This window comes from Sphingosinicella microcystinivorans, assembly GCF_027941835.1.
GTDB lineage: Bacteria > Pseudomonadota > Alphaproteobacteria > Sphingomonadales > Sphingomonadaceae > Sphingosinicella.
Map to the genome: position 1 here is coordinate 459,278 of NZ_CP116005.1, position 55,583 is coordinate 514,860.

Sequence of the window (55,583 nt, forward strand, 5' to 3'; positions counted from 1 at the left end):
GACGCGGTGATTCGCGGGCTGATCTCGGCGGGGGCGATCGAGCCGGTGACGGTGTCGGTGGACCGAACCCCGCCGCTGCCCGACCCCGGTTTCGGCCCGCCCGTGCTGGAAGCGGAACAGGAGGCTGCGGCTGCGGCGCTGATCGCGGCGGTGAAGGCGCGGGATTTCGCGCCGTTCCTGCTCGACGGCGTGACCGGTTCGGGCAAGACCGAGACCTATCTGGAGGCGGTCGCGGCGGCGCTGGAGACAGGCGGTCAGGCGCTGGTGCTGCTCCCCGAGATCGCGCTCACCGAGCCGTTCCTGCGGCGGTTCGAGGCGCGCTTCGGCTGCAAGCCGGTGCAGTGGCACAGTGACCTCAGGTCCTCCGAGCGCCGCACGGCGTGGCGCGCGGCGGCGAGCGGCGCGGCGAAGGTGGTGGTGGGCGCGCGCTCGGCGCTGTTCCTCCCCTACCCCGACCTCCGCCTGATCGTGGTGGACGAGGCGCACGAGACGAGCTTCAAGCAGGAGGATGGCGTTCCCTATCACGCGCGCGACGTCGCAGTGATGCGCGCGCAGATCGAGGACATCCCCATCGTGCTCGCCACCGCGACGCCCGCCATCGAGACGCTGGCGCAGGTGCAGCGCGGCCGCTACCGCCACCTCGAACTCCCGAGCCGCTTCGGCGGCGCGCAGATGCCCGGGATCGAGGCCATCGACCTGCGCGTCACGCCGCCCGAGCACGGCCGCTGGCTGGCGCCGCCGCTGGTGGAAGCGATGAAGGCGACGCTGGCGCGCGGCGAGCAGTCGCTGCTGTTCCTCAACCGCCGCGGCTATGCGCCGCTGACGCTCTGCCGCCATTGCGGCACGCGCATCGAGTGCCCCAATTGCACGGCGTGGATGGTCGAGCACCGGCTGGTGAAGCGCCTGCAATGCCACCACTGCGGGCTCGTCGAGGCCGTGCCGGAAGCCTGCCCCGAATGCGGCGAGGCGCACAGCCTCGTCGCCTGCGGGCCGGGTGTGGAGCGAATCGCCGAGGAGGTCTCGGCGCTGTTCCCGGACGCGAACGTCGCGCTCGTCACCTCGGACACGATCCACTCGCCCGCGCAGGCGAAGGCGCTGGTGGACAGCGCGCTCGCGGGCGAGATCGACATCTTCATCGGCACACAGCTCATCACCAAGGGCTACCACTTCCCCGAGCTGACGCTGGTCGGCGTCGTCGATGCGGACCTTGCGCTCAAGGGCGGCGACCTCCGCGCGGGCGAGCGCAGCTTCCAGCAGATCAGCCAGGTGGCGGGCCGCGCGGGGCGCGGGGAGAAGCCGGGGCACGTCTATATCCAGACGCACCAGCCCGAGGCGCCGGTGCTCGCCGCGCTCGTGGCGGGCGACGCGCCGGGCTTCTACGCGGCCGAGACGGAGGCCCGCCGCGCCGCCGCCATGCCGCCGTTCGGGCGGCTCGCCGCGATCATCGTTTCGGGGCCTGACGAGCGGGAGGTCGCGGACACGGCGCGCGCCATCGGCCGCGCCGCACCGACGGGCATAGACGGCCTCACCATCCTCGGCCCCGCACCCGCGCCGCTCTCGCTGCTGCGCGGGCGCTTCCGGCACCGGCTGCTCGTCCACGCCGCGCGGCGCGCGGACGTGCAGGGGCTGATCGCGGACTGGCTGGGGAGCGTCGAGGTGCCCCGGAACGTGCGCGTCGCGGTCGATATAGACCCCTACAGCTTCGTGTGACGCCCTCTATATAGGGTGATGACGCATGACGGGACGAAGGCGATGAAAAGCAAGCTGACCGACACCGAATGGCAGGCGCGGCTGACCCCCGAGCAGTACCGCGTGCTGCGCGAGGCGGGCACGGAGCGGCCGTGGTCGAGCCCGCTCAACGCCGAGAAGCGCGAAGGTGAATTCGTCTGCGCGGGCTGCGGCGCCGTGCTCTACCGCTCCGCCGACAAGTTCGACAGCGGCTGCGGCTGGCCGAGCTTCACGCGCGCGGCGGGCGAGATCATCGAGCGCCCCGACCACAGCCACGGCATGATCCGCACCGAGCTGCTGTGCGGACACTGCGGCGGGCACCTCGGCCACGTGTTCGACGACGGTCCCCTCCCTACCGGCAAGCGCCACTGCATCAACGGCGTGTCGCTGGCGTTCACGCCGGAGGGGGAAACCTGAAAACCGCCTGACAGAGGGACGCACGCCTCAATACCGCACGCCCTCGGCGGCAACGGGGCACCATTTCTCGTCGTATTCGCCGCGCTTCCGGGCGGCGTCGCACTTGCGGCGGGCCTTGCCGACGCGCTCCTCCTGCTTCCTGATCTCGCGGCCGCGCTTCTCGTCGGCCTCCGACTGGCTGGTGGTGACGGCATCGACGCCGGCGCTCGCCGCCTTCACGGGCAGCGTCACCACGTCGACCGCCGTGCGCGCGATGCACGCCGGGAGCAGCAGCCCGAAGGACAGCAGGGCGAGCGGCAGGAGAAATCGGGCGGGCGCAGATCGAATGGTACGCAAGGCGGCAACCCTCCGGCGGAAGACACGCCCCACTCTTACCCCCATCCCGATGAACAATCGCCGACGCGCGGCGCTTTTTCGGCGCGCGATGCGGGCATTTCGTCGCGCGCCCGGCGGGCTGCGTTTTCCGCCTCGTGCTGCCTTGCAACATGAAGGGGTGCGTGCTAGTCGGCGCCCGCCGGTGTGAAGGGGGTGCTTTCGCGCGCCCTTTTCGTTTATGCGCAGGCAATTCGACATCCGGGCTTACACCGAACGAGACCCAAGAGGACGCGTGGATACAGGCGGCAATACAGGAAGCAGGGCGCACGGGCTTTCGGGGCGTTACGCCACCGCGCTGTTCGACCTCGCCCGTGACGGCAAGGCCATCGAGGCCGTCGAGACGAGCCTTGCGGCGGTGCGCGCCGCGCTCACCGAATCGGGCGATTTCCGGGCGCTGACGCAGTCGCCGCGCGTCGGCCGCGACGAGGCCGCGAAGGCCGTCGCCGCCGTCGCCAAGGCGCTGAAGCTCGACCCGCTGACCGCGAAGTTCCTCGGCGTGCTCGCCGGGAACCGCCGCCTCGGCGCGCTTCCCGCGATCATCCGCGACTACAACGGCCTTGCCGCCGCCCACCGGGGCGAAGTCACCGCAGAGGTCACGTCGGCCCACGCGCTGACGGCGAAGCAGCAGGACGCGCTGAGGGCGAAGCTCAAGACCGGCCTCGGCCGCGACGTGGCGCTCGACGTCAATGTCGACCCCGCCATCCTCGGCGGCCTCGTCGTCAAGGTCGGCAGCCGCATGATCGACAGTTCAATCCGTACCAAGCTTGGCGCGATGGCGCAGGCGATGAAAGGCTAAGGCAAGATGGATATCCGCGCCGCCGAGATTTCGGCCATCATCAAGGATCAGATCGCCAACTTCGGCACCGAGGCGCAGGTCTCGGAAGTCGGGCAGGTGCTGTCGGTCGGCGACGGCATCGCGCGCGTCCACGGCCTCGACAACGTCCAGGCGGGCGAGATGGTCGAGTTCCCGGGCGGCATCAAGGGCATGGCGCTGAACCTCGAGGTCGACAACGTCGGCGTCGTGATCTTCGGCTCGGACGCGTCGATCAAGGAAGGCGACACCGTCAAGCGCACCGGCGACATCGTCGACGTGCCGGTCGGCAAGGGCCTGCTCGGCCGCGTCGTCGACGCGCTCGGCAACCCGATCGACGGCAAGGGACCCATTGAAGCCACCGAGCGCCGCCTCGTCGAGGTGAAGGCGCCGGGCATCATCCCGAGGAAGTCGGTGCACGAGCCGGTGCAGACCGGCCTCAAGGCGCTCGACGCGCTCGTCCCCGTGGGCCGCGGCCAGCGCGAGCTGATCATCGGCGACCGCCAGACCGGCAAGACCGCCGTCGCGCTCGACACGTTCATCAACCAGAAGACGATCAACGCCAGCGGCGACGAATCGAAGAAGCTCTACTGCATCTACGTCGCCATCGGGCAGAAGCGCTCGACCGTCGCGCAGATCGTGCGCGCGCTCGAAGAGAACGGCGCGATGGAATACTCGATCGTCGTCGCCGCCACGGCTTCGGAGCCGGCGCCGCTGCAGTTCCTCGCGCCCTACACGGGCTGCGCGATGGGCGAGTATTTCCGCGACAACGGGATGCACGCCGTGATCGTGTACGACGACCTTTCCAAGCAGGCCGTCGCCTACCGCCAGATGTCGCTGCTGCTGCGCCGTCCGCCGGGCCGCGAAGCCTATCCGGGCGACGTGTTCTACCTCCACTCGCGCCTTCTGGAGCGCGCCGCGAAGCTCAACGACGCGAACGGCAACGGCTCGCTGACGGCGCTCCCCGTGATCGAGACGCAGGCGGGCGACGTGTCGGCCTACATCCCGACGAACGTGATCTCGATCACCGACGGCCAGATCTTCCTTGAAACCGACCTGTTCAACGCGGGTATCCGCCCGGCCATCAACGTCGGCCTCTCGGTCAGCCGCGTCGGTTCCGCCGCGCAGACCAAGGCGATGAAGAAGGTCGCGGGCTCGATCAAGCTGGAGCTTGCGCAGTACCGCGAAATGGCGGCGTTCGCGCAGTTCGGCTCAGACCTCGACCCCTCGACGCAGCGGCTGCTCAACCGCGGCGCGCGCCTCACCGAGCTTCTGAAGCAGCCGCAGTTCTCGCCGATGCCGGTGGAAGAGCAGGTCGCCTCGATCTTCGCGGGCGTGAACGGCTACCTCGACGGCGTGCCCGTGAACGCGGTGACGCGCTTCGAGAGCGCCCTCCTCTCCGACCTCCGCGCCAACCACGGCGCGGTGCTGAAGGACATCCGCGACACGGGTGCGCTTTCGGACGAAACCACGGCCAAGCTGCACGAAATCCTCAAGGAATTCGTGCGGACCTTCGCATAAGGCCGACACTGGATGGCAAGCCTCAAATCCCTCAAGCTCCGGATCGCCTCGGTCAAATCGACCCAGAAGATCACGAAGGCGATGAAGATGGTGGCCGCCGCCAAGCTGCGGCGCGCGCAGGAAGCCGCCGAGGCGGGCCGTCCCTACGCAAGCCGGATCGAGGCGGTCGTCGCCTCGCTCGGCGCACGCGTCACGCCGGGGCCGCAGACCTCGAAGATGCTGACCGGCACGGGTAGGCAAGAAACCTATCTCCTCGTCGTCTGCACGTCGGACCGCGGCCTTGCCGGTGCGTTCAACGCGAACATCGTGAAGGCGGCGCGCCAGCGCGCGCAGGCGCTGGTCGATGCGGGCAAGACGGTGAAGTTCTACCTCGTCGGCAAGAAGGGCGGCGCGGTCATCCGCCGCCTGTTCCCCGGCACGATCATCGCCTCCACCGAGTTCGCGGGCGTCAAGCAGATCGGTTTCGAGCACGCCGCGCCGATCGCCGACGACATCGCCGCGCGCTATGAGGCGGGCGAGTTCGACGTCGCCTACCTCTACTACGCGAAGTTCCAGTCGGCGCTGGTGCAGGAGCCGACCGAGCAGCAGGTCCTCCCCGTTCCGGTCGAGACCGGCGGCGGCGAGGCGGCGGCGGGGGCTTCGGGCGCTGTCGAGTACGAGCCGGACGAGGAGGCGATCCTCGCCGACCTGCTGCCGCGCAACCTCTCGGTCCAGCTCTTCCGCGCGCTGCTGGAAAACGCCGCGTCGGAGCAGGGCAGCCGCATGACCGCGATGGACAACGCCACGCGCAACGCCGGCGACATGATCAACCGCCTGTCGATCCAGTACAACCGGCAGCGCCAGGCGGCGATCACCACCGAACTCGTCGAGATCATTTCGGGCGCCGAGGCGCTCTAGTCAGATACGAAGGCAAGGAACAGACCCATGGCCAAGACGACCAACAACATCGGCCGCGTCGCGCAGGTGATCGGCGCCGTCGTCGACGTGCAGTTCGAAAAAGACCTGCCGGCGATCCTTTCGGCGCTGGAGACGCAGAACCAGGGCAAGCGCCTCGTCCTCGAGGTCGCGCAGCACCTCGGCGAGAGCATGGTCCGCACCATCGCCATGGACGCGACGGACGGCCTGACGCGCGGCCAGGAAGTGACGGACACGGGCGCGCAGATCAGCGTGCCGGTCGGCCCGCAGACGCTGGGCCGCATCCTCAACGTCATCGGCGAGCCGATCGACGAGCGCGGCCCGGTGAACGCCACCGCGACCGCCCCGATCCACGCCGAGGCCCCGCTGTTCGTCGACCAGTCGACCGAGACGAGCATCCTCGTCACCGGCATCAAGGTCATCGACCTGCTCGCGCCCTACGCGAAGGGCGGCAAGATCGGCCTGTTCGGCGGCGCGGGCGTCGGCAAGACCGTGCTCATCCAGGAGCTCATCAACAACATCGCCAAGGGCCACGGCGGCACCTCGGTGTTCGCGGGCGTCGGCGAGCGCACCCGCGAGGGCAACGACCTGTATCACGAGTTCCTCGACGCGGGCGTTATCGCCAAGGACGCCGACGGCAACCCGACGCCGGAAGGCTCCAAGGTCGCCCTCGTGTTCGGCCAGATGAACGAGCCGCCGGGAGCCCGCGCGCGCGTCGCCCTGTCGGGCCTGACGATCGCCGAGTATTTCCGCGACGTCGAAGGCCAGGACGTGCTGTTCTTCGTCGACAACATCTTCCGCTTCACGCAGGCGGGCTCGGAAGTGTCGGCGCTGCTCGGCCGCATTCCTTCGGCGGTGGGCTACCAGCCGACGCTGTCGACGGACATGGGCCAGCTTCAGGAGCGCATCACCTCGACGAACAAGGGCTCGATCACCTCGGTGCAGGCCATCTACGTGCCCGCCGACGACCTCACCGACCCGGCGCCCGCCACCTCGTTCGCCCACCTCGACGCGACGACCGTGCTGTCGCGCGCCATCTCGGAGCTCGGCATCTACCCGGCCGTCGATCCGCTCGACTCGACCTCGCGCGTGCTCGAGCCGCGCGTCGTGGGCCAGGAGCACTACGAGACGGCCCGGCGCGTTCAGGAAGTCCTCCAGAAGTACAAGTCGCTTCAGGACATCATCGCCATTCTCGGCATGGACGAGCTTTCGGAAGAGGACAAGCTGACCGTCAGCCGCGCCCGCAAGATCCAGCGCTTCCTGTCGCAGCCGTTCCACGTCGCGGAAGTCTTCACCGGCATCCCCGGCAAGTTCGTGGCGATCGAGGACACGGTGAAGTCGTTCAAGGCGGTCGTCGACGGCGAGTACGACCACCTGCCGGAAGCGGCCTTCTACATGGTCGGCGGCATCGACGAGGCGGTCGAGAAGGCCAAGAAGATGGCGGCGGAAGCGGCCTAAATGGCGGACAACCTCCACTTCGAACTGGTGAGCCCCGAGCGGCTTCTGCGCTCCGGCGACGTCCACATGGTGGTCGTGCCGGGCACGGAAGGCGACTTCGGCGTGCTCGCCGGCCATGCGCCCTTCATGTCGACGATCCGCCCCGGCGCGATCGAGGTCTATGAGACGGCAAGCAGCCCGGCGACGCGCATCTTCATCGACGGCGGCTTCGCCGAGGTGAACGACAGCGGCCTCACCATCCTCGCCGAGAACGCCGTGCCGGTCGCGGAGATCAGGGCGGACGAGGTTTCGAAGAGACTCTCCGACGCGCGCGAGGACGTGCGCCTCGCGAAGTCCGACGTCGAGCGCGCCGTCGCCGAGAAGCAGGTCGCCCGCTACGAGGCGATGCAGGCGGTCGCCGCGAACTGAGTGGACATTCCTCTCCCGCCCGCGGGAGAGGATACGGAGCGTTGGCCGAAGGCCATAGGCGACGTTGGTGAGGGCGGCTCTCCCTCACCCTCCCACCGCTTTGCGGCGGGCCCCTCCCTCTCCCGCAAGCGGGAGAGGCACTCACATCCTGACGAAGCGCCACGACATGGGCTTCGTGCCCTCCCGCCCCGAGATTTCCGCGTTCAGCGTCTCGCCGTCACGCCAGTAGCGCACGCGTGTCGGGAAATCGTGGGCGGGGTTCTCGAACACGACCTCGCGCGCGCCGGTGCCGACCTGCCGGAACGGCACTGCCGGGCTGCCGCCCGGCGCGCCCCAGAAAACGGGAACCCCGTCCTCGCCGGGGGCAATGCGCATGAACTCGAAGCTGCGCACGCCCGACGCATCGCCGGCGCGGCCCGACCCCATCAACTGCCCGGCGCGCGGCACGGTCCAGCATTCCTCGGTCCAGCGGTCGTCCTGCGTCTGCTGCCAGCACCCGCTCATCCACGCGAGATCGGCCGCCGCCGCGGGCGCGGATGCAAGCGCGGCGGCGGCGATCAGGAAACGGCGCATCTGCGTTCCTCCCCTGTCGAAGGCCGCAGCATAGCATGAAACCGAATCAGATGCGCGGCCGATAGGGCGACCAGTCCCCGTCCGGCTGCGCCAGCCGGTCCGCGACGATGCGGACCACGTCGGCGTTCCACGCAAGCCCGATATGCGTGCCGCCGACGGTCAGCGTCTCCCATGTCGGGCCGCTGCCGATGTCGGCGCTGCCCGGCGCGACGATGCCGTCGAACGGCGTCAGGATCGCCGTCACCGGCACCGGCGGCAGCTCGAGGAGATCGGTTTCGATCGGCGGGGCGTCCACCGTGTGGTCGTTCAGCCGCTCGTAGAGCCGCCACGCGTTGTTGGCGTGGAGGTCGCGCGCGGCGGGCGTCCCCAGCGTCACGATCAGGCGCACGCGGTCCGGGATGCGCTTGGCGATCTCGCGCGCGTAGAGCCCGCCGAGGCTCCAGCCGACGAGGCTCACCTTGCGCTTCTGCCCGGCGTGCACGGACTTCACATAATGCACCATCTGCGCGAGCAGGCCGGGCTTCAGGCCGAGGTTGGTGCCGAAGCGCCACCCGGCGTTCCAGTAGCCGAGCGCGGTGAGGCGGCGGCGCAGCGGCCACGTGAACGCATCGCCCGCGAGGAAGCCCGGAAACACCAGCACGGGATGGCCGTCGCCCTTGGGCAGACCCTGCGTCCGCCCCTTCATGGCGAAACGGCAGAGTTCCGGCACGGCCTTCACCTCGAGCGCGAAGCGCCCGAGCGTCGGCGGCACGAGGCCGGACGGCGGCGTCAGCGCAGGTTCGCGTCGATCCACGCCCTCACCTCCGGCCCGATGTCCTCGCGTTCGAGCGCGAGCGCGATGTTCGCCGTCACGTACCCGGCCTTGTCCCCGCAATCGTAGCGCGTGCCTTCGAAGCGCATGGCATGGAACGGCGCGCCGCCGATCAGCTCCGCCATCGCGTCGGTCAGCTGGATCTCGCCGCCCGCGCCGCGCTTCCGTGCTTCCAGCTTGTCCATGACGGCGGGTTCGAGGATGTAGCGGCCGATCGCGGCCATCGTCGACGGCGCATCCTCCGGCCTCGGCTTCTCGACGAGGCCGAGTACCTCGGTGAGCACGCCCTTCTCGGCGCCCGGCGAGACGATGCCGTAGCGGTGCGTGTGTTCGCGCGGCACGTCGAGCACGCCGATGATGTTGCCGCCGACCTCGGCGTGGGCCTCGACCATCGCCTTCAGGCAGGGCCGGGCCGGGTTCCAGAGCAGCTCGTCCGGCAGCAGCACCGCGAACGGATTGTCGCCGATGAGGTGGCGCGCGCACCAGACGGCATGGCCGAGCCCGAGCGGCTCGCGCTGGCGGACGTAGGCGATGGTGCCCGCCGCGAAGCGCGTGTCTTCGAGCTGCGCCAGCACCTCGTCCGCGCCGCGTTCGCCGAGCGTCGCCTCGAGCTCGAAATGCCGGTCGAAATGGTCCTCGATGGCGTTCTTGCCGCGGCCGGTGACGAAGATCATCTGCTCGATGCCCGCCGCGACGGCCTCGTCGACGGCGTACTGGATGAGCGGCCTGTCGACGACGGGCAGCATCTCCTTGGGCATCGCCTTGGTCGCGGGCAGGAACCGCGTTCCGAGACCACCCACGGGAAACACCGCCGTCCGAACCTTACGCATCGTCACTCCCGACCTATAGTCCAGACAGCGATTCACGTTTCAGGCCGATTCAGCCTGAAACGATCGCGGTCTAGAACCGCTTGAGAAGCCTGAGGTAATAGCCCCGTTCCTCTTCCGAACGCGAGGGGTCGCTTGCGCGTTCCTCGAGAATCTTGCGGATTTGCTGGATACGCCGCATGTCCGCCTGATCCGGCAGCTTGACCGCGCCCTGCCCGAACCCCGTGCCCGGACGCCCGAGCGGATCGAGCCCGGAGCCCGCCGCGCCCGGCTGCATCGCCCCGGCACCCGCCGCCTGCGCCATGCGCTGCGCCGCCGCTTCCGCCGCGTTCGCCGCCTGCCGGAGCAGATCGAGCGCCCGCGTCTGCGCGCGGATCGCACCGCCCGCGTCCCCGGCGCCGAGCGCGCGCGCCGCCTCCGCCATCGCCTTCGCGGCGGCGCCGAGCGGCTGCGGGGCGGGCATCCCGGCCGCGCCGAACTGCTTGACGAGCGCTTCGGTGTCCGCCCCCAGCGCGCGCTGCGGCGGCGCGTTCTCGCGCAGGCCGCCGTCGTTTCCGAACGAGGCCTCGATCATGTCGGCAACGGTCGCGTCGCGGAGCGCGCCCTGCCGCGCCTCGATCGCGCGAAGCGCCTGCGCGGCCTCCGCGGCGGCGGCGGCGCGGGCCTGCGCCTCGGGGTCGGGCGCGGCGCTGCCGAAGCGGATCGTCTCCATCAGCTGCCGAAGGTTGGCGAGCGCTTCCGCCGCGCCCGCCTTGTCGCCCGCCGCCAGCCGGTCGCGCAGGTCCGCGAACATCTGGTCGAGGAAGCCGAGGTCCACCGACGCGCCGGTGCCGCCGCCGGAAGACGGCGGCTGCGCGCCGCCCTCGGCGAGCGCCGCGGCGATCTGGCGGCTGAGATATTCGTTCATCGCGGCTTCCAGCCGGTCCGCCATCGCGGCGAGCGAGCGGTCGTCGCCCGCGCCGAGGCCGCGCGCGAGGTCCTCCATCGCGCGGCGCATCGCGTCCATCGCCTGCGTCGCGCCGCCGTCCTCGAGGTCGGTGGCGATGTCCCAGAGCAGCGCGGCGATGCTTTCCCTCGCATCCTTGCGCGTGTCGTGCACCAGGCGCCACGTCGCGGCGCGCAGCCCGGCGAACACGCCGAGATCGTCCTGATAGGCCGGGTGGTCGCCGGCCAGCGCCGAGAGGCGGCGGGCCACGCCGCTCCGCTGCGCGCCCGCGAGCAGGTCGGCGCGCACCGCGACGATCTCGCGCGCGAGCGGATTGGCGAAGCGGCGCTGCGGCAAGGTGATGCGGATGGGCGGCGACACGCCCTGCTGCCCGGCGCCGTCGGTCGCGACGAGCATCAGCTCGACGCTCGATCCCGCGAACGGATGCGGCGTCAGATCGGCGAAGACGCTGCCCCGGCCGGGCGGCACACGCGTTTCGAGGTCGACGTCGCGCACCTCCTCGCCGCGCCGGAGACGCAGCGACAGCGCGGACACGCCGTGGTCGTCGCGCAGGCGGAAACCGAGACGAAGCGCGCCCGTGGGCGTGACGGCGGGGTCGCCGTCGAAATGGATCGCGGGCCTGAGGTCGGCGGCGAGCGAGAGATCGAGCGCAGCGATGCGGCGCGCACCCTGCTGCACGCTGTATTCGCCCGCGCGCGCCAGCGGGAAGGACACGCGGCCGTCCTCCGCCGCCACGTCGACGCCGGGTCCGGCAACGTGCCAGCCCCCTTCGAGGCCCTCGACGCGGATCGTCACGCGGCTCGCGGCAAGCCCGTCGAGCGCCGCGTCCGCGCCGCCCGCGAGATCGAGCCGGCGCGGCGGCGCGCCCACGTAGGCCGGCGGCTCCAGCGTCACCGCGACGCGCACGCCTTCGAGCGTCGTCGGCCACGGCGAGAAGGCCGCCGCAAGCCGCGACGGCGCCTCCGCCTTCGCGAGCATCAGGCCGAGGAACAGCGCCGTGCCGAGAAGCGGCCAGAGACCATAACGGGTTTCGAGCGAGGGTCGCCATTCGAGACGGCCGAGGCGCGGACGCAACGTGCGCGCATCGGCGAGCGCGCGGCTCCAAAGCGCGGCCGCGAAGGCGTCCGGGTCGCTTGCAGGCGCATCGGCGACGAGCGCGAGCGCGCCGCGGCTGAGCCCGCCGCCCCGCTCCAGCCGCGCCCGGCGCGCGGCGGACGTGGGGATGCCGATGCGCCATGCCGCGCGGACGGCAAGGGCGACGCTGCCGACGATCAGCAGCGCGAGCAGCGCGACGCGCAGCATCCCCGGCAAAGCCTGCGTGAGGCCGAGCAGCGCCGCCGCGATCCAGAGCAGCCAGAGCGTGAGCGCGAGGCCAAGCTCGCGCGGCAGCGCGCGCTCGACGGCAAGGACGATGCCGGCGCGGGCGAGCGGCACGCGCATCGCGGCAAGGAAGGCTTGCTGCGAGGCGGGTGCGGTCATCGCGCTATCCGATCCAGTTCGGCACGCGGTCCTGCGCGATCAGGTCCTCGATCGTGCCGCGCGGCCGCACCAGCGCCCACTTGTCGCCCTTCACCAGCACCTCGGGCGTCAGCAGACGGGAATTGTAGGTCGAAGCCATCGCCGCACCATAGGCGCCCGCGGTGCGGAATACGACCAGATCGCCGGCCTCCACCGCCGGAATCTCACGGCCTTCCGCAAACGTGTCGCCGGTTTCGCACACCGGGCCGACGACGGTCGCAGTCATGCGTTCCGGCTTTTGCTCGACCGAAGCGATGTCGTGCCAGGCATCGTAGAGGCTGGGGCGGAGGAGATCGTTCATCGCCGCGTCGATGATGACGAAATCGGTCGTCGCCCCGCTCTTCACGCGGATGACGCGCGAGACGAGCACGCCCGCGTTGCCGACGATGACGCGGCCCGGCTCGAAGGTGAGGCGCACGTCCCACCCGGCGGTGACGCGCGCGACCATCGCGCCGTAGGCCTCCGGCAGCGGCGGGCCGGGCGTGTGCGCCGCATAGGGCACGCCGAGGCCGCCGCCGAGATCGGCGCGGCTGACCGTGAAGCCCGCCGCGCGCAGGTCCGCGATCAGTTCGCCGAGGCGGGTGAACGCGCGCTCCAGCGGCGCGAGATCGGTGAGCTGGCTGCCGATGTGGAGCGCGACGCCGACGGGCTCGATGCCGGGCAGCGCGCCTGCGCGCGCGAACGCCTCGCGGGCGGTGTCGATGGGGATGCCGAATTTGTTCTCGGCCTTGCCGGTCGAGATCTTGGCGTGCGTGCCCGCATCGACATCGGGATTGACGCGGAACGCCACCGCCACGGTGCGGCCCATGCGCACCGCGACCTCCGACAGCGTCTCCGCCTCGGGCAGCGATTCGAGGTTGATCTGGTAGACGCCCGCCCGGATGGCGGCTTCCATCTCCTCCGCCGTCTTGCCGACGCCCGAGAAGACGATGCGCTCGGCAGGCACGCCCGCCGCGAGCGCCCGCTTCATCTCGCCGAGCGAGACCACGTCCGCCCCCGCGCCGAGCCGCGCGAGCGTCGCGATCACCGCCTGATTGGAGTTCGCCTTCACCGCATAGGCGACGAGCGGATCGGCATTGCCGGTGCCCGCGACCGCATCGCGGAACACGGTGAAGTGGCGCTCGATCGTCGCCGAGGAATAGCAGTAGAAGGGCGTGCCGACGGCCTCCGCGAGCGCGGCCACGTCGACATCCTCGGCCATCAGGCGGCCGTTCCTGTGCTCGAAATGGTCCATCAGCGCCCCGGCGGCAGATCGAATTCGTCGTCGCGCCGTTCCTCCGAGCGGCGGACCGGATCGTCGACGCGGTCGGGCGCGGCCTGCGGCGGCGGCTCAAGCATCTTCTCGGTGGTGAGCGGCCCCTCCACGCCCGGCGGCGGCGCGGGCGGCCCGCCCTCGGGCCACGCGAGCGGCCCCTTGGCGCCGCACGCGGCAAGGCTCAGCAGCAGCACGGGAAGCGCGGCCCTCATGCGCCCGCCTCCCGCGCAGCGGCGACGGCGGCGCGCACGTTCGCGGGCGACGTGCCGCCGAAGCTGGTGCGGCTCGCGACCGAGGCGTCGACGGTGAGCACGCCGTAGACGCGTGCATCGATGCGGGCATCGACGCCGCGCAGCGTCTCCAAAGGCAGGTCGGCGAGGTCGCACCCCGCCGCCTCCGCCGCCGCGACGCAGCGGCCGGTGACGTGGTGCGCCTCGCGGAACGGCACGCCGCCCTCGCGCACCAGCCAGTCGGCAAGGTCGGTCGCGGTGGAGAAGCCGGTGCCCGCCGCCGCGCGCATCCGGGCGGTGTCGAAGGTGATCGTCTCGACCATGCCGGTCATCGCCGCGAGGCAGAGCGCAAGCGTGTCGAAGGCCTCGAACACCGGCGCCTTGTCGTCCTGCATGTCCTTCGAATAGGCGAGCGGCAGGCCCTTCATGATGACGGCGAGGCGCTGGTATGCGCCGAGGAACAGTCCGGCCTTCGCCCGCACCAGCTCGGCGGCGTCCGGATTGCGCTTCTGCGGCATGATCGACGAGCCGGTCGAGAAGGCGTCCGGCAGCTTCACGAAGCCGTAGGGCTGGCTCGCCCAGACGATGATCTCCTCGGCAAGCCGCGACAGGTGCAGCCCCGCCATCGCCGCCGCCGACAGGAATTCCAGCGCGAAGTCGCGGTCGGACACGGCATCGAGGCTGTTCGCCATGGGCCGGTCGAAGCCGAGCGCCTGCGCGGTCGCGTGGCGGTCGACCGGGAACGACGTGCCCGCAAGCGCAGCGGCGCCGAGCGGCGATTCGTTCATGCGCCTGCGCGCATCGGCGAAGCGGCCGCGGTCGCGCCGCGCCATCTCGTGATAGGCCATCAGGTGATGACCCAGCGTGACCGGCTGCGCGGTCTGGAGGTGCGTGAAGCCGGGCATCACGTCCGCCGCGTGCTGCTCCGCGCGGGCGAGCAGCGCGGTCTGGAAGCCTGCGAGCCCCGCGTCGACGGCGTCGATGGCGCCCCGCACCCAGAGGCGGAAATCGGTCGCCACCTGATCGTTGCGCGAGCGCGCCGTGTGGAGGCGCCCGGCGGGCTCGCCGATGATCTCCTTCAGCCGCGCCTCGACGTGCATGTGTATGTCTTCGAGCGCGGCGTTCTCGACGAGACCGCCCGCCGCATATTCGGCCTCGATGGCGTCGAGACCCTTCGCGATGGCGGCGGCATCTTCGGCGGAGAGGATGCCCGCCGCCGCCAGCATCGCCGCGTGCGCGCGGCTGCCCGCGATGTCCTGACGCCACAGGCGCTTGTCCACGCCGATGGAGACATTAATGTCGCGCATGACTGCCGACGGCCCTTCGGCGAAGCGGCCGCCCCACATGTCATTGGAGCTTGAAATGCGGTCCGTAATGGTTGCGATCCTTGTTCTCATGCCGCTTTCCGCCTGCGGCAAGGCCAAGGAGGCCGATAAAGCAGACGCGCTCGCCCCGCAAGAAAGCGCGGCCCCTGCTGCAAAGAAAGCCGAGACCGGGACGGTCGACGCGTCGCAGGCCGGAACGCCCGTGCCGACGCAGGCCTTCGCGCGCGAGGACGGCAGCAAGGCGACGCTGGCCGATTTCCGGGGCAAGCCGGTGCTGGTGAACCTGTGGGCGACATGGTGCGCGCCCTGCGTCGCCGAGATGCCCGCGCTCGACCGGCTGGCGAAGGCGAAGGCGGGCGAGATGGCGGTGGTCGGCATCAGCCAGGACTTGCAGGGCTGGGAGAAGGTGAAGCCGTTCCTCGCGAAGGCGAAGCTCCGGCACATGACCATCCTGCTCGACGAGGAGGGCGCGCTCGCCACCACGCTCGGCGCGCCGGGCCTGCCGTTCACGGTGCTCTACGACGCGGACGGCAAGGAAGTCTGGCGCGTCAACGGCCCGCGCGAATGGGACCAGCCGGGCGGCTTTCCCGAGCCTGCCGCAAAGCCGGGGCCCGCGGTCCACTTCCATGCCGTGGGGCAGGAGCCGGGCTGGACGATGGACATCGCCACCGGCCGCGACGTGGAGATCATCGCCGACTACGGATCGAAAACGGCCACGTTCAAGGCGCCCGCCCGGCTCGCGCTGGAAGGCGCGGGCAGCTTCGCGGTTTCGGAAGGAAAATCGTCGCTCGCCGTCTCGATCGTGAAGAAGGCGTGCGCGGACGCGATGAGCGGCAAGCCCTACGCCTACACCGTCACCATGACGCTCGACGGCAAGCGCTATCAGGGCTGCGGCGAGGTTCTCTAGAACTCGATCCGGTCCAGCCGCCAGTCCTCGGCGTCTGCCCCCGCATACCATTCGCGCATGAACGGATGGTCGAGAACGGCGTTCACATAGGCCTCCGCCGTACTGGAGAGCGGCACGTCGTAGGTGCGGAAGCGGGTGACGACGGGGGCATACATGATGTCCGCCGCGCCGAACGCGCCGAACAGGAACGGGCCCCCTTCCCCGCCGAAACCGTGGATCGCCTCGCGCCAGAGCGCGTCGATGCGGCCGACGTCGCGCTCCACCTCCGGCGTCAGCGCGAAGGCGGGATAGGCGCGCCCCGTGTTCATCGGGCACGCCTTGCGAAGCTCGACGAAGCCAGCGTGCATCTCCGCCGCGGTCGCGGCCGACGCGGTCGGCGAGCCAGTCGATGATCGCGAGGCTTTCCCAGACGGCGACGTCGCCATCCCACAGCACCGGCACGCGGCCCGAGGGCATACACGCCGGGTCCGCCTTGGCGGCGGCGAATTCGGGCGTGTCCATCGGGATCACCACCTCGTCGAAGGCGAGGCCGGACTGCTTCGCGGCCAGCCAGCCGCGCAGCGACCACGACGAATAGCGCTTGTTGCCGATGACCAGTTTCATGCCGCCGCCCCGTCCTTCGCGGCGGCGAGCACCGCCGCGCGCAAGTCCTCGATCCCGTGATTCTTCTCGGAGCTGGTGGCGAGCAGGCCGGGGAACGACGCCGGGTGCGTCTTCAGCATCGCTGGCAGGTCCTCGCGGAGCTTCGCGACCCAGCTTTCCTTCACCTTGTCCGTCTTGGTGAGCACGATCTGGTAGGAGACGGCGGCGCTGTCCAGCATGTCCATCACCTCCTCGTCCACCTTGCCGACGCCGCGGCGGCTGTCGATGAGCAGCAGCACGCGCTTCAGGTTGGCGCGGCCGCGCAGGTAATCGAACACCGCGCGCTTCCATGCCTCGACCATCTTCTTCGGCGCCTCGGCGTAGCCGTAGCCCGGCATGTCGACGAGACGCAGCACGGCGGGCTCGCCGACATCGAAGATGTTGAGAAGCTGCGTGCGGCCCGGCGTGTTCGAGGTGCGCGCGAGACCCTTGCGCGCCGTCAGCGCGTTCAGCAGCGACGACTTGCCGACGTTGGAACGGCCCGCGAACGCCACCTCCGGCAGGTTCGCCGGGGGCAGGTCGTCCATCGTCGGCGCCGACTTCACGAAGGCGATCGGTCCCGTGAACAGCCGGTTCGCCTCGCGGGGGCTGACGCCGGTCATTTCGCGCCGGTCATTTCGCTTTGACGGGTTCCGGCGCGGGCGCCGGATGCTTCTTGATCAGCACCCACTGCTGGGCGATCGAGATGATGTTGTTCACCGTCCAGTAGAGCTGGAGGCCCGCCGCGAACGGCGCCATGATGATCATGAACATCCACGGCAGGATGGCGAACACCTTCTGCTGGATCTCGTCGAGCGGCTGCGGATTGAGCTTCTGCTGGAGCCACATGGTGATGCCGAGCAGGATCGGCAGCACGCCGATGCCGATGAAGGCCGGCGGCGTGAACGGCAGCAGGCCGAACAGGTTCACCGGCGTCAGCGGATCGGGCGCCGACAGGTCCTTGATCCACAGGTAGAAGGGCTGGTGGCGCATGTCGATGACAAGGAACAGCGTCTTGTAGAGCGCGTAGAAGATCGGGATCTGGAGCAGGATGGGGAGGCAGCCCGCGAGCGGGTTCACCTTCTCCGTCTTGTAAAGCTCCATCATCTCCTGCTGGAGCTTCAGCTTGTCGTCCTTGTAGCGCTCCTGCAGCGCCTTCATCTTCGGCTGCACGGCCCGCATCTTCGCCATCGAGGCGTATTGCTTGTTCGCGATCGGGAACAGCACGAAGCGGATGAGGATGGTGAGGCAGATGATGGCGACGCCGAGGTTGCCGACCTTCTCGAACAGCCAGTCGAGCAGGTGGAAGATCGGCTTCGCGATCACCTCGAACCAGCCCCAGTCGATGGCGCTGCCGAGGCGCACGATGCCGAGATCGTCCTGGTAGCGGTCGAGCACGTCGACCTCCTTCGCGCCCGCGAACAGGCGCGTCGTCACCGCCGCGCTCTGGCCGGGGCCGACCGCGACCGGCTCGCCGCGCACGCCCGCCTGATAGCGCTCGTCGCCGCCGCTGCGGAAATTGGCGTCGAACGTCGTGTCGTTTCCGGGGACCAGCGCGGAGAGCCAGTACTTGTCGGTGAAGCCGATCCAGCCGCCTTTCGAGCGGAAATCGACCTCGCGCGCCGGCGCCTCGTCGATGTCGTCGTAGTTGTAGTCGTAGTTGGTCTTGCCGCCGAACACGCCGATCGGGCCGACATGGGCGTTGAACGTGCTCTGGTCGGGCCCGGTGCCGACGCGGGCGACGAGGCCGTAGGCGCGCGCGACGAGCGCCGCATTGCCGCGATTGACGATGCTCTGCTTCGCCGTGAACAGGTAGTCCTTGTCCACCGAGAGTTCGATGAGGAACGTCTGGTCGTCCGCGTTCGTCCACGACAGCGTCACCGGCTGCTCCGGCGTCAGCGTCGGCGCGTTCGCCTTCCAGACGGTCGCGGCGGTCGGCAGGGTCTTCGCGCCGGTCCAGCCGAACTCGGCGAAATAGGCGCCCGGCGCGCCCGAGGGCGAGAACAGGCGGACCTTGGCCGAATCCTTCTTCAGCGTCTCGTCGTGGCGCAGCAGCAGCAGGTCGTCGATGCGCGCGCCGGTGAGGTTGATCGAGCCCGAAAGCGCGGGCGTGCGGATGGCGACGCGTTCGCCCTCCGCGATCACCGCCGCGCGGTCGCGCAGTACGGTGGGTGCGGTGGCGACGGGCGCGGCGCTATCCGCCGTCTGCGCGGCACTCACCGGCTCATTGGACTTCGGCGTCGGGAAGAAGCGCTCCGAGATGGCGGCCCAGCCGAACAGCACGACGATCGACAACAGGATCGCCAGGAACATGTTGCGATTTTCGCTCAAGCTCGACCACCTTCTTGCGGCCCGCAGCAGGGCCTCGACTTCATTGTTGTTTCGGAACCGGGAACGGGATCGAACCCCGAACCGCCCCACGGATGGCAGCGCAATATCCGAGAGAGCGCGAGCGCGCCACCCTTGATGGCGCCGTGCCGCTCGATCGCCTCGATCGCGTAGGCGGAGCACGAGGGGGCGAACCGGCAGGTCGGCGGCAGGACGACCGAGAAGCTCAGCTGCCAGCCGCGCGCGACGAGGATCATCAGACGACTGACGAGCTTGCCGATCATCGCGCCGTCTTCCGCACTGCACGCTCCAGATCGGCAGCCATGTCAGCGTAGGCGCGCGTCAGCCCCGCCTCGCGGCCGATCAGCACGTAATCGTGGGCGGGAGACGCAAGCGCAGGCAGCGATTCGCGGACGAGCGCGCGCAGGCGGCGCTTCAGCCGGTTGCGGACGACCGCGCCCCCGATCTTCTTCGTGACAGTGAAGCCCACGCGCACGGCGCCGCCATCGGCGCGGTCGCGGGCCAGCAGGATGAAACCGTCGGTCACGGCGCGGCGTCCCTTGTTCGCGGCGAGGAAATCGCGCCGCGCACGGAGCCGTTCCGGCCTTGCAGCCGTCTTCGCGGTTACGCCGACAGCCGCTTGCGGCCGCGCGCGCGGCGGGCCGCCAGGACCTTGCGGCCACCCGGCGTCGCCGAGCGCGCGCGGAAGCCGTGGCGCCGTTTGCGGACGAGCTTGCTCGGTTGGTAGGTGCGCTTCATCGGACATGCCTTCTTGCGAATCGAATCAATAAAAACGGCCGCGCACGCGTGCACGCGTCATCGCGGCCGAAACCTTCGGGCGAGCGCATAGGCAGGGACGCGCCCAAAGTCAACGGAAAGCGTGGCCGCGCCTACTCCGGACGCGGTCGCTTGCGCCGTCTGAGCCCCACGTCCACCCAGCGCGCGATCCTGGGATAGCGGCGCTTGAAGGCCACATACCGCTTTCGCGCCCAGTGCGAGTTCCGGAGTATGAGCGCGAGGCCGATCGCCGAGCCGATGAAGCCGAACGGCCCCGGGATGAGCGGTCCGCCGATGATCGGCGACAGGATCAGCAGCATGACGCCCGCCGTGATCTCCGCCCCGCGGCGCGCGAGGGAGCGCGGCCGCCGCGGCTTGCGAACGGTGAGGGCAGGCGTCGTCACGGGGGATCGTCCCAAGGCAGATCGATTCGGTTCCTGCATGGCATTCTGATGCAGCGGCGTGTCAAAAAAGAGGCCGTCAGCGTAGGGGTTTGACGATCCCGGTGCCGGGCTCTACCGGTGCCGCAGGGGGACAACGGGGGAACCATCGGAATGGTTGCGCGCGTCGCAACGGTGGCGTTCATCGGGCTCGAGGCGCGCAGCGTCGACGTGCAGGTGCAGATCGCGCGCGGCGGAGCCAAGTTCACCATCGTCGGCCTGCCCGACAAGGCGGTCGCGGAAAGCCAGGAGCGCGTGCGCGCGACGCTCTCCGCCATCGGCCTCGCGCTTCCCTTCCAGCGCATCACGGTCAACCTCTCGCCCGCCGACCTCCCCAAGGAAGGCAGCCACTACGATCTCCCCATCGCGCTCGGCCTGCTCGCCGCGATGGGCGTCGTCGATCTGGAGGCGCTCAGCGGCTACGCGGCGGTCGGCGAGCTGGCGCTCGACGGACGGGTGAGCCCGGTCCCCGGCGTGCTGCTCGCCGCGCTCCACGCCTCGTCGAACGACCTCGGCCTGATCTGCCCGGCGGCGCAGGGCGGCGAGGCGGCGTGGGCGGGCTGCGACGTGCTCGCCGCGCCCGATCTCCTCAGCCTGCTCAACCACCTGAAAGGCACGCAGCTTCTCAGTCCGCCCACGGCGTCGGTCGCCGAGGACGCCGCCGACGCACCCGACCTTGCCGCCGTGAAGGGGCAGGAGACCGCCAAGCACGCGCTCGAAGTCGCGGCGGCGGGCGGCCACAACCTGCTGATGTCCGGGCCGCCCGGCGCGGGCAAGTCGCTGCTCGCCGCCGCGCTGCCGGGCATATTGCCGCCGCTCACCCCGCGCGAGGCGCTGGAAGTCTCGATGGTGGCTTCCGTCGCGGGCGCGCTCGACGGCGGGAAGCTGATACGCCGCCGGCCGTTCCGCGCGCCGCACCATTCCGCCTCGATGCCGGCGCTCGTCGGCGGCGGCGCGAAGGCGCGGCCCGGCGAGGTCAGCCTCGCGCATCTCGGCGTGCTGTTCCTCGACGAGCTGCCGGAGTTCCAGCGGCAGGTGCTCGATCTGCTGCGGCAGCCGCTGGAGACGGGCGAGGTCAGCGTCGCGCGCGCCGCGCTCCACGTCACCTATCCGGCGCGCGTGCAGCTTGTCGCCGCGATGAACCCCTGCCGCTGCGGCCACCTCAGCGACCCCGCCCTCGCCTGCGCCCGCGCCCCGAAATGCGCCGCCGACTATCAGGCCAAGCTCTCCGGGCCGCTCCTCGACCGCATCGACCTGCACGTCGAGGTGGAGCCGGTCTCCGCCGCCGACCTCGCGCTGCCGCCGCCCGCCGAGGGCTCGGCGGAGGTCGCGGCGCGCGTGGCCGCCGCACGCGCGCTCCAGACCGCGCGCTATGACGCGCATGGTATCCGCACCAACGCCGAGGCCGACGGCAAGCTGCTGGACACGGTCGCCGCGCCCGACGATGCCGGGCGCACACTTCTGATGCAGGCGGCGGAGTCGATGCGCCTCACCGCGCGCGGCTACCACCGCGTGCTGCGCGTCGCCCGCACGCTCGCCGACCTTGCAGGCGCCGAGACCGTCGCACGCATCCATGTCGCCGAGGCGCTCGGCTACCGGCGGCGCGCGCCAGTGAACTGAACCATATCCCGGGGCTATCCATCGCTGACGCCTGAACGCATTTCCATCGCAATATCGCTCGTCTATCGTCACCCCACGGGCAGAGGGAGCCGTTGATGCCATTACATGTGAAGATGCTGATCGGGTTCGCGGCCGGTCTCGTCGCGGGCCTTGTCGTGCATTTCACGGCGGGCGCGGACGCGGCGTGGGTCCATACCGTCACCACTTACATCACCGGCCCGATCGGGCAGCTGTTCCTGCGGCTGCTGTTCATGCTGGTGATCCCGCTGCTGTTCTCGGCGCTGGTGCTCGGCGTCGCCGAGATGGGCGACATCCGTTCGCTGGGCCGGATCGGCTGGAAGACGCTGGCTTACACCGTCGGCGTTTCCGCGGTGGCGGTCGCGATCGGCCTTGCCTTCGTGAACGTGCTGCGCCCCGGCGACGGCATCGACCCCGCGCTCGCCCAGCGCCTGCTCGCCGATGCGAGCGAGGGCGCCGCCGCCATCGTAGACAGTTCGCGCACGGCCCCCTCGGGCGTACAGGCGGTCCTCAACATCGTGCCCTCGAACGTCATCCGCGCCGCCGCGGACAACGACATCCTCGCCGTGATGTTCTTCGCGCTGATGTTCGGCATCGGTCTCGTGCTCGCCGCGACGCCCGCCGCCGAGCGCATGAAGGGCGTCGTCGAAGGGCTGTTCGACGTGACGATGACGCTGATCAACCTCGTCATCCGCATGGCGCCCTACGCCGTCGCCTGCTTCATGTTCAACCTCGCCGCGCTGTTCGGCTGGGACCTGCTGGCGCGGCTCGCCTCCTACGTGGGCGTCGTCGTGCTGGCGCTCGGCGTCCACATGCTCGTCGTCTATTCGCTGGCGGTGAAATTCCTCGGCGGCATGTCCCCCGCGCGCTTCTTCAAGGGATCGGAGGAGGCCATCGTCATGGCCTTCTCGACCGCCTCCTCCAACGCCACGCTGCCCACGGCGCTGCGCGTCGCCGAAGACAATCTGAAGCTGCCGCGCCGCGTCTCGCGCTTCGTGCTCACCATCGGCGCCACCGCCAACCAGAACGGCACGGCGCTGTTCGAGGGCGTCACCGTGCTGTTCCTCGCGCAGTTCTTCGGCGTCGAGCTGTCGCTCGACCAGCAGGTGACGGTGATGCTGGTGTGCATCCTCGGCGGCATCGGCACGGCGGGCGTGCCCGCGGGCTCGCTGCCGGTCGTCGCGCTCATCCTCGGTATGGTCGGCGTGCCGCCCGAGGGCATCGGCCTCATCCTCGGCGTCGACCGCTTCCTCGACATGTGCCGCACGACGCTGAACGTCACCGGCGATCTCGCCGCCGCCGTGGTCGTCTCGAAGGGCGAAAGCGACCCGCCGCTGCTGACGCCCGAGCCTATGCGATGAGGCTTTCCACCGTCTCGTGAAAGCGGCGGATGCCGAGTTCGAGGCTGCCGAGCAGCAGTTCGGACACGGCGCCGCTTGCGAGCCCCTGCTGGCCGAGCGCGGCGGCGCCGAAATCCTCGGTGCCGAAGACGCCGCCGTCGAGCAGTTCCCATGACCGGCGCCAGTGGTCCTCGGCCTTCGCCGTCGCGGGCTTCTCCGGGATCAGCATGAAGTCCTCGACGAGCGTGCGCCCCGCCGCCTGCGGCATCAGCGTCATCAGGTTCACATAGTCGGGCGAGAACACCAGCACGGTGCCGGGCACGAGCTGATAGGCGTAGGTGACGACGCGGCGCAGCGCCGGCCAGTCTTCGAGATCGACTTTCGCGAGATAGTCGGCGCGCGCGACGGCCGAGCGCGCGTGCGGCCCGATCACGTCGCCCGCCGTGATGCCGTCGACGAAGAAGGGCGCGATCGTCTTCGCGTGCAGGCGCTGCACATGGTAGCTTTCAAGGAACGCGTCCATGATGAGCTTCCAGTTCGCGGGCACATCGTGCGTGCGGCGATTGTAGAGATACATGCCGCCGAGGCCGAGCGCGTCGAAATCGGCGGCGAGCGGCCCTTCCATCCACGAAAAGTCGTATGTGCGCTCGCGGTCCAGCCCGGCCCAGACGATGCCGCCCGCCTCGCGCGAGGGAAGCTCGATAAGGCCGCGCTCCGCCTTGTCCAGCCCCGGAAACGTCTCCGCGCGCGGCACGCCCGTCAGCCGCCCGTCGCAGGCATAGGCCCACGCATGATAGGGGCAGACGATGCGCGGCGCCTTCTGCACGTCCGCACCGTCCATCAGCCGCGTGCCGCGGTGGCGGCAGACGTTCAGGAACACGCGCGCCGCGCCCTTGCCGTCGCGCGCAAGCAGCAGCGGCACGCCGAACCCGTCGTGCGCAACCGCCATGTTCGCATCCGGCAGCAGCGCCGACACCGCGACCGCGACGGGAAGCCGCCGGAACAGCCGGTCGCGCTCGCGCGCGAAGCGGGCTTCGTCGACATAGACGGAGGCGGGCACGGTCGCCGTGCGCTCGTCGCGCATCGCCCGGCCTTCCGCGATCACGCGCGCCAGCGCAAGCTGGCCGGGCGTCGGACGGCGCGGCGGTGAGATGGCGTCCATGTCCGGCATTCTACCGCGCCGGGAGCCCGTCCGGCACCTAGCGCAAACGGGGGAGATTCACGCGGGCCGCTTTCTGCCCTACACACGCGTGCAGTCAGCATGAAGGAGCAGGCATGGCGGGCGCACTCGCATCGGTTCGGGACCGCCTTCCCGAAGGTGTCCGCCCCTATTTCGAAGCCGCGCCGCTCGCCGCGCTGTTCCTCGGCATGTCGTCGGGCTTTCCCTACGCGATGATCGGCGCGACGCTGACCACGCGGCTGGCGCAGGACGGCATCGACAAGAAAAGCGTCACCACCTTCGCGCTCGTGTTCCTCGCCTACAACTTCAAGTTCCTCTGGGCGTGGGTGGTGGAGGGCGTGCGCCTGCCGATCCTCGGGCGGCTCGGCCAGCGCGTCTCGTGGATGCTGTTCACCGCCGCGCTGGTGATGGTCGCGGTCGTCAACCTCGGCCTCACCGACCCCAAGACGGACATCATGGCGGTCGCCTTCGCCGCGATCTTCGTGGGCGTCGCGGGCGCGACATTCGACATCGTGATCGACGCCTACCGCATCGAGCTTCTGGAGCCGCGCCAGCTCGGCGTCGGCGCGGGCATGTCGCAATACGGCTGGCGCATCGGTGCGGCCGCCGCGGGCGCACTCGCGCTCGTCGCCGCCGATCCGCTGGAATGGAACCTCGGCTGGGGCATGGCCTACGTGCTTTGCGCCGTCTTCGCGCTCCCGGCGGCGCTCACCGCGCTCGTCATGGGCGAGCCCGCGCGCCATCACGAAGTCGCGCAGCGCAAGTCGCTGAAGACGCTCGGCACCGCGATCATCGGCCCGTTCGCGGAGTTTTTCCGGAGGAGCGGCGCGTGGCTCGTGCTGCTGTTCATCCTCCTGCACAAGATCGGCGACACGCTTGCCAACCTCACGCTCCGCCTGCTGTTCGACGATCTCGGCTACACGAACACCGAGATCGCCATCTACGATGTCGGGGTCGGCTTCTGGGCGCTGCTCGCAGGTATCTTCGTCGGCGGCATCCTCTACGCCCGCCTCGGCCTCAAGCGGTCGGTGCTGCTCAGCCTGATCCTGATGGCGGTCTCCAACTTCAGCTTCGCGCTGCTCGCCGTCGCCGGGCACAGCAACACCGGCATGGCGCTCGCCATCGGCTTCGAGAATTTCGCGAGCGGCATCGGCGGCGTCTGCGTCGTCGCCTATTTCTCGGCGCTCACCGACCTCCGCTTCACGGCGGCGCAGTACGCCCTCATCTCCGCCTTCGCCAGCATCGTCGGCCGCTTCCTCACCGGCACCACGGCGGGCGCGCTGATCGAGGCGTTCGGCTACGTGAACTACTACCTGTTCACCACCGCGATCGCCGTGCCCGGCATCCTGCTGTTCTGGATGATGATGCGCGCAGGCCTGATCGATTCCTCGATCGGCACGGCGGGAACGGAGACGGCGCCCCAACAGGCGTGAATACCTCCCCGAAAAAATCGGAGACAGGCAACAAACGGAAAATATAGGATACGACACCGGGGGAAAAGTCGATGTCGTTTCTTGTACGAAAGCTCAGCCTTCTTCTTGCCGCCCTGTGTCTTTCGACAGGCGCTTCGGCCGAATGGCGCGTCGCGGAAACAAAACATTTCCGTGTCTACAGCGATGGCTCCGAAAAGGCGCTGGTCGCCTACGCGCGGCAGCTCGAACGCTTCGACTGGCTGCTCCGGCTGATGACCGGCGCCGGCACGGAGCGGGAGATGCCGCCGCTCGACGTCTACATGGTCCGCTCGCAGGCGAAGCTGCGCGCGCTCGCCGATCTGCCCCGCGACGTCGGCGGCTTCTACCACGCCGCGTCGACGGGCACCGCGGCCTTTTCCGTCCGCGTCAACGACGCCGACGACACCGCGCTCGACATATTGCTGCACGAATACGGCCATCATTTCATGATGTTCCATTTTCCCTACGTGTACCCGTCGTGGTACGTGGAGGGCTTCGCCGAGTATTTCTCCACCGCCGACGTCAAGACCGACAACATGACGATGGGTCGTGCGTCGCAGAATCGCGCCGCCTGGCTCACCTACGGAAACTGGATCGACGCGCGCGTGCTGCTCACGGCCGACGCCTGGAGCATGAAGAAGCGCGACGACGTCGCCATGTTCTACGCGCAGTCCTGGCTGGCGACGCACTACATGCTGCGCGATCCGCAGCGGTCGCAGCAGCTTTCCGCCTATCTGAAGCGCCTGAGCGTGGGGGAAAGCCTCGAAGCCGCCTTCGAACCCGCGTTCGGCATCGACATGAAGACGTTCAACCGCCAGTTGAACGGCTACATGAAAGGGAAAATCACCTACACGAAGCTGACCATCAAGCCCGGCCAGGTTCCGGAACCGCCCGTCAGCGTCAGCGCGCTTCCCCCCGCGGCAGAAACGCTTCTGCTTCCCTATGCGATGCTGAAAGCGCGGGCCGGAAACACCGAGGCGGCCGACACGCTCGTCGCGGGCCTGCGGCGCGATGCCTTCCGCTACCCGGACGACCCGTGGACCGCCAGAGTGATCGCCGCGGTCGAGGCGGAATTCGGCGACGCCGCGCAGGGGCGAAAGCTTCTGGGGCCGCTGATGGAGGCCCGGCCGGACGACGCCGAACTCAACTATCTGATGGGGCGCAGCTACATGCGATCCGCCGAGGACGGCGAGGTGGAGGTGAACCACGCCCAGGCCCGGCGGCACTTCACGCGCGCGTTCAAGACCCGCCCGCACCACTATCAGACGCTTTACAACTATGTCCGCGCCCAGCCCGATCCCCGCCGTCCCGACGTCGTCACCGTGCTTGCCGAGGCACGCGCGCTCGCGCCGCAAGTGAGCGAGATCAACGTCGCGCTCGCGGCGCTGCTGGTCGAGACTGGCGAATTCGAGCGCGCCCGGAATATTCTGGGCGCGATGATGATGAACCCGCACAGCCCGCCCTCCGACTATGTGGTCGACCTGCTGCAACGGGCGCGTGCGGGCGCCGGGACGCAGACGGTCAGCCCGGAAGCGGCCCGTTGATCTTCAGCACGTCGCCGGCGAGGTAGAGCGACCCCGCGATCAGCACCACGGGCGGCGCCTTGCGGTCGGCGGCGTGGCCGAGGCGGCGGAGCGCCTCGTCTACGGAGGCCGCCGGGGTCGCAGGAAGGCCGACGTCGCCCGCAAGCTTCGCGAGCGCTTCGGGGGCGATGCAGTCGTGATCGGGGATCGGCACGGTGTGGGCCGCCGTCACCCGGCCCGCGAAGGCCTTGAGGAAGGCCGCCGCGTCCTTGTTCTGCAACATGCCGAGCACGAGGTGGAACGGCGTCGCCGCGATGTCCTGCGCGCGGAACGCGTCGACGATGACGCGCGCGGCGGACGGGTTGTGGCCGCCGTCGAGCCAGAGTTCGCTGCCCTGCGGCAGATGCGCGACGAACGGGCCGCTCTCCAGCCGCTGGAGCCGCGCGGGCCACTCCGCCCAGCCCGGACCCGCACGCAGCGCCGCATCCGGCACCGCGAGCGCCGTCTGGTGGCGCAGCATGGCGGCGGCGAGGCCGACGTTGTCGATCTGGTGCGCGCCGGGCAGGCGCGGCATCCCGAGCGTGAGCTTCGCCTTGCCGTCGCGGTAGTGGAGCTGGCCCTGATAGATGCCGACGTCCCAGTCGATGCCGCGCGCGATGATGCGCGCGCCCTTCGGCCCCGCCACCTCGCCGATCGCCGCCGCCACGGTCTGCGGATAGCGCGAGGTGACGAGCGGCACGCCCGGCTTCGCGATGCCTGCCTTCTCGCGCGCGATGTCGAGGATCGAGTGGCCGAGGAACTGCTGGTGATCGAGCCCGAGCTGCGCGATGCCGCACACCGCCGCCGTGGGCAGCACGTTCGTCGCATCCCACGTGCCGCCGAGCCCCACCTCGATGACGCAGGCGTCGGCGGGCGTGCGCGAGAACGCCGTGAACGCCGCCGCCGTCGTCAGCTCGAAGAAGGTGATCTGCTCGCCGTTGTTGACGCTGATCACATCGCCGAGGAGCTCGATCAGCTCGGCATCGGTGATGAGCCGCCCGGCGAGGCGGATACGCTCGTTGAAGCGCACGAGGTGCGGCGAGGTGAAGACGTGGACGCGGTGGCCCGCCGCTTCGAGACAGGCGCGCAGGAAGGCGACCGTCGAGCCTTTGCCGTTGGTGCCGGAGACGTGGAACACGGGCGGCAGGTGGTGGTGCGGGTTGCCGAGCTTGCCGAGCAGGCGTTCGAGGCGGCCGAGCGTCAGGTCGATGAGATCGGGGTGCAGCGTCTTCGCCTCGACGAGCAGGGCGTCGAGCGCGGGATTGTCCGAGCGGGCCCCCTCCGTGGCCATCAGCGCGGCGTTGGCATCGGTCAGGCGGCTTTCGCGGGGGCTTGCGTGAGGACGCCGAGCAGGCTGCCGAGCTGCGCCTTCAGCCGCTTGCGGTGCACGACCATGTCGACCATGCCGTGCTCGTGCAGGTATTCGGCGCGCTGGAAGCCTTCGGGCAGCTTCTCGCGGATCGTCTGCTCGATGACGCGCTGGCCCGCGAAGCCGATGAGCGCGCCCGGCTCCGCGATGTGGACGTCGCCGAGCATCGCGTAGGACGCGGTGACGCCGCCCGTCGTCGGGTCGGTGATGACGACGATGTACGGCAGCCCCGCCTCGCGCAGCAGCGATGTGAGCACGGTCGCGCGCGGCATCTGCATGAGGCTCAAAAGCCCTTCCTGCATACGCGCGCCGCCCGCCGCGGTGAACACCACGTAGGGCACACGGCTGTCGAGCGCAGCCTCCGCCCCGGCGATGAACGCCTCGCCGACGCCCATGCCCATCGAGCCGCCCATGTAGGCGAAATTCTGCACGCCGACGACGGCGGAGATGCCCTCGATCTGGCCTTCCGCCACCGCGAACGCCTCGGGCTCGCCGGTCGCGGCGCGCGCGGCCTTGATGCGGTCCGTGTATTTCTTCTGGTCGCGGAATTTGAGCGGGTCCTCCGTCACGGACGGAATCGCCAGCCGCTCGTACCTGCCGCCGTCGAAGACCTGCTGGAAGCGTTCCTTCGGACCGATGCGCTCGTGGAAGTCGCAGCGCGGGCAGACGTTCATGTTTTCCACCAGCTCGCGGTGGAAGTTCATCTGGCCGCAGCCCCGGCACTTCGTCCAGAGATTGTCCGGCGTCTCCTTCTTGGTGAGGAAACTGAGCGCGGGGCGGATGCGTTCGAGCCAGCTCATGCGGCCTTCTCCCTTGCAGTGGCGAGCGCGGCGGCGAGCCCGGCCACGTAATCCTTCACATGCGGCGCGGCACCGGCGCCGTGCGCTGCCACGATGTCGACGATCGCCGAGCCGACGACGACACCGTCAGCGACGCGGCCGATCGCGGCGGCCTGCGCCGGCGTGCGGACGCCGAAGCCGACCGCCACGGGCAGGTCGGTCGCCGCCTTCAAACGCAGGACCGCGCCTTCGATGCTGTCCTGCGCGGCCTGCTGAAGCCCGGTGATGCCCGCGACCGAGACATAGTAGAGGAAACCGGACGCGCCCTCCAGCACGGCGGGGAGCCGCGCCGCGTCCGTGGTGGGCGTCGCGAGGCGGATGAAATGCAGCCCGGCGGCGCGGAGCGCGGGGCCGAGCTCCGCGTCCTCCTCCGGCGGCAGGTCGACCGCGATGACGCCGTCAACGCCCGCGTCCTTGGCGGCGGCGGCGAACCAGTCCGCGCCGCGCCGGAGCATCGGGTTCGCATAGCCCATCAGCACGAGCGGCACGTCCGCGTGCCGCGCGCGAAAGGCCTTCGCGATGGCGAGGATGGCGGCGGTCGTCGTCCCCGCGCCGAGCGCGCGCAGGTTCGCACGCTGGATGGCGGGACCGTCCGCCATCGGATCGGTGAACGGCATCCCGAGCTCGATCACGTCCGCGCCGCCCGCGACGAGCGCATCGAGGACGGCGGCGGTATCGGCGGGAGACGGATCGCCGCCGGTGACGAAGGTGACGAGCGCAGCGCGGCCATCCGCTTTCGCACGCGCGAAGGCTGCCGGAATGCGCCCGCTCACAGCTTCACCCCCAGCGCTTCGGCCACCGTGAAGATGTCCTTGTCGCCGCGCCCGGAGAGGTTGACGACGATCACCCTGTCCTTGCCCAGCGTCGGCGCGATGCGTTCCGCTGCCGCGACGGCGTGCGCGGATTCGAGCGCGGGGATGATGCCTTCGAGCTTGCAGAGTCGCTGGAAGCTCGCGAGCGCCTCGTCGTCGGTGACGGGCACGTAGCGCACGCGCCCGATCTCGTGCAGCCACGCGTGTTCCGGGCCGATGCCGGGATAGTCGAGGCCCGCCGAGATCGAGTGCGCCTCGGTGATCTGGCCGTCCTTGTCCTGCAAAAGGTAGGTCTTGTTGCCGTGGAGGATGCCGGGCGAGCCGCCCGCGAGACTGGCGGCGTGGCGTTTGTCCAGCCCCTCGCCCGCCGCCTCGACGCCGACGATCTCGACGCTCTCGTCATCGAGGAACGGATGGAACAGGCCGATGGCGTTGGAACCGCCGCCGACGGGCGCGATCAGCATGTCCGGCAGGCGGCCTTCCGCCTCCAGAATCTGCGCGCGCGCCTCGGTGCCGATCACCGACTGGAAATCGCGCACCAGCTCCGGATAGGGATGCGGGCCCGCGACCGTGCCGATGATGTAGAAGGTGTCGTGGACGTTCGCGACCCAGTGGCGCAGCGCCTCGTTCATCGCGTCCTTCAGCGTCTTCGCGCCCGAGTCCACCGCGACCACCTCAGCGCCGAGCAGCTTCATGCGGAACACGTTCGGCTGCTGGCGCGCCACGTCCACCGCGCCCATGAAGATCGTGCAGGGCAGGCCGAACAGCGCGGCGACGGTCGCGGTCGCGACGCCGTGCTGGCCCGCGCCGGTCTCGGCGATGACGCGCGTCTTGCCCATGCGCTTCGCGAGCAGGATCTGGCCGATGCAGTTGTTGATCTTGTGCGCGCCAGTGTGATTGAGGTCCTCGCGCTTCAGATAGATCTTCGCGCCGCCGAGGTCGTTCGTCAGCCGCTCGGCCAGCCACAGCGGGCTCGGACGGCCGACATAGTGCTTCAGCAGATATTCGAACTCGGCGCGGAACGCCGGGTCGGCCTTGGCGGCGCGGTATTCGCGTTCGAGGTCGAGGATCAGCGGCATCAGCGTCTCGGCGACATAGCGGCCGCCGAAGGCGCCGAAATGGCCGCGCTCGTCGGGCTGCTGCCGTAAACTGTTCTGCACCGTCATCGTGCCCTTACCGCCCCGCTCTCACCGCCTCGCAAAACGCCCTGATCTTCGCCGGGGATTTCACGCCCGGCGCGTCCTCCACCCCCGACGACACGTCGACCAGCGGCGCCTGCGTGGTAGCGAGCGCTTCGCCGACTGTCGAGGCGTCAAGTCCGCCCGCGAGGCCCCACGGCGCGCCCGCATCGAACCCGGCGAGCAGCCGCCAGTCGAAGCGCACGCCCATGCCGCCCGGCAGCGCCGCGTCCGGCGGGGTCTTCGCGTCGAACAGGACGCGGTCGGCGATGCCTGCATAGCGGCGTGCGCCCGCAAGATCGGCGCGCGTTGCAACCGGCACGGCCTTCCACACCTCGACGCCGAAACGCGCCTTCACCGCCGCGACACGCTCCGGGCCCTCGTCGCCGTGAAGCTGCACACCGTCGAGCAGCGCGGCACGGACGGCGGCGCCGATCGCCTCGTCGTCGGCGTTCACGAAGAGGCCGATGCGGCGGATGCCGGACGGAACCGCCCCGGCGAGCCCGGCGGCATCATCGAGCGAGAGATTGCGGGGGCTTTTCGGGAAGAACACGAAGCCCACGTAGTCGGCCTGTCCGGCCGCCGCAGCGTCGATCGCGGCACGGTCGCGCACGCCGCAAATCTTGATGCGGGCCACGCTCAAAGGCTCTGGGAAATCGCGTCCGCCGCCGCGCCGGGGTCTTCGGCGCCGGTGATCGGCCGCCCGACGACGAGAATGCTCGCGCCCGCGCTCATGGCTTCGCGCGGCGTCATCACCCGCTTCTGGTCGCCCACGGCGCTTCCCGCCGGGCGGATGCCGGGAACGACGAAGAACCCCTCCGGCCATACCGCGCGCATCGCGGCAACCTCGTGCGCCGAGCAGACGATGCCGTCGAGCCCCGCGCCGCGCGCCAGCGCCGCGAGCCTGCGGACCTGATCGGCGGGCGTCCCGATGACGCCGGTGGCGGCGAGATCGTCCTCGTCCATGCTGGTCAGCACCGTGACGCCGACCACCTTCGCGCCGGGACGCGCCGCGTCCCTCGCGGCACGCATCATGTCGCTGCCGCCGCCCGCGTGGACGGTGAGGATGTCGTAGGGGCACGCGCCGAGCGCGCGCACGGCGCCCGCCACGGTGTTCGGAATGTCGTGGAACTTCAGATCGAGGAAGACGGGAACGCCGCCCTCCGCGACCGCAGCGATGCCCTCGCGGCCGTTCGCCATGAAGAACTCGAGGCCGAGCTTGATGCCGCCGACACGGCCCGCGACGCGCGCGGCAAGCGCCCGCGCGTGATCCTTGTCGGCCGTATCGACCGCACAGAAGACAGGGTTCGTCATAGCGGGGCGACGGGCGGCGGCGGGGCCGGGTCCAGCACAGGCGGCTGCGCGGTGGGCTGCGTGTCCTCAAGCGCACGCTCCAGCTTCTGCACGCGCCGCGACCAGCGCCAGCGGCTGGCATAGCGCAGGATGGCGAGCGGCAGGGCGCCGGCGAGGAAGACGAGGAGCAGCAGAACGGGGAGCCGGATCGCCAGCTCGTAGTCGCCCCACAGCTTCAGCGTGACGAAATCCCAGTTCCGCGCGGCAAACCATGCCAGCAGCGCGCCGAACAGGAAGTAGAAGGTCAGCGTGACGATGCGCATGACCCCTGCTTAACGGACAGCCGCGCGCGATGCCAGCACCGATGGCATGACAAGCCGCCGGATCAGGCGCGGACTATTTGTTGAGCCGCTCGCGCAGTTCCTTGCCGGCCTTGAAATACGGCACGCGCTTCGCTTCCACGGCCACCTTCTCGCCGGTGCGCGGATTGCGCCCCGTGCGCGGGTCGCGTCCGCGCGTCGAGAAGGCGCCGAAACCGCGCAGTTCCACGCGGCGCCCTTCGGCAAGCGCTTCCGTGATCGAATCGAAAATCGTCGATACGACCCGTTCGACATCCCGCTGCGACAGGTGCGGGTTCATTTCCGTGACTGCTGCGACGAGTTCAGATCGAATCATCTCTCACCCCGTTTCTCCAGCCCCAATTTTGTTCAAAAACGCGCTGCGGCCACCCAGCCCGCCCCTCTTCCGCCGTCCCCCCGACTCGGAACGCGCAAATCATACAACAGCTTGAGCAGGTTAACAAAAAGCAAGCGGCCCGTCAGTAACGGAACTGACGGGCCGCAAACGGCTCGCAAAGGTGCGTCGGCTTACTTCTTCGCGTCCTTGGCCTTGTTCAGCGCCTCGCCGAGAATGTCGCCGAGGCTCGCGCCGGAGTCGGACGAACCGTACTGCTTCACGGCCTCCTTCTCCTCGGAGATCTGCAGCGCCTTGATCGACAGGTTCGGTTTCTTCGAACGATCGAAGCCGATCACCTGCGCATCGACCTTCTGGCCGACCTGGAAGCGCTCCGGCCGCTGCTCGTCGCGGTCGCGGCTGAGATCGCCGCGGCGGATGAAGCCCGTCGCGCCGCTGTCGCCGAGCGTGACCTCGATGCCGCCGTCGACGATCGCCGCGACGGTGCAGGTGACGGTCTCGCCCTTGTTGACGCCGCCGCTGCCGCCGCCCGCCGAGACCTTGCCGCCGGAGGCGGCCTGATCGAGTTGCTTCATACCGAGCGAGATGCGCTCCTTCTCCACGTCCACGTCGAGCACGACGGCCTTCACCGTCTCGCCCTTGTGGTGCAGTTCGAGCGCGTCCTCGCCGCTGACGCCCCACGCGATGTCGGACATGTGCACCATGCCGTCGACGTCGCCGTCGAGGCCGATGAACAGGCCGAACTCGGTGGTGTTCTTGACCTCGCCCTCGACGACGCTGCCGACCGGGTGCTGGGACGCGAACGCCTCCCACGGGTTCTGCTGCGCCTGCTTGAGGCCGAGGCTGATGCGGCGCTTGTCCTCATCGACCTCGAGCACCACGACATCGACCTCCTGGCTCGTCGAGACGATCTTGCCGGGGTGGACGTTCTTCTTGACCCACGACATCTCGGAAACGTGGACGAGACCCTCGACGCCCGGCTCCAGCTCCACGAAGGCGCCGTAGTCGGTGATGTTGGTGACGCGGCCCGTGGCCTTCTGGCCCACCGAGTACTTGGCGGCGGCGCCTTCCCACGGATCCGATTCGAGCTGCTTCATGCCGAGCGAGATGCGCTGCGTCTCGCGGTTGATGCGGACGATCTGCACCTTCACGGTGTCGCCGATGCCGAGCACCTCCGAGGGGTGGCCGACGCGCTTGTAGCTCATGTCGGTGACGTGCAGCAGGCCGTCGATGCCGCCGAGGTCCACGAACGCGCCGTAGTCGGTGATGTTCTTGACGACGCCGTCGACGGTCTGGCCTTCGGTGAGCGTCTGGATGAGGCCCGAACGCTGCTCGGCGCGGGTTTCCTCGAGCACGGCGCGGCGCGACACGACGATGTTGCCGCGCTTCCTGTCCATCTTCAGCACCTGGAACGGCTGCGGCATCCCCATCAGCGGGGTAACGTCGCGCACCGGGCGGATGTCCACCTGGCTGCCGGGCAGGAACGCCACGGCGCCGCCGAGATCGACAGTGAAGCCGCCCTTGACGCGGCCGAAGATGACGCCGTCGACGCGGGCGTTTTCCTGGAATTCGGATTCGAGCTTGTCCCAGGCGGCTTCACGGCGCGCGCGGTCGCGCGACAGCATGGCCTCGCCATAGGCGTTCTCGACACGGTCGACATAGACCTCAACCTGGTCGCCGACCTTGATCTCGGGCTTCTCGCCCGGCGCTGCGAACTCGCGCAGCGGCACGCGGCCTTCCGACTTCAGGCCGACGTCGATGACGGCCATGTCGTTTTCGATTCCGGTGACGGTGCCGGTGACGACCCGGCCTTCGAACGATTCGCTGCCGCCGAGGCTCGCTTCGAGGAGCGCCGCGAAATCGTCGCGGCTCGGCATGGGATTGGTTGCCATAGGTATCAGTGTTCCTTCATGTCGTTACTGGCCGGCCGGTTGTTTCCGGCGGTCTCGAAGCCGTCCGGGCCCCATGCCCGTCCGCTCCTTGCAAAACCTTGCGTTGGCCCCTCTCCCGGTTTCGCGGAAACACGGCAAGGACGGCATCCCGATGGAGGTGCCGTCGTGAAAGGCGTGGCCGCCTTATCGCAATGCCGCCTTTTCCGCAAGCCGCGCCTCGGCAAGCGCAAGGGCACGGGCGATGGCGGCGTCGCGGTCCATGTCGGACGTGTCGAGCAGGATCGCGTCCTCCGCCTGCCGGAGCGGCGCCGCGTCCCGGCCCGCGTCGCGCGCGTCGCGCTCGGCGAGATTGGCGCGCACCACGGCGAGGTCGCGCTCGGGGGTTTCCGCCTGCCGCCGCCGCGCACGCACGTCGAGGCTCGCCGTCACGAAGATCTTGATATCGGCATCGGGCGCGATGACCGTGCCGATGTCGCGGCCGTCGAGCACTGCGCCGCCGGGCTGGCGCGCGAACGCCCGCTGGCGTTCGAGGAGCGCGGCCCGCACCTCCGGATGCGCGGAGACGACCGAGGCCGCGCGCGCCGTCGCCGATTCGCGCAGCGCCGGATCGTCGAACGCGGTCACGTCGAGCGTCCGCGCGCATCCGGCGGCGAGCGCCGCATCGGAAGGGTCGCCTCCGGCGCGCAGCACCGCGAGGCCAACAGCGCGGTAGAGGCTCCCCGTATCCATGTGCGGCAGGCCGAAATGCGCGGCGAGCGCCCGCGCGATGGTGCCCTTCCCCGAGGCGGCGGGCCCATCCACGGCTATAACGATGTCGAAACGATTTGCATTCGGCGCGTCCATGCCGCTCCTATAGAGCCGGGGAGTACGATGTGAACAGCGGGCGGGGGGGGCCTTCATGACATCGTCCGGCACGGTCATGGTGATCATCGGCACGCGGCCCGAGGCGATCAAGCTCGCCCCGCTCGTGCTGGCGTTGCGCGCGCTGGAACTCCCGACGCGCGTGTGCCTGACCGGACAGCACCCCGAGATGGCGGCGGAGGCGCTGGACCCGTTCGGAATCGCGGCCGACGCGAATCTCGCCCTCATGCGGCCGGGGCAATCGCTGAGCGAACTCACGGAGCGCGCGGTCGGCGCCCTCGCCCTGCTGCTGGCGCGCGAGCGGCCGGCGTGGGTGGTCGTGCAGGGCGACACGACCTCGGCGCTCGCCGGCGCCATCGCGGCGCGGCAGGCGGGAATCCCGGTCGCGCATGTCGAGGCCGGGCTGCGCAGCTTCGACCTCAGCCAGCCCTATCCGGAGGAGATCAACCGCACGCTGATCGCGCGGCTGGCGACGCTGCATTTCGCGCCGACGCCCGGCGCACGCGTCAACCTCCGCGCCGAGGGCGTGCCGGACGCGGCGATCGCGGTGACGGGCAACACCGTCGTCGATGCGCTGCACCGGACGCTCCGCGACCTGCCCCCGGCGGTGCCCGCCGATCGGCGGCTCATCCTCGCGACGCTGCACCGACGGGAAAACCGCGAGGCGGCGTTCCCGGAGATCATCGGCGCGCTTGCCGCGATCGCGGCGCGCGGCGACGTCGAGGTGCTGCTGCCCCGCCACCCCGGCTGCCCGCCCGGCATCTATGCGCCGCTCGAAGCCTGCCCGGCCGCGCGGCTGGTGCCGCCGATGCCCTACCCCGCGTTCGTCGCCGCGCTCGCCGCCGCGCATCTCGTCGTCACCGATTCGGGCGGCGTGCAGGAGGAAGCCTCCGCGCTCGGCGTGCCGACGCTCGTCGTGCGCGCCCTCACCGAACGGCCCGAAGTGGTCGAGGCGGGCACGGCGCTGGTCGTCGACACGGCGCGCGGCGGCATCCTCGCCGCCGTGACGCGCCTGCTGGACGACGACGAGGCGCACCGCCGCATGGCGAACGCCTCGACGCGCATCGGAGACGGCAAAGCCGCCGAGCGGATCGCCCGGCGGCTGCATGATGAACTCCACGCCGCGCGGCGCCCGGCTGCCTAGGACCGGTCGCCGGTCAGGTCAGGCCGAGGCGAAAACGGCGGTTTTCGAGAACCGGAGCGGAGCGTACTTACAGTACGTGAGCCAAGGCAAGCGCAGAAAGCCGTCGTTTGCAGTCCGGCATCACCTGACCGGCGACCGGTCCTGAGGATCAGTCCTCGGCGGGCTTGGTCTGGAGCTGGATATAGTTCTGGATGCCCATCGCCTCGATCAGCGAAAGCTGCGTTTCGAGGAAGTCGACGTGCTCCTCCTCGCTTTCGAGGATGTCCTCGAGGATCTCGCGGCTGATGTAGTCGCGCACCTTCTCGCAGTGCTGGATGGCATCGCGCAGCGGCGGGATCGCCTCGCGCTCGAGTTCGAGGTCGGCCTTCAGCACCTCCTCGACCGACTCGCCGATGCGCAGCCGCCCGAGCAGCTGGAAGTTGGGCAGGCCGTCGAGGAACAGGATGCGCTCGGCGAGCTTGTCGGCGTGCTTCATCTCGTCGATCGACTCGCCGTACTCATACTTGGCAAGGCGCGTGACGCCCCAGTTGTCGAGCATCCGGTAATGCAGGAAATACTGGTTGATCGCCGTCAGTTCATTCTTCAGCGCCGCGTTCAGGTGCTTGATAACATCCTTGTCGCCCTTCATGGCGCGACTCCTTCATGCTGTTCGTAAGGGAAACTTACAGCATGAATCTCACGAAAAAAATCGTGCGTCAACAATGACTTGGGATGATGCGAAGCACTATCATCCGCAACAGGGACGCGGCGTTCTCAGGCCGCGCGGCCGCCTTTCAGCAGGCGCCGGGCATGGGGCAGGCACTGCCCGCACTGCGGGCGGGCGCCGAGGCGCGCGTAGGTTTCCACCGGACACCCCTTCGGGCCAGCAGCGGCGCGGACGTCGTTTTCTCGCAGGGCATTGCACACGCAAAGGATCATCGGAACCGGACCATCCCCAAGGGCCTATAATGCGAACGATTAGCAGGTTTGCGAGGCTGCTGCAAGTCGTTCGCATTCGCGTCCGCGCATGAAACGCAACTTTGCCCTTCCCAATCGTTAACGAATTGGTAACCTTCGTTAACAGCAAGCCGTTGGGAGTAAGGCCGTGGCCCCCGAACAAGAGTATATGCAAGAGTATGTGCGGGTTCGCGCGCGCGTTTCACGGGCAACGCTGATCAACGACCTGCGCTTTTTCCTGACCGCCTACGTCGCCGGAACGGCCTTCGCGCTGGCTTATCTTTTCTAGCGCGCCACTCTAGCACGCCACCGCGCCCATGCGCTGCATGAGCGGCAGGAAATCGGGAAAGCTGGTCGCGATCGGCCGCGCATCGTCCACCACCACCGGCGCCTCTGCATTGAGGCCGAGCACGGCGAAGCTCATCGCGATGCGGTGATCGAGATGGCTGGCCACGGTCGCGCCGCCGGGCACCGGCTCCCCGCCGCTGCCGTGGATGACGATGCCGTCCGCCAGTTCCTCGACCGGCACGCCGCAGGCGGCAAGGCCCGCCGCCATCACCGCGAGACGATCCGATTCCTTGACGCGCAGCTCCTCCAGCCCGCGCATGACGGTCGTGCCGTCGGCGAAGGCCGCCGCGACCATCAGGATCGGATACTCGTCGATCATCAGCGGCGCGATCGCCGGATCGACCTCCCCGCCCTTCAGCACCGCGTGGTGCACCCGAAGCGCCCCGACCGGCTCGCCGCCCGCCTCGCCCGTGTCCTCCACCGCCACGTCGAGGCCGAGCATGGCGAGCGCATCGAGGATGCCGGTGCGCGTGGGGTTGAGGCCGACGTTCTCGATGACGACCTCGCTGCCCGGCACCGCCAGCGCTGCGACCAACGGGAACGCGGCCGACGAGATGTCTCCCGGCACCGTGATTCGCTGCGGCTTCAGCTCCGCCTCGCCGCGCACCGAGATGAGCCGCGCGCCGTCCGGCAGCGTCTCGACCGAGAGGTCCGCGCCGAAGCCGCGCAGCATCCGCTCCGAATGGTCGCGCGTCGGCACGCTCTCGATGACGCGCGTGATGCCCGGTGCGTTGAGCCCGGCGAGCAGCACCGCGGACTTCACCTGCGCCGAGGCCACCGGCAGGCGGTATTCGATCGGCAGCGCCGGACAGGCGCCCTCCACCGTCATCGGCAGGCGGTCGCCGTTCCCCGAAAAGCGCGCGCCCATCTGCGACAGCGGCGTGATGATCCGCTGCATCGGGCGCTTCGACAGCGAGGCGTCGCCGACGAAGGTCGCGCGAATCGCATGGGACGCGACAAGCCCCGCGAGCAGCCGCGTCGAGGTGCCGCTGTTGCCCATGTCGAGCACGCCCGCCGGCTGCAGCAGCCCCCCCACGCCGACGCCGTGCACCCGCCAGCGCCCCCCGGCATCCCGCTCCGCGCGCGCGCCCATCGCCCGCATCGCGGCGGCCGTGGCGTGGACATCCTCGCCTTCGAGCAGGCCGTCGATCACGGTCTCGCCGACGGCGAGCGCGCCCAGCATCAGCGCGCGGTGCGAGATGGACTTGTCGCCGGGCACGCGCACGCGGCCGGAAAGCGGCCCGGCAGCGCTCAGGGAAAGCGGCATGGGCGTGGCGGAAGCGGACAGCGATCGGCCCCTTCATCGTTGAAGAAACGGTTACGGAAAGCAGCCGGCACGACACCGGCGGCCGCGCCCGGAGGCACCCGGCGCGATTAGGTTTTGACAGCGCCGCACGCGCATGGCAAGGCACCGCCCGCGAATCCGCCCCGTGCGGCGCCTTTCTGCGCGCTCGGGTAGCGGCTACACGACATGCAGATGTACGAAATACGAACGTCCGGAGACATATCTTGGTGAAGCCCGAATGGGGAACGAAGCGCACCTGCCCGAAATGCGGCACCCGCTTTTACGATCTCGGCGCCGATGACCCCGTCACCTGCATCGAATGCGGGACGGCCTGGGCGCCGGAGCCGATCCTGAAGTCCAAGCAACCGCTGCCCTTCGAGGTGGCGAAGAAGGAAGCCGACGAGAGCACCGACGACGTCAGCCTCGACGAGGACGACCTCGACGTGGACGTCGACGACGACGTGAACCCGGACGACGAGAACGACCTCGGCGGCGACGACGATCTCGGCGAGGTCGCCATGACCAAGGAATCCGGCGAAGACGTCTGATTCTCGCGATTTTTGAAGAAAGCCGCACGAGGCGCTTGCGCACCGCGCGGCTTCTGGACTAAATGCCCGCCGCCCGAGACCAGACCGGGCGCGCAAGCAAGCGTGTGGGGCCGTAGCTCAGCTGGGAGAGCGCTACAATGGCATTGTAGAGGTCAGGGGTTCGATCCCCCTCGGCTCCACCAGCCTTCCTCCCACATACGCTTTCATCGCTTTCCGTATCGTCGAGGCAGCCACTCCGCGCAGATCACGGCCTTCCGATTGGGGACTTGCGTTTGCACGGGGTGCTTGCCGTGTTAGACGCTGCTCCACGAGAGCAGGATTGAAATGGCTCGGAATGAACAGCGAACACCATTCTTATACTGCCGCGGCAAACGCGGATGATGAAATCGATCTCGTAGAACTTGCAAAAACCTTGTGGGCAGGCCGTAAAACAATCGCGATCTGCCTTCTCGTGCCGATACTCGCCATTCTGACGTATCTGCATGTAGCAACATACAAGTACGAGGCAGTGTTGGCGGTGACGCCTACCCAGTCGGAAACAAATGGCCTTACCACCAAGATGGGAAATCTTGGCGGCCTTGCCTCGCTTGCCGGCATAAGCATGCCGCAGGATTCGAGTGCCCTGGCATTTTCGCTGTATCTGGAAGGCGTCTACTCTAGGAGCCTGGCCAGTGCTCTGTCAAAGCACGAAGATCTGATGCGTGTCATCTTCAAAGACGAATGGAACGAAGGTGCGAAGCGTTGGGAGAAACCTTCAGGAATTGCGTCCGGCGTCGTCAAATTCATCAAGGCGGGCATGGGTGTTCCGGACACCACGTGGCAGCCCCCCGACGGGGCAAGGTTGCAGGAGTATCTGAAGCGCGAACTGAGCGTTTCCCAGGACCCGAAATCTCCGCTTGCCATCCTTTCGTTCAAGCACAAGGATCCGGACTTCGCGGTTCATTTGCTCAATGCCATGAATACGGAAATGGACGCGCTTTTGCGGGCGAAAGCCTTGGCGCGCGCCAACGGCAACATCGCCTATCTCTCGGAACAGCTTGGCAAGGTGACGATCACAGAACATCGGGAAGCGATCGCGCGTTCGCTGAGCGAACAAGAAAAAATCCGGATGTCGGCGAGTTCATCGGCACCCTATGCCGCCGAGCCGTTCGGCACCGCCGCGGCTTCGCTCAAACCGGTGACCCCCAAGCCGGTTTTATCGTTGTTTCTGGGAATCGTGCTTGGTCTGGTGGGCGGCTCTATTCTGGTCTTCGTTCGTTCGCGGTTACGCCCATACAATCGAGAATCTTCCGATTCTGAACATTGACGTCGAACCGCTCCTCGGCGAGACGCCGGCTCTCGGTACCCATGCGTGCAATGAGGTCCGGGTTCACCAGAAAGCGGCGCATGGCGGCAGCGAGAGTCTGTGGATCGCGGGGGGGGACCATGAAGCCGTTTTGTCCATCGATCACGGTTTCACGACAGCCCGGCGCATCGGTGGTCACAACGGGCCGGCCCATGGCCATCGCCTCCTGCGTGCTACGCGGAACACCTTCGCGATAGGACGGCAGCACGAAGACGTGCGCCCGGGCAAGCCAAGGCTCGACAGAGACGTGACCGGGCCATTCGATCAGCCCTTCGTCGACCCAGGACTGTACGTCGGCATGGGAAATGGCCGCGGGATTATCGTCGAGTCCGCCAACCAGCAGAAAGCGTGCATCAGGGTGTGAGGTACGCAGGATTCGGGCCGCATCTATATAATCCACGACGCCCTTGTCCCGAAGCAGGCGAGCAACGAGAATGAAGGTGACGGGGCCGCGGGGCAACGGCATGATACTCCATTCATTCAAATCGACACCAATCGCTCCGACAAGAGCGGCCTTGTCTCGAGTGATCAGCTTGCGCGTGACGAACTCCTGCAAATCGTCAGGGTTCAAAAACATGAGGCGGTCCAAACGCACCATGGCAAAGCGTGCCAGTGTGGAGATTATGCCTTGCAGAAGGCGTCGTTGCCTGCCTTGGCCCGGAGCAACCGTGAAGGCGAAGCCCAGCCCTTCAATGAGGCCATAGCGACGGGGAACCTTTGCCATCCAGGCTGCAATCGTACCGTATATCACGGGCTTGATAAAATAGCTGAAACAAAGATCGGGCTGATGCCGTCGCAACAGGCGATGCAATTCCAGTATCGAAGCCATTTCCTGTAGCGGATTGGTGCCGGCCCGAGCCATTTCGCACTCCACAGGCCGGACACCCATTGCACGCAAGGTTGTACGCGAAATCTCGTCATGATCGGGCGCAAACGCCAGAACCTCGTGCCCGCGCCGGATCATTTCCGCCATCAAGTGACCCCGGAAATTGATCAGGGACAGGGCGCCGTTGGAGATCACGGCAATCTTCATACAGCGTATCCTGTCAGGCCTCGAACTTGAGGCGGTAGGCAATCGGCCGGAGAGGTTTCAAACGACATTCTCACGTTTCGACGTTTCGTGTGACGTTCCAAACCAGACGGTGCGGTAGCTGTCCACCATGCGTTCGATGGAAAAGCGCTCTGCGACGCGTCGTCGGGCCGCCTCCCGACGGGTAGGGCGGGCTGGGCCGGTCTGCTCGCGCAAACCCTTGGCGATGGCGTCCGCGAGGGCCTCCGGGTCGCGCGGCGGCACGATCCAGCCTGTATCTCCAATGATCTCCGCAGCGTCGCCCACGTCTGTCGAAACACAGGGAGTTCCACAGGCCATGGCCTCGGCGAGTACGTTGGGGAAGGCTTCACTGCGCGAGGACATGACATGCAGATCGAGGGCGTTCATCACTATGGGCACGTCGCTCCTGCGGCCGAGCAGCCTGACATGCTCTCCAAGACCCATGTCCGAAATCAATCCGGCCAATACCTCATTGTCCGCATCCATCCCGCTGCCGATCAGAAGGCAAACGGGTGCCTCGCCATGCGTCTTCAGAACGTTCAAGGCCTGCAACAGGTTGCGGTGGTCCTTTAGTGGATCATGGCGGGCGACAAAGCCGATCACGGACGCGTCGATACCAAGTCCCAGATCGGCGCGCAGCGCAGCGCCCGCATCAGGATCGGGCTGAAACACGTTCAGATCATAGCCATTGGGGATCACGTGCATTCGCCCCTCGTCATATCCGAGCCGGGAGTGGACCTCCCGGCTTTTCCGGGCGCAGCAGACGATCACGCGGGGAATGAAACGAGACAGGAGGGCACAAAGTTTCGCGACCAGTATGGTGCTGCGCCGACTTTCATTCGGCACGAGCGTGGTGTGGTGGATGCTCCAGTTGACGTTCCGAATTCCAGCCAACCGCGCACCGACCCCACCCAGAAGATCGGCATGATACATCCACGTCTGCACGACATCCGGGCGCACCTGTCTCAACAACCGCCACAATCGCCACAGACTGGATAGTTTGATCCGCCCTCTCGGCATATCCAGACAGGTGACAGCGACTCCATGAGCTTCAAGTAACGGCCCATACTTGCCCGCATCCATGAGCGAGACGACATGATGCCGGTCTATCGGATCATGCCTGCACAACCGGTACAGAACGGCCTCGGCGCCACCGTCATCAAGGTCCGTGATCAGGTGAAGTACAATCATCTCACGTCTCAAATTCTAGAGGAACTGCTCTAGATTACCCTGAGCCAGAACAGCCACTGCAAACTGGCGTACGGAATAAACAGAAGCGTGATCAGACTGACCGGTTTTGATGGCCACTTATTCATGGAAATGACCAGAGAAGGGAATGCGGCTGCAATAAATCTCGTTGAATATCCTCCGGTAAAGGCATTAACAATTACAATTGATAATATAATTAATGCATAGCGCCCATCCGCAGACGCCATAATATCTTTCCATCTGAAAAGACAAAAAAACCACATCAGAATCCAAAAAAATAAATAGTAGAAAGTACTACTCATATCGTGGTATTCTGCGCGCCGATCCCCGATTGCCCCCAACACCGCCTCTCGCAAAGGACCAACCAATATAGCAATTAAAAATCCAGTTAAACAGAGCATAATAAGATTTTTAAATCTTGAATCAAAAAATTTATTCACAGAAAAATGCATAATCGCAAAAAGGAAAATAGATGTGTGTATTGATGCGCAAACCGCATACGCGAAAAATGTTATTACTTTCCCTCTTTGACCTGTCCAAAAGAAAGATATTATAAATATTGCAAATGCAATCCGGAGCTGGGAAAATGCATAATCTATGATCAATGGATTCATAAGAAGAAGAGTATATATCCAACCAGCTCGCGATGCTATCTCAAAAGAAATCCTCCAAATAACCATTGTAGTAATCAGAAAAAATATTTGATCTACACTTAACCCAATTGATCTGTTCAAATATGATAAGAACATATTCCACAGAAATTCTGCGGAAAAATACATAATTAAACTATATTCTGATATATAGTCAGTCGGCAAATCAAATCCTGTGACCATCCTTTCATATACGGAACGGTCTGTCATTTGATGACCATTCACATATGAAAATATTTCAGGCCACCCCGGCAACTGAAAAGCTATAGAAAATAAAAATGAAAGAAATAATAGTGAAATCGGTTTTCTTTTTACAAGAATAGAAAATGAGTTAATAAAATTTGATTTTATATTTCCCTTTTCAATAAAATATTGATCAGCAGGTAAATTCATTGCCGTGCCGCACATAAATCTAAACTAGCTTCGTATATTTCAATTATTTTCTCAGGGCGAAAGTCAGCTACTCTCTTAAGCACATCGGGGGAAGCGACTTCATCTAATGCTTCCGCTAGCGCCGTCTCTAGCGCCTCTACATCCCCTACAGGAACCAACCTCCCCCAACGCCCACCTTCTAATATCTCTCTTGGACCATTTCGGCAGTCGGTACTCACTATGCGTGCGCCGCATGCCATGGCCTGAATCAGACTGTTCGGAAAGCCTTCCGTCCTGGACGAGAGCACATAGAGATCACATGCGGCCATCCAGCCGAACGGGTTAGATTGAAACCCCGCCAACTCTACAGAATCATTCAAACCCAGCTCTTCAATCCTCTGTTCCAACTCGGGCCGGAGCGGACCTTCGCCAAGAATCAGTAATCGGCCATCACGGCTCGTCTTCAGGCGCGCAAAAGCATCGAGTAAAGTTGCATAGTCCTTCTCCGGAACCAAACGCCCAACAGCAAGCAGTATAGGAGGCTCACCCGGTTGGAGCCAAGGATGGCGTGGACGCTGCTCTGCCATACGTTGTATCTCGGGGACCGCCACAGGATTTGGAATCGCAGTCACGAGGCGTGAATCTAGGCAGAAGTCGACGACCAGTTCCATCGCGACACCTTGGGAAACAGCGATAACGCCATCTGCGTAAGGATAAAGGAGACGCATCAGCCAATGCATCGTGGTTGTGGCACGATTACCAACAGCACCGGAGGGACTGCTACGCTCACTTACCACCAAGCGCGTTCTCACCCCGGCCAACTTACGCGCAAGAATTGCGACAATATTCGCATGATTCAACGCCGAGAGCATCACGTGCGGACGTTCCCTACTCAAGTAGCGAATCAACGGTAACAAACTGGTCAACATCCTGCTGCGGTTGAGGTCGATCACATTTACGTGTGCAGAAACTTCGGACCGATAAGGACCTTCCGCCTTCGTGAGCACCAGATCGACCCGATGACCGCGTGCCGCAAAACCATTCGCCAGCGTCACCATCACCCGCTCCGCGCCGCCGCCTTCCAACGACGGCAGAAAGATCGCGATATGGCGAGGTTGCCCGAAATTAGCCATGAACCACGGGCTTCCGGCAGAGAGTTACAAGGACGTCCTCGATCATGAACTGTTCCGGTTTAACCGGCTTTTCGTGCCAGTTCAGAGCCTCATCCCAGAAACCGGGGCATTTTCTGTAAGCATCCGCCGAGAACGCATAACTGATCTCCACGACAAGCCATGCGTTCTGGCTGCGTACAAAATCAAATGCACAGGATTGTGATCGCATTCGAGATGAAATCTCGAATGCTTTTTCGACACACTCCAAGGGAATCTGATCTTCTTCATAAACGATCGCGCCGCTGCCGGAAGCGCGGAAATCCCCGCTCCGCACGAGTCTTTTTATGGCGAAGGCTCTTTTGCCAATCACGACAACACGGATGTCGAAGTGATTTTCAGGAATAAAATCCTGAAAATAAACGTAGTTTTTTTCCGGCAGACGATTTCTGTTCGTCTCGTGCGGAAGCAGGCCTCTGATAAAACCCCGGCCGATGTCGATGAACGACCGCACCGTCCGATCACGCCTGAATTGCCACAGCCGTTCCTGCAAAGCGTACCAGCGTGAATTCGACCATCCCTTCCCGAAGGAGCGCCGGATCAGCCGTCGCGCCTCCGACCTTCGACGTACCAGTCGGACGTTCTGGGAACCCGCTCCGCCCCGAAGCTTCCAGACCAGAGGCAAGGGCACATTCTCAACCCATCGCAGGGCAGTGTCCCTGTCATAGAACACATGGCTGGGAATAAGCGGGGCGCCGATGGCTTCCAGCAGATATTTCTGTCCTACCTTGTCGTCGTAATGCCATGATGAGGCTGTGCTGGGGAAGACCACAAGACCCATCGCCTCTGCCGAAGCGATCAGTTGCCGCGCAAAGAGCGCCGCCTGGTAATCGTGATGCTCCCAATGCCAGAGCAACGCTCGGCACCCTTGCAACTGGCCGATAATATCGGTCGCAAAGCAATCCACGATTTTAAAAGGGATATCGTTTTCTCGACAGTAGGACACCCATTCTGCAAAGAAAGCGCCCTTTTTCGTGTGAATAGCGATCACGCGCGTTCAGCCTCCTGAAAGTTCTCCAGCGCGCTGACGACGAGCTCCTGATGTGACGCACAGCGCATCAGGTTCAGGCGATGCAGTCGACGCGTCGGCGAGACCACGAGATCACGCATGAATTTCCATCGCATCAGCCTGCGGAAGCCCCGGAAACGAACGGGTGACGACAAGTCGATCATGGCCTGAGCCTGCTTGTTCCTGACGAATGCCTTCCATGCATCGAGCCACTTCTGCGGGTGATTTTCCAGCTGGTCCCGCATCTCTTCGATCCGGGCAAGAAAATCATCACGTGCATGGCCTTGCAATAATTGCATTCCACCCTTTGATGCGGCTTGGTGATATGGATGCAGTTCGATCCGGATATACTCTAGACTGGTATCGTTGAAGTCCAGATCAAGACAGGCAAAATATCCTGATTCCCATTCCGGTGGAGGAACGGTGGAATCGAAGATCAGATTGCCAAGACTATAGACGATAGGCTTCCCTTTATAGACCTCATAAGCGCCGGGCACGTGCGGGTGATGTCCCATGATGGCATCGGCGCCAATATCGACCAGGTAGTGAAAGAGCCTGCGCAGGCCGGGCCTTGGCCACGGGAAATATTCATTTCCACCATGAACACAGATGACGATGGCATCGGCCTGTGTACGCTCCTGCATGATCAGTGGCGTTAGGCTGATCGGGTCCAGCAACGCCGCACCCGCCTGACCGTCATCGGAGATGTTGAACTCCCGCTCCGCAACGGAGAATACGGAAACACGTCGTTCCTTGAGTTTGATCCGCAGGGGACTTTCGGCGGACAATCGGTCGGGTCCGGCGCCGACATATCTGATGCCTCGCGCATCCAAAGCCGTAAGTGTTTGCGCCAGGCCATCTCTACCATAGTCGAAAATATGGTTGTTGGCCAAACAGACAGCATCGATTCCAGCCTGGTTCAAAGCTTGCAGGGCCTCTGGAGCGATATGCATTGCCGGGCCAATTTTTCGGATAGCGCTGCCCTCAACACGTAAGGGGGCCTCCAAGTTGACCATCGTGAAATCTGCTTGATCTATGAGCTTCAGGGCGGTTCCGAATATATCCTCGCCTCTATCAAATATCAGCTTTTCGTATGGTCCGCGCGGTGCGAAATCTCCCCCGAACAGCAGTCGAACAGGGCTTTGCCTATCCATTCGCAATTTCCTTTCGCTTCCGGTCGAAGTCGACAACGCACCAAGTAAAAGCCAGAATTGATAACGCAATCATGATAGAGCTGGATACTGAGAACCAAACAATAGCTGTCAGGGCGCTACCCGATAGTGAATAGGCGCTCAGTATGGACAGGGAGCGCACAATCAGCAGCAACAGGTTGAAGCCGAGCAAAAGGTTCTGACGTCCGATGACCGGGATACTGCGCGTCACAGGCACATTGATGATCATCATCGCAATCCATAGAGACATCCAGCGTGCGTAGTATCCGGCTTCCCTCCACTCCTCACCAAAAACAAATGCGAAGATGGCAGGGGAAAACCATGCCGCACCAACGATGGCTGGGGCCAACGCCGACAGGGCCGCGGTCGTTTTCAGCAACAGCGGCGCAAGCGCTTTGCCTTCACGTGCCAATTCGGCAAAACGCACATAAAGTACGTTTCCCATCGCGTTTCCGATGAGATTCGACGGGAGGTTCAGCACGCTACGGGTCAACGTATAGAGCCCTGCCGCCACCGGAGAGAACAAGGCGGCCAGCAGGATCACCGGAACGGATTGCGAGGCAGCATTCAGAACATCGGTCGGCATCCGGTAGAGTGGGAAGTCGCTGTGCGCTTTCAAAAGGTTCATGCCACTTGGACTTGTGGACGATGGCATCGTGCGCAAATGCTTGCCGATACCAATACGCAACAGGACAGCCTGCATGAATGGCGCCAACGCGCTGACCGCGACCAGCACGATCGCCGCCGGAGTGACCAAGCCTCCAAGAATGCGCGCAAGGTTGGTCAGAAAGGATTGAGCGACGGCCACGAACCCGATCAGTCGGAAGACACCATACCGCGCTGCGCGAAAATCCATAATATCCTGAAGTGCCGTAAAGAACAGCGCCACGGGCAGGAACCAGACCAGAAGTCCAAGTTCCCCGATCCCCATGAGTATGGCGAACGGTTCCCGAAAACCCAGCAAGAGAAGCGCCACTATGCCTGAGACAATCCCGGCGAGGTAAATGCACAGACGAACAAGATCCCGAACTTCCGCTTCCGAGTCAGCCACGACGATGGCCATGGGATAACGCAGCGCAGCAATCGGAGCGCATATGCTGACCACTCCAAGGAACACACCCTGGATACCGAAGGTCTCGGGTGTGTAGATGCGCGTGATCAGCGGGGAAAACGCAAGAACAATCACCTGCGCTGCGGCCGTCCCACTGGTTACGGCCGCGAGATTACGCAAAAGTGGTGAACGGAGCAGGCGCTGCATCATCCAACTATATCGCCGCTGCGCCTGTCATCATAACGACACGTTCCTGACCAAAGGTTCCTTGCGCGCGCCAGACGCACGACCACAACTATTCGGTCAGCGTCCGATCGACGCGTAACTCAGCCCTCTGCGGAGAGGCTCCTCCACCGGATACACGTTCCGCAGGTCCACGAACACCGGCGCTTTCAATCCGTCCCGCACCCGCCCCAGATCCAGCGCGCGGAACTCATTCCACTCCGTGAGCAGCACCGCCGCATCCGCGCCGTCCAGCGCCGCATAGGCGTCGCCGCACATCTCCACGCCGGGCAGCAGCGCCGCAGCCGCCCTCATCCCTTCCGGATCGAACGCCTTCACTTTCGCCCCCGCCGCCTGCAGCGCCGGGATGATGACGAGGCTTGGTGCCTCGCGCATGTCGTCGGTGTTGGGTTTGAAGGTGAGGCCGAGGATGCCGATGGTCTTGCCGTCCACTGATCCGCCGCAGGCGGCGATGATGCGGTCGGCCATCGCGCGCTTGCGCTCGTCGTTCACCTTCACGGTCGCCGCCACGATCTGCAGGGCGACATCGTTGTCCTCGGCGGTCTTGAGGAGCGCGAGCGTGTCCTTGGGGAAGCAGGAGCCGCCATAGCCGGGGCCCGGGTGCAGGAACTTCGGGCCGATGCGCTTGTCGAGGCCGATGCCCTTCGCCACACCCTGCACGTCGGCGCCGACCTTCTCGCAGAGGTCGGCGATCTCGTTGATGAAGCTGATCTTCACGGCGAGGAATGCGTTCGCGGCGTATTTGATGACCTCGGCGGTCGGCCGGTCGGCGAACAGGATCGGCACCTCGCGCAAGCTGAGCGGACGGTAGATCGCCTTCAGCACCTCGCGTGCATGGTCGTCGGCGACGCCGCAGACGACGCGGTCCGGGCGCATGAAATCCTCGATCGCCGAGCCTTCGCGCAGGAATTCCGGGTTCGAGGCGACGCTGATCGCCTTTTCGGGCGCCGCCTCGCGCGCGATGCGCTCCACTTCCGTGGCCGTCCCCACCGGCACCGTCGACTTGTTGACGATGACGCAGGTCTCGGGCGCGGCCTCCGCGATCTGGCGCGCGGCGGCGTAGACGTAGGAGAGGTCGGCATGGCCGTCGCCGCGTCGGCTCGGCGTGCCGACGGCGATGAACACCGCGTCGGCATCCTTCACGCCCGCGGCGAGGTCGGTCGTGAAGGTCAGGCGCCCCGCTTTCACGTTGCGCGCCACCAGATCGTCGAGACCGGGCTCGAAGATGGGGATTTCGCCCGCCTTCAGCCTTTCGATGACGGCGGCGTTGAGATCGACGCACGTGACGCTGTGACCGAACTCGGAGAAACAGGCGCCGGAAACGAGCCCCACATAGCCCGTCCCGATCATCGCAATACGCATTCATTGGCCCCTGAGCAGCAGACGCCCCAGCGGGTTAGCGCGCGCCGCCGCGAAATGCAAAGCCGCCGTCACGGCTCGGCCCGCGTTCAGCCCGCATGGCCGAACTGCACCGGGTTCGGCCCGCGCTGCTTCTCGTCGATGATGAGGCTGCTGTTCGCGGGCGGGCGGGCGCGCTGGCGGCAGTGCAGGCGCTCGCAGAGGTCGCAGCCGAGGCCGATCGGCGTCGCCTCGCCGCTGCCGAGGTCGAGCCCGCGCGCGTAGACGAGGCCGTGCGCGTGGCGCGCCTCGCAGCCGAGCGCGATCGCGTATTCGGGGCGCACCCCGCCGTAGGGCTGCGCGTAGGCGCGCACGGTGCGGGCGATCGACACGTACTTCGTGCCATCCTCCATCCCGATGAGCTGGCGCAGGATCTGCCCCGGCCGCTCGAACGCCTTGTGCAGCGTCCACAGCGGGCAGTTGCCGCCGTGGCGCGAGAAGGGGAAGCCGCCCGCCGAGAAGCGCTTGGAGATGTTGCCGGCGCGGTCGACGCGGACGAGGAAGAAGGGAATCCCGCGCGCGCCGGGGCGCTGCAGCGTGGTCAGCCGGTGCGCGACCTGCTCCAGCCCCGCGCCGAACCGCGCCTGAAGCAGATCGAGGTCGTAACCGGTCGCCTCGCAGGCCGTGTGGAAGCGGCCGTAGGGCATCATCAGCGCGGCGGCGAAATAGTTGGCGAGGTTCTGCACCAGCAGGCGCTCCGACGCCGCGTCCGGCATCCCGGCACGCGCCACGATCGCGTCGATCTCGGCGCGGCCCTCGGACAGCGCGAGCTGATAGGCGGCCTGAAAGCTGCGCGAGGCGGGGTCGAGCAGCTCGGAAAGCTGGAGCTGGCGGCCGTGGAGATCGAGGCGGCGCAGCAATTCCGGCATCACCTCGGCGGGCAGGATGCGCACGGTGAGGCCGTGGCGTGCGCGCAGCCGGTCGCTGACCGCGGCGAAGAAGTCCGGCGCGGCGAGGCGCAGCTCGTCGGCCAGCGCCTCGGCGCGCGTCTCGAGCTCCGGGAAATGGTTGCGCCGGTCCTGGATGAAGGCGCGCACGACCTCGAGCGGCCCTTCGCCTTGCGCCGTTCCGGTTTCGGCGCCACCGCTGCGGGCATCGCGCAGCGCGCTCCGCAGCCGCACGATCGCCTGCGCGATGCCGGGCGAGGCGGCGACGAACTCCTGCACCTCGGCGCGGCCGACATCGAGGCCCTTCAGCAGCGGATCGGCGAGCGCCTCGGCGACGTCGAGCGCCAGCCGGTCGTCGTCCGCGCCGGTGAGCTGGCGCAGGTCGAGATTATACTGGTGCGAGAGCTTGAGCAGGAACGGCGCGGTCAGCGGGCGCTGGTTGCGCTCGATCAGGTTCAGATAGGAAATCGAGACGCCGAGCTCCTCGGCCATGCGCGTCTGCGTGAGGCCGAGCTGGCTGCGCAGGCGGCGCACGCGCGGCCCCGCGAAGAGCTTTCCGCGCGGTTCGGCTGTGTCGATTGCAACGCTGGCCATTTGTACGTCTCTTTTACTTTTTAACAATCAGAACACGAAATTTACAGACACTTACACACGTTTTTTACACGATTCCCTTGAAGCGAGTACGGGAAACGGGACAAGGCATCAATAGCAGATTTACAAGGCACTGCGATTCGTGAGGCCCCCAATCGAAGGGCCCGCTTCCGCACTGCAATGTAAAAAGACTGTGAATGGTTAAAGACGGAGTTACACAAGATGAGCGCCCAGCCGACCTTCGAATCGCTGATCCCTTCCGCCCCCGCCGGCCGCTTCGACGGCATCAAGCGCCCCTACACGCCCGCCGACGTGGAGCGCCTGCGCGGCTCGTTCCCGATCGCCTACACGCTCGCCGAGCGCGGCGCGAACAAGCTGTGGGAGCTGTTGAAGACCGAGCCCTACATCAATTCGCTGGGCGCGCTTTCGGGCAACCAGGCGATGCAGATGGTGCGCGCGGGCCTGAAGGCGATCTACCTTTCCGGCTGGCAGGTCGCCGCCGACGCCAACACGGCGGGCGCCATGTACCCGGACCAGTCGCTCTACCCCGCGAACGCCGGGCCGGAACTCGCGCGCAAGATCAACAACGCGCTGATGCGTGCCGACCAGATCGAGCACTCCGAGGGCGGCGCCAAGCGTGACTGGTTCGCGCCGATCGTCGCCGACGCCGAGGCCGGCTTCGGCGGGCCGCTCAACTGCTTCGAGATCATGAAGGCGTACATCGCGGCGGGCGCCTCGGGCGTCCACTACGAGGACCAGCTCGCCTCCGAGAAGAAGTGCGGCCACCTCGGCGGCAAGGTGCTGATCCCGACGCAGGCGCACATCCGCAATCTCGACGCCGCGCGCCTCGCCGCCGACGTCTGCGGCGTGCCGACGATCATCTGCGCCCGCACGGACGCGGAGAGCGCCAAGCTCATCACCAGCGACATCGACGAGCGCGACCGTGAGTTCCTGACCGGCGAGCGCACGCCCGAGGGCTTCTTCCGTCTGAAGGACGGCACCGGCGTCGACCACTGCATCAAGCGCGGCCTCGCCTTCGCCGAGCACGCCGACCTGCTGTGGTGGGAAACCAGCCACCCGAACATGGACGACGCGCGCCGCTTCGCCGAGGCGATCAAGAAGGAATTCCCGAACAAGATGCTGGCGTACAACTGCTCGCCGAGCTTCAACTGGGAAAAGAACCTCGACAAGGACGACATCGCCAAGTTCCAGCGCGAGATCGGCGCGATGGGCTACAAGTACCAGTTCGTGACGCTGGCGGGCTTCCACCAGCTCAACTACGGCATGTACGAGCTGGCGCGCGGCTACAAGGACCGCGGCATGGCGGCCTATTCGGAACTCCAGCAGGCCGAGTTCGCTGCGGAAGCCAACGGCTACACGGCGACGCGCCACCAGCGCGAGGTCGGCACCGGCTACTTCGACATGGTCGCGACGACGCTCGCGGGCGGCGAAAGCTCGACGACCGCGCTCGCCGAATCGACCGAGGCCGACCAGTTCAAGAAGCACGCGGCGTAAGCCGAACGCATCATCGGGGAGGTGACGAGGCGCCCGCCGGGACAACCGGCGGGCGCTTCTTTTTGCGTGTCGCGTATCCGTCACAAACGCGGTGCAAGGATGAGGGTCAGATAAAACGCCGGAGCCAGCGATGACCCGTTTCAACCCGAAGCCGCAGGATGCGCCGTGGCTGACCCCCTATCTCGTGCTCACCGACTGGGCGGACAACCGCCGCTATTACGAGAAGGTGTTCGGCTTCGAGCTGGGGCTGGTGCTGGACGGTCCCGGCCACACGCCGATCCACGCCGAGTTCCGCTACAAGGGGCAGCTGCTCTTCATGTGCGCCCCCGAGGGCACCGGCGGCAGCCCGATCCGCAGCCCGCGTTCCGAGGCGCTCGCCCATTCGCCGGTCAGCTTCTGCGTCTATGTCGACGACGTCGACGCCTTCACCAATCATGCGCTCGAGGCGGGCGGCATCATGACCGAGGAGCCCGCCGACCAGTTCTACGGCGAGCGCCGCGCCGTCTTCACCGACCCGTCGGGCTACACGTGGATGTTCATGTCGAACATCAAGGCGATGAGCGAGGACGAGATCCGGGCGGCCGCTTCAGCGATGGCCGACTAGCGCCGCGCGCGTTTCCGCGTCGGCCGGAAAGAACGTCTCCAGCGACAGTTCGGCGAGCGTCACGTCGGCGGGCGTGCCGAAATTCGTGATCGTGCTGATGAAGCTGAGCGTGCGCCCGCCCTCGCCGCGCAGCCTCAGCGGCAGGACGATGCCTGCCGTCTCGTGCGCCTCCGCATCGGGCGCATAGGCCGCGAGTTCGCGCCAGAGATCGGCCAGAACCGGGTCGCCGGTCGCGAAGGCATCGCGCTGCAGGCGCGTCAGCAGGTGGCCGCTCCACGCCGCGCGGTTGACGATGCGCGGCGCGAGGCCCTCGGGGTGCATCGCGAGGCGCAGCACGTTGACGGGCGGCTCGAGGAGGTGCGGCGCGGCGCCCGCCACCAGCGGACCGATCGCGCCGTTCGCCGCCACGAGCGTCCAGTGCCGGTCGACGGCGACCGCGGGAAACGGTTCGTGCGCCTTCAGGATATGCTCGACCGCCTGCCGCGCCGCCGCGAGCGCATCGGAGGTGAAGCCGTGCGCACTGAATGCGGGCGCGTAACCGGCGGCGAGCAACATGGCATTCTGCTCGCGCAGCGGCACGCCGAGCCGGCCCGCCAGCGTCAGCACCATCTCGCGGCTGGGGCGTGCACGGCCGGTTTCGACGAAGCTCAGATGCCGCGCCGAGATCTCCGCATCGAGCGCGAGATCGAGCTGGCTCATGCGCCTGCGGCGGCGCCAGTCGCGCAGGTGATCGCCGATCGTGGAAGCCTGTGTCGCC

53 protein-coding genes, 1 tRNA gene and 3 pseudogenes (2 of these 57 running past the window's edge) are annotated in these 55,583 nt (G+C 67.0%); 19 read left to right on the forward strand and 38 right to left on the reverse strand.

The window, feature by feature from the left end:
• Positions 1-1,710, forward strand: the 3' portion of a protein-coding gene (locus tag PE061_RS02090; RefSeq protein ID WP_271257573.1) for a primosomal protein N'. Its footprint begins 474 nt before the window's first position; only the last 1,710 of its 2,184 coding nucleotides appear in the window; the start codon falls outside the window, past its left edge; it ends in the stop codon at positions 1,708-1,710.
• Between the two features lie 42 nt (positions 1,711-1,752).
• On the forward strand, positions 1,753-2,145 hold the full coding sequence (gene msrB / locus PE061_RS02095) for a peptide-methionine (R)-S-oxide reductase MsrB (RefSeq protein WP_271257574.1): 393 nt from the start codon (positions 1,753-1,755) through the stop codon (positions 2,143-2,145).
• A 27-nt stretch (positions 2,146-2,172) separates the two neighbouring features.
• On the opposite strand, the gene PE061_RS02100 is transcribed toward msrB, so the two are convergent.
• Positions 2,173-2,481 (reverse strand): hypothetical protein, encoded by a 309-nt coding sequence (locus PE061_RS02100; RefSeq protein WP_271257575.1) that lies wholly within the window; start codon positions 2,479-2,481, stop codon positions 2,173-2,175.
• Positions 2,482-2,698: 217 nt separating this feature from the next.
• Between PE061_RS02100 and PE061_RS02105 the strand changes: the two genes are divergently transcribed.
• The 5 genes from PE061_RS02105 to PE061_RS02125 are packed head-to-tail and all read left to right on the forward strand — an operon-like array spanning position 2,699 to position 7,633.
• Positions 2,699-3,316: a F0F1 ATP synthase subunit delta gene (locus tag PE061_RS02105; RefSeq protein WP_420794362.1), complete on the forward strand. Its 618-nt coding sequence runs from the start codon at positions 2,699-2,701 to the stop codon at positions 3,314-3,316.
• Between the two features lie 6 nt (positions 3,317-3,322).
• Positions 3,323-4,852 (forward strand): F0F1 ATP synthase subunit alpha, encoded by a 1,530-nt coding sequence (gene atpA / locus PE061_RS02110; protein ID WP_271257577.1) that lies wholly within the window; start codon positions 3,323-3,325, stop codon positions 4,850-4,852.
• Between the two features lie 12 nt (positions 4,853-4,864).
• Positions 4,865-5,749 (forward strand): F0F1 ATP synthase subunit gamma, encoded by an 885-nt coding sequence (locus tag PE061_RS02115; protein WP_271257578.1) that lies wholly within the window; start codon positions 4,865-4,867, stop codon positions 5,747-5,749.
• 27 nt (positions 5,750-5,776) lie between these two features.
• Entirely contained in the window at positions 5,777-7,225 is a 1,449-nt protein-coding gene (atpD, locus tag PE061_RS02120) for a F0F1 ATP synthase subunit beta (protein WP_271257579.1), read from the forward strand.
• A complete protein-coding gene (locus tag PE061_RS02125) occupies positions 7,226-7,633 on the forward strand; it encodes a F0F1 ATP synthase subunit epsilon (protein WP_271257580.1) in 408 nt (135 codons plus the stop codon).
• Positions 7,634-7,774: 141 nt separating this feature from the next.
• Here the strand turns inward: PE061_RS02125 and PE061_RS02130 are convergent, their stop codons facing one another.
• The 7 genes from PE061_RS02130 to argH all read right to left on the reverse strand — a co-directional run bounded on the left by PE061_RS02130 (position 7,775) and on the right by argH (position 15,139).
• A complete protein-coding gene (locus PE061_RS02130; protein ID WP_271257581.1) occupies positions 7,775-8,206 on the reverse strand; it encodes a DUF6265 family protein in 432 nt (143 codons plus the stop codon).
• A 46-nt stretch (positions 8,207-8,252) separates the two neighbouring features.
• Complete coding sequence (locus PE061_RS02135) at positions 8,253-8,999, reverse strand: esterase/lipase family protein (RefSeq protein WP_271257582.1); 747 nt, start codon at positions 8,997-8,999, stop codon at positions 8,253-8,255.
• On the reverse strand, positions 8,975-9,847 hold the full coding sequence (galU, locus tag PE061_RS02140; protein WP_271257583.1) for a UTP--glucose-1-phosphate uridylyltransferase GalU: 873 nt from the start codon (positions 9,845-9,847) through the stop codon (positions 8,975-8,977). Before galU ends, PE061_RS02135 begins: the two co-directional genes overlap by 25 nt.
• Before the next feature lie 70 nt (positions 9,848-9,917).
• Positions 9,918-12,269, reverse strand: a complete 2,352-nt coding sequence (locus PE061_RS02145) for a DUF4175 family protein (protein ID WP_271257584.1) — start codon at positions 12,267-12,269, stop codon at positions 9,918-9,920.
• 4 nt (positions 12,270-12,273) lie between these two features.
• Complete coding sequence (lysA, locus tag PE061_RS02150; RefSeq protein ID WP_271257585.1) at positions 12,274-13,542, reverse strand: diaminopimelate decarboxylase; 1,269 nt, start codon at positions 13,540-13,542, stop codon at positions 12,274-12,276.
• Positions 13,542-13,775: a lipoprotein gene (locus PE061_RS02155; protein WP_271257586.1), complete on the reverse strand. Its 234-nt coding sequence runs from the start codon at positions 13,773-13,775 to the stop codon at positions 13,542-13,544. The genes lysA and PE061_RS02155 overlap by 1 nt, the downstream gene beginning before the upstream one ends.
• Positions 13,772-15,139 (reverse strand): argininosuccinate lyase, encoded by a 1,368-nt coding sequence (gene argH / locus PE061_RS02160; protein ID WP_271259110.1) that lies wholly within the window; start codon positions 15,137-15,139, stop codon positions 13,772-13,774. The genes PE061_RS02155 and argH overlap by 4 nt, the downstream gene beginning before the upstream one ends.
• Before the next feature lie 16 nt (positions 15,140-15,155).
• Here argH and PE061_RS02165 point away from each other — a divergent pair, with 16 nt between their 5' ends.
• Entirely contained in the window at positions 15,156-16,025 is an 870-nt protein-coding gene (locus PE061_RS02165; protein ID WP_271257587.1) for a redoxin family protein, read from the forward strand.
• Here PE061_RS02165 and PE061_RS02170 read toward each other — a convergent pair.
• From PE061_RS02170 to PE061_RS02200, 7 genes and pseudogenes are all read right to left on the reverse strand, one after another.
• Positions 16,022-16,628, reverse strand: a pseudogene (locus PE061_RS02170) (glutathione S-transferase family protein). The gene PE061_RS02165 and the pseudogene PE061_RS02170 sit on opposite strands and share 4 nt — an antisense overlap.
• Positions 16,625-17,269, reverse strand: coding sequence for a ribosome biogenesis GTP-binding protein YihA/YsxC (yihA, locus tag PE061_RS02175; RefSeq protein WP_271257588.1), 645 nt, complete (start codon positions 17,267-17,269; stop codon positions 16,625-16,627). Before yihA ends, PE061_RS02170 begins: the two are co-directional and overlap by 4 nt.
• 10 nt (positions 17,270-17,279) lie before the next feature.
• Positions 17,280-18,977, reverse strand: coding sequence for a membrane protein insertase YidC (yidC, locus tag PE061_RS02180; RefSeq protein ID WP_271257589.1), 1,698 nt, complete (start codon positions 18,975-18,977; stop codon positions 17,280-17,282).
• Positions 18,978-19,036: 59 nt separating this feature from the next.
• Positions 19,037-19,258: pseudogene (yidD, locus tag PE061_RS02185) on the reverse strand (membrane protein insertion efficiency factor YidD); the annotation flags it as partial.
• Positions 19,255-19,569, reverse strand: a pseudogene (rnpA, locus tag PE061_RS02190) (ribonuclease P protein component); the annotation flags it as partial. The pseudogenes yidD and rnpA, both read right to left, overlap by 4 nt.
• A gap of 29 nt (positions 19,570-19,598) precedes the next feature.
• Positions 19,599-19,733 (reverse strand): 50S ribosomal protein L34, encoded by a 135-nt coding sequence (gene rpmH / locus PE061_RS02195; protein ID WP_271259111.1) that lies wholly within the window; start codon positions 19,731-19,733, stop codon positions 19,599-19,601.
• 131 nt (positions 19,734-19,864) lie between these two features.
• Positions 19,865-20,155, reverse strand: a complete 291-nt coding sequence (locus tag PE061_RS02200) for a hypothetical protein (RefSeq protein ID WP_271257590.1) — start codon at positions 20,153-20,155, stop codon at positions 19,865-19,867.
• 150 nt (positions 20,156-20,305) lie between these two features.
• Here PE061_RS02200 and PE061_RS02205 point away from each other — a divergent pair, with 150 nt between their 5' ends.
• The gene (locus PE061_RS02205; RefSeq protein WP_271257591.1) at positions 20,306-21,811 is read left to right on the forward strand and encodes a YifB family Mg chelatase-like AAA ATPase; all 1,506 of its coding nucleotides are present in this window, start codon (positions 20,306-20,308) and stop codon (positions 21,809-21,811) included.
• A 95-nt stretch (positions 21,812-21,906) separates the two neighbouring features.
• Positions 21,907-23,190, forward strand: a complete 1,284-nt coding sequence (locus PE061_RS02210; RefSeq protein ID WP_271257592.1) for a dicarboxylate/amino acid:cation symporter — start codon at positions 21,907-21,909, stop codon at positions 23,188-23,190.
• Here the strand turns inward: PE061_RS02210 and PE061_RS02215 are convergent.
• Complete coding sequence (locus PE061_RS02215) at positions 23,180-24,331, reverse strand: aromatic ring-hydroxylating oxygenase subunit alpha (protein WP_271257593.1); 1,152 nt, start codon at positions 24,329-24,331, stop codon at positions 23,180-23,182. The genes PE061_RS02210 and PE061_RS02215 overlap by 11 nt on opposite strands.
• A gap of 113 nt (positions 24,332-24,444) precedes the next feature.
• On the opposite strand from PE061_RS02215, the gene PE061_RS02220 reads away from it, so the two are divergent.
• Complete coding sequence (locus tag PE061_RS02220; RefSeq protein WP_271257594.1) at positions 24,445-25,782, forward strand: AmpG family muropeptide MFS transporter; 1,338 nt, start codon at positions 24,445-24,447, stop codon at positions 25,780-25,782.
• Positions 25,783-25,853: 71 nt separating this feature from the next.
• Positions 25,854-27,344 (forward strand): hypothetical protein, encoded by a 1,491-nt coding sequence (locus tag PE061_RS02225; RefSeq protein WP_271257595.1) that lies wholly within the window; start codon positions 25,854-25,856, stop codon positions 27,342-27,344.
• Here the strand turns inward: PE061_RS02225 and PE061_RS02230 are convergent.
• From PE061_RS02230 to cmk, 10 genes are all read right to left on the reverse strand, one after another.
• On the reverse strand, positions 27,322-28,653 hold the full coding sequence (locus PE061_RS02230; protein WP_271257596.1) for a bifunctional folylpolyglutamate synthase/dihydrofolate synthase: 1,332 nt from the start codon (positions 28,651-28,653) through the stop codon (positions 27,322-27,324). The genes PE061_RS02225 and PE061_RS02230 overlap by 23 nt on opposite strands.
• Before the next feature lie 20 nt (positions 28,654-28,673).
• The gene (gene accD, locus PE061_RS02235) at positions 28,674-29,531 is read right to left on the reverse strand and encodes an acetyl-CoA carboxylase, carboxyltransferase subunit beta (protein WP_271257597.1); all 858 of its coding nucleotides are present in this window, start codon (positions 29,529-29,531) and stop codon (positions 28,674-28,676) included.
• Positions 29,528-30,343 (reverse strand): tryptophan synthase subunit alpha, encoded by an 816-nt coding sequence (gene trpA / locus PE061_RS02240; RefSeq protein WP_271257598.1) that lies wholly within the window; start codon positions 30,341-30,343, stop codon positions 29,528-29,530. Before trpA ends, accD begins: the two co-directional genes overlap by 4 nt.
• The gene (gene trpB, locus PE061_RS02245) at positions 30,340-31,548 is read right to left on the reverse strand and encodes a tryptophan synthase subunit beta (protein WP_271257599.1); all 1,209 of its coding nucleotides are present in this window, start codon (positions 31,546-31,548) and stop codon (positions 30,340-30,342) included. The genes trpA and trpB overlap by 4 nt, the downstream gene beginning before the upstream one ends.
• Before the next feature lie 7 nt (positions 31,549-31,555).
• Positions 31,556-32,203, reverse strand: coding sequence for a phosphoribosylanthranilate isomerase (locus PE061_RS02250; protein WP_420794363.1), 648 nt, complete (start codon positions 32,201-32,203; stop codon positions 31,556-31,558).
• Positions 32,200-32,874, reverse strand: coding sequence for an orotidine-5'-phosphate decarboxylase (gene pyrF, locus PE061_RS02255; RefSeq protein WP_271257601.1), 675 nt, complete (start codon positions 32,872-32,874; stop codon positions 32,200-32,202). The genes PE061_RS02250 and pyrF overlap by 4 nt, the downstream gene beginning before the upstream one ends.
• Positions 32,871-33,176 (reverse strand): hypothetical protein, encoded by a 306-nt coding sequence (locus PE061_RS02260; RefSeq protein ID WP_271257602.1) that lies wholly within the window; start codon positions 33,174-33,176, stop codon positions 32,871-32,873. The genes pyrF and PE061_RS02260 overlap by 4 nt, the downstream gene beginning before the upstream one ends.
• A 73-nt stretch (positions 33,177-33,249) precedes the next feature.
• The gene (locus tag PE061_RS02265) at positions 33,250-33,528 is read right to left on the reverse strand and encodes an integration host factor subunit beta (RefSeq protein ID WP_271257603.1); all 279 of its coding nucleotides are present in this window, start codon (positions 33,526-33,528) and stop codon (positions 33,250-33,252) included.
• A 191-nt stretch (positions 33,529-33,719) separates the two neighbouring features.
• Entirely contained in the window at positions 33,720-35,438 is a 1,719-nt protein-coding gene (gene rpsA, locus PE061_RS02270) for a 30S ribosomal protein S1 (protein ID WP_271257604.1), read from the reverse strand.
• 183 nt (positions 35,439-35,621) lie between these two features.
• Entirely contained in the window at positions 35,622-36,251 is a 630-nt protein-coding gene (cmk, locus tag PE061_RS02275; RefSeq protein WP_271259112.1) for a (d)CMP kinase, read from the reverse strand.
• Between the two features lie 85 nt (positions 36,252-36,336).
• Here cmk and wecB point away from each other — a divergent pair, with 85 nt between their 5' ends.
• Entirely contained in the window at positions 36,337-37,443 is a 1,107-nt protein-coding gene (wecB, locus tag PE061_RS02280) for a non-hydrolyzing UDP-N-acetylglucosamine 2-epimerase (protein ID WP_271257605.1), read from the forward strand.
• Positions 37,444-37,591: 148 nt separating this feature from the next.
• Here the strand turns inward: wecB and bfr are convergent, their stop codons facing one another.
• The gene (bfr, locus tag PE061_RS02285; protein ID WP_271257606.1) at positions 37,592-38,071 is read right to left on the reverse strand and encodes a bacterioferritin; all 480 of its coding nucleotides are present in this window, start codon (positions 38,069-38,071) and stop codon (positions 37,592-37,594) included.
• 456 nt (positions 38,072-38,527) lie between these two features.
• Between bfr and PE061_RS02295 the strand changes: the two genes are divergently transcribed.
• On the forward strand, positions 38,528-38,668 hold the full coding sequence (locus tag PE061_RS02295; protein WP_271257607.1) for a hypothetical protein: 141 nt from the start codon (positions 38,528-38,530) through the stop codon (positions 38,666-38,668).
• A gap of 9 nt (positions 38,669-38,677) precedes the next feature.
• On the opposite strand, the gene aroA is transcribed toward PE061_RS02295, so the two are convergent.
• Positions 38,678-39,994, reverse strand: a complete 1,317-nt coding sequence (gene aroA / locus PE061_RS02300) for a 3-phosphoshikimate 1-carboxyvinyltransferase (RefSeq protein WP_271257608.1) — start codon at positions 39,992-39,994, stop codon at positions 38,678-38,680.
• A gap of 242 nt (positions 39,995-40,236) precedes the next feature.
• On the opposite strand from aroA, the gene PE061_RS02305 reads away from it, so the two are divergent.
• The 3 genes from PE061_RS02305 to PE061_RS02315 all read left to right on the forward strand — a co-directional run bounded on the left by PE061_RS02305 (position 40,237) and on the right by PE061_RS02315 (position 41,866).
• Complete coding sequence (locus tag PE061_RS02305) at positions 40,237-40,560, forward strand: TIGR02300 family protein (protein ID WP_271257609.1); 324 nt, start codon at positions 40,237-40,239, stop codon at positions 40,558-40,560.
• Positions 40,561-40,666: 106 nt separating this feature from the next.
• Positions 40,667-40,742, forward strand: a tRNA-Ala gene (locus PE061_RS02310).
• Between the two features lie 152 nt (positions 40,743-40,894).
• Positions 40,895-41,866 carry a Wzz/FepE/Etk N-terminal domain-containing protein gene (locus PE061_RS02315; protein WP_271257610.1) on the forward strand — a complete coding sequence of 324 codons (972 nt, stop codon included), beginning with the start codon at positions 40,895-40,897 and terminating at the stop codon, positions 41,864-41,866.
• Here PE061_RS02315 and PE061_RS02320 read toward each other — a convergent pair.
• From PE061_RS02320 to PE061_RS02360, 9 genes are all read right to left on the reverse strand, one after another.
• A complete protein-coding gene (locus PE061_RS02320) occupies positions 41,799-42,938 on the reverse strand; it encodes a glycosyltransferase family 4 protein (protein ID WP_271257611.1) in 1,140 nt (379 codons plus the stop codon). The genes PE061_RS02315 and PE061_RS02320 overlap by 68 nt on opposite strands.
• Positions 42,939-42,995: 57 nt before the next feature.
• Positions 42,996-44,147 (reverse strand): glycosyltransferase family 4 protein, encoded by a 1,152-nt coding sequence (locus tag PE061_RS02325; protein ID WP_271257612.1) that lies wholly within the window; start codon positions 44,145-44,147, stop codon positions 42,996-42,998.
• Positions 44,148-44,176: 29 nt separating this feature from the next.
• Positions 44,177-45,208 (reverse strand): hypothetical protein, encoded by a 1,032-nt coding sequence (locus PE061_RS02330; protein ID WP_271257613.1) that lies wholly within the window; start codon positions 45,206-45,208, stop codon positions 44,177-44,179.
• Positions 45,205-46,320: a glycosyltransferase gene (locus tag PE061_RS02335; protein ID WP_271257614.1), complete on the reverse strand. Its 1,116-nt coding sequence runs from the start codon at positions 46,318-46,320 to the stop codon at positions 45,205-45,207. The genes PE061_RS02330 and PE061_RS02335 overlap by 4 nt, the downstream gene beginning before the upstream one ends.
• The gene (locus PE061_RS02340; RefSeq protein WP_271257615.1) at positions 46,313-47,347 is read right to left on the reverse strand and encodes an ATP-grasp domain-containing protein; all 1,035 of its coding nucleotides are present in this window, start codon (positions 47,345-47,347) and stop codon (positions 46,313-46,315) included. The genes PE061_RS02335 and PE061_RS02340 overlap by 8 nt, the downstream gene beginning before the upstream one ends.
• Entirely contained in the window at positions 47,344-48,519 is a 1,176-nt protein-coding gene (locus PE061_RS02345; RefSeq protein ID WP_271257616.1) for a CapA family protein, read from the reverse strand. Before PE061_RS02345 ends, PE061_RS02340 begins: the two co-directional genes overlap by 4 nt.
• A complete protein-coding gene (locus tag PE061_RS02350) occupies positions 48,512-49,798 on the reverse strand; it encodes a lipopolysaccharide biosynthesis protein (RefSeq protein ID WP_271257617.1) in 1,287 nt (428 codons plus the stop codon). The genes PE061_RS02345 and PE061_RS02350 overlap by 8 nt, the downstream gene beginning before the upstream one ends.
• Positions 49,799-49,891: 93 nt before the next feature.
• The gene (locus tag PE061_RS02355; RefSeq protein ID WP_271257618.1) at positions 49,892-51,193 is read right to left on the reverse strand and encodes a UDP-glucose dehydrogenase family protein; all 1,302 of its coding nucleotides are present in this window, start codon (positions 51,191-51,193) and stop codon (positions 49,892-49,894) included.
• 86 nt (positions 51,194-51,279) lie between these two features.
• Complete coding sequence (locus tag PE061_RS02360) at positions 51,280-52,710, reverse strand: helix-turn-helix domain-containing protein (protein WP_271257619.1); 1,431 nt, start codon at positions 52,708-52,710, stop codon at positions 51,280-51,282.
• Between the two features lie 219 nt (positions 52,711-52,929).
• Here PE061_RS02360 and aceA point away from each other — a divergent pair, with 219 nt between their 5' ends.
• On the forward strand, positions 52,930-54,222 hold the full coding sequence (aceA, locus tag PE061_RS02365) for an isocitrate lyase (protein WP_271257620.1): 1,293 nt from the start codon (positions 52,930-52,932) through the stop codon (positions 54,220-54,222).
• Positions 54,223-54,352: 130 nt separating this feature from the next.
• A complete protein-coding gene (locus PE061_RS02370; RefSeq protein ID WP_271257621.1) occupies positions 54,353-54,826 on the forward strand; it encodes a VOC family protein in 474 nt (157 codons plus the stop codon).
• On the opposite strand, the gene PE061_RS02375 is transcribed toward PE061_RS02370, so the two are convergent.
• Positions 54,809-55,583 carry the 3' portion of a helix-turn-helix domain-containing protein gene (locus PE061_RS02375; protein ID WP_271257622.1) on the reverse strand. The gene runs 2 nt beyond the window's last position, so only the last 775 of its 777 coding nucleotides appear in the window; its start codon straddles the right edge of the window (only 1 of its three bases is visible, at position 55,583); its stop codon occupies positions 54,809-54,811. The two genes, PE061_RS02370 and PE061_RS02375, sit on opposite strands and share 18 nt — an antisense overlap.

Excerpts from the sequence above, each read along its gene's own strand:
- PE061_RS02325 (WP_271257612.1), bottom strand. The coding sequence starts at position 44,147 with ATGATTGTACTTCACCTGATCACGGACCTTGATGACGGTGGCGCCGAG.
- aroA (WP_271257608.1), bottom strand. The coding sequence starts at position 39,994 with ATGCCGCTTTCCCTGAGCGCTGCCGGGCCGCTTTCCGGCCGCGTGCGC.
- rpsA (WP_271257604.1), bottom strand. The coding sequence starts at position 35,438 with ATGGCAACCAATCCCATGCCGAGCCGCGACGATTTCGCGGCGCTCCTC.
- yihA (WP_271257588.1), bottom strand. The coding sequence starts at position 17,269 with ATGACCGGCGTCAGCCCCCGCGAGGCGAACCGGCTGTTCACGGGACCG.
- PE061_RS02315 (WP_271257610.1), top strand. The coding sequence starts at position 40,895 with ATGAACAGCGAACACCATTCTTATACTGCCGCGGCAAACGCGGATGAT.
- PE061_RS02145 (WP_271257584.1), bottom strand. The coding sequence starts at position 12,269 with ATGACCGCACCCGCCTCGCAGCAAGCCTTCCTTGCCGCGATGCGCGTG.
- atpA (WP_271257577.1), top strand. The coding sequence starts at position 3,323 with ATGGATATCCGCGCCGCCGAGATTTCGGCCATCATCAAGGATCAGATC.
- PE061_RS02155 (WP_271257586.1), bottom strand. The coding sequence starts at position 13,775 with ATGAGGGCCGCGCTTCCCGTGCTGCTGCTGAGCCTTGCCGCGTGCGGC.
- aceA (WP_271257620.1), top strand. The coding sequence starts at position 52,930 with ATGAGCGCCCAGCCGACCTTCGAATCGCTGATCCCTTCCGCCCCCGCC.
- PE061_RS02345 (WP_271257616.1), bottom strand. The coding sequence starts at position 48,519 with ATGGATAGGCAAAGCCCTGTTCGACTGCTGTTCGGGGGAGATTTCGCA.
- PE061_RS02350 (WP_271257617.1), bottom strand. The coding sequence starts at position 49,798 with ATGATGCAGCGCCTGCTCCGTTCACCACTTTTGCGTAATCTCGCGGCC.
- wecB (WP_271257605.1), top strand. The coding sequence starts at position 36,337 with ATGACATCGTCCGGCACGGTCATGGTGATCATCGGCACGCGGCCCGAG.
- PE061_RS02265 (WP_271257603.1), bottom strand. The coding sequence starts at position 33,528 with ATGATTCGATCTGAACTCGTCGCAGCAGTCACGGAAATGAACCCGCAC.
- bfr (WP_271257606.1), bottom strand. The coding sequence starts at position 38,071 with ATGAAGGGCGACAAGGATGTTATCAAGCACCTGAACGCGGCGCTGAAG.
- trpB (WP_271257599.1), bottom strand. The coding sequence starts at position 31,548 with ATGACGGTGCAGAACAGTTTACGGCAGCAGCCCGACGAGCGCGGCCAT.
- PE061_RS02210 (WP_271257592.1), top strand. The coding sequence starts at position 21,907 with ATGCCATTACATGTGAAGATGCTGATCGGGTTCGCGGCCGGTCTCGTC.
- lysA (WP_271257585.1), bottom strand. The coding sequence starts at position 13,542 with ATGGACCATTTCGAGCACAGGAACGGCCGCCTGATGGCCGAGGATGTC.
- PE061_RS02355 (WP_271257618.1), bottom strand. The coding sequence starts at position 51,193 with ATGCGTATTGCGATGATCGGGACGGGCTATGTGGGGCTCGTTTCCGGC.
- atpD (WP_271257579.1), top strand. The coding sequence starts at position 5,777 with ATGGCCAAGACGACCAACAACATCGGCCGCGTCGCGCAGGTGATCGGC.
- argH (WP_271259110.1), bottom strand. The coding sequence starts at position 15,139 with ATGTGGGGCGGCCGCTTCGCCGAAGGGCCGTCGGCAGTCATGCGCGAC.
- PE061_RS02260 (WP_271257602.1), bottom strand. The coding sequence starts at position 33,176 with ATGCGCATCGTCACGCTGACCTTCTACTTCCTGTTCGGCGCGCTGCTG.
- PE061_RS02205 (WP_271257591.1), top strand. The coding sequence starts at position 20,306 with ATGGTTGCGCGCGTCGCAACGGTGGCGTTCATCGGGCTCGAGGCGCGC.
- PE061_RS02230 (WP_271257596.1), bottom strand. The coding sequence starts at position 28,653 with ATGGCCACGGAGGGGGCCCGCTCGGACAATCCCGCGCTCGACGCCCTG.
- rpmH (WP_271259111.1), bottom strand. The coding sequence starts at position 19,733 with ATGAAGCGCACCTACCAACCGAGCAAGCTCGTCCGCAAACGGCGCCAC.
- PE061_RS02360 (WP_271257619.1), bottom strand. The coding sequence starts at position 52,710 with ATGGCCAGCGTTGCAATCGACACAGCCGAACCGCGCGGAAAGCTCTTC.
- PE061_RS02130 (WP_271257581.1), bottom strand. The coding sequence starts at position 8,206 with ATGCGCCGTTTCCTGATCGCCGCCGCCGCGCTTGCATCCGCGCCCGCG.
- PE061_RS02335 (WP_271257614.1), bottom strand. The coding sequence starts at position 46,320 with ATGGCTAATTTCGGGCAACCTCGCCATATCGCGATCTTTCTGCCGTCG.
- galU (WP_271257583.1), bottom strand. The coding sequence starts at position 9,847 with ATGCGTAAGGTTCGGACGGCGGTGTTTCCCGTGGGTGGTCTCGGAACG.
- pyrF (WP_271257601.1), bottom strand. The coding sequence starts at position 32,874 with ATGACGAACCCTGTCTTCTGTGCGGTCGATACGGCCGACAAGGATCAC.
- PE061_RS02115 (WP_271257578.1), top strand. The coding sequence starts at position 4,865 with ATGGCAAGCCTCAAATCCCTCAAGCTCCGGATCGCCTCGGTCAAATCG.
- PE061_RS02370 (WP_271257621.1), top strand. The coding sequence starts at position 54,353 with ATGACCCGTTTCAACCCGAAGCCGCAGGATGCGCCGTGGCTGACCCCC.
- PE061_RS02320 (WP_271257611.1), bottom strand. The coding sequence starts at position 42,938 with ATGAAGATTGCCGTGATCTCCAACGGCGCCCTGTCCCTGATCAATTTC.
- PE061_RS02125 (WP_271257580.1), top strand. The coding sequence starts at position 7,226 with ATGGCGGACAACCTCCACTTCGAACTGGTGAGCCCCGAGCGGCTTCTG.
- PE061_RS02215 (WP_271257593.1), bottom strand. The coding sequence starts at position 24,331 with ATGGACGCCATCTCACCGCCGCGCCGTCCGACGCCCGGCCAGCTTGCG.
- PE061_RS02105 (WP_420794362.1), top strand. The coding sequence starts at position 2,699 with ATGCGCAGGCAATTCGACATCCGGGCTTACACCGAACGAGACCCAAGA.
- PE061_RS02225 (WP_271257595.1), top strand. The coding sequence starts at position 25,854 with ATGTCGTTTCTTGTACGAAAGCTCAGCCTTCTTCTTGCCGCCCTGTGT.
- PE061_RS02220 (WP_271257594.1), top strand. The coding sequence starts at position 24,445 with ATGGCGGGCGCACTCGCATCGGTTCGGGACCGCCTTCCCGAAGGTGTC.
- accD (WP_271257597.1), bottom strand. The coding sequence starts at position 29,531 with ATGAGCTGGCTCGAACGCATCCGCCCCGCGCTCAGTTTCCTCACCAAG.
- msrB (WP_271257574.1), top strand. The coding sequence starts at position 1,753 with ATGAAAAGCAAGCTGACCGACACCGAATGGCAGGCGCGGCTGACCCCC.
- PE061_RS02165 (WP_271257587.1), top strand. The coding sequence starts at position 15,156 with ATGCGGTCCGTAATGGTTGCGATCCTTGTTCTCATGCCGCTTTCCGCC.
- PE061_RS02330 (WP_271257613.1), bottom strand. The coding sequence starts at position 45,208 with ATGAATTTACCTGCTGATCAATATTTTATTGAAAAGGGAAATATAAAA.